The 56,578-nt window shown below is 41.2% G+C and carries 59 protein-coding genes, 1 tRNA gene, 1 other RNA gene and 1 riboswitch (1 of these 62 cut by a window edge); of the genes, 23 read left to right on the top strand and 38 right to left on the bottom strand.

Features of this window, described 5'->3' with window-relative positions:
- The 3 genes from ACTF6W_RS01185 to ACTF6W_RS01175 all read left to right on the top strand — a co-directional run.
- Nucleotides 1-829: the 3' portion of an L-serine ammonia-lyase gene (locus ACTF6W_RS01185; RefSeq protein ID WP_438992708.1), read on the top strand. It extends 545 nt beyond the left edge of the window; 829 of the gene's 1,374 nt are visible here — the last part of the coding sequence; the start codon falls outside the window, past its left edge; it ends in the stop codon at nt 827-829.
- Between the two features lie 135 nt (nt 830-964).
- The gene (gene putA, locus ACTF6W_RS01180) at nt 965-4,144 is read left to right on the top strand and encodes a bifunctional proline dehydrogenase/L-glutamate gamma-semialdehyde dehydrogenase PutA (RefSeq protein WP_438992707.1); all 3,180 of its coding nucleotides are present in this window, start codon (nt 965-967) and stop codon (nt 4,142-4,144) included.
- 67 nt (nt 4,145-4,211) lie between these two features.
- Complete coding sequence (locus ACTF6W_RS01175) at nt 4,212-5,741, top strand: hypothetical protein (RefSeq protein ID WP_438992706.1); 1,530 nt, start codon at nt 4,212-4,214, stop codon at nt 5,739-5,741.
- On the opposite strand, the gene ACTF6W_RS01170 is transcribed toward ACTF6W_RS01175, so the two are convergent.
- From ACTF6W_RS01170 to ACTF6W_RS01160, 3 genes are read right to left on the bottom strand one after another with little or no spacing between them, the layout of a single operon-like run.
- On the bottom strand, nt 5,742-6,557 hold the full coding sequence (locus ACTF6W_RS01170; RefSeq protein WP_438992705.1) for a carbohydrate ABC transporter permease: 816 nt from the start codon (nt 6,555-6,557) through the stop codon (nt 5,742-5,744).
- Nucleotides 6,558-6,569: 12 nt separating this feature from the next.
- Nucleotides 6,570-7,445 carry a carbohydrate ABC transporter permease gene (locus ACTF6W_RS01165; RefSeq protein WP_438992704.1) on the bottom strand — a complete coding sequence of 292 codons (876 nt, stop codon included), beginning with the start codon at nt 7,443-7,445 and terminating at the stop codon, nt 6,570-6,572.
- A complete protein-coding gene (locus ACTF6W_RS01160; protein ID WP_438992703.1) occupies nt 7,438-8,730 on the bottom strand; it encodes an ABC transporter substrate-binding protein in 1,293 nt (430 codons plus the stop codon). The genes ACTF6W_RS01165 and ACTF6W_RS01160 overlap by 8 nt, the downstream gene beginning before the upstream one ends.
- A gap of 82 nt (nt 8,731-8,812) precedes the next feature.
- On the opposite strand from ACTF6W_RS01160, the gene ACTF6W_RS01155 reads away from it, so the two are divergent.
- Nucleotides 8,813-9,385, top strand: a complete 573-nt coding sequence (locus ACTF6W_RS01155; protein WP_438992702.1) for a phosphoribosyltransferase — start codon at nt 8,813-8,815, stop codon at nt 9,383-9,385.
- Nucleotides 9,385-9,711, top strand: coding sequence for a DUF1905 domain-containing protein (locus ACTF6W_RS01150; RefSeq protein WP_438992701.1), 327 nt, complete (start codon nt 9,385-9,387; stop codon nt 9,709-9,711). Before ACTF6W_RS01155 ends, ACTF6W_RS01150 begins: the two co-directional genes overlap by 1 nt.
- On the opposite strand, the gene ACTF6W_RS01145 is transcribed toward ACTF6W_RS01150, so the two are convergent.
- The 3 genes from ACTF6W_RS01145 to ACTF6W_RS01135 all read right to left on the bottom strand — a co-directional run bounded on the left by ACTF6W_RS01145 (nt 9,708) and on the right by ACTF6W_RS01135 (nt 11,364).
- Entirely contained in the window at nt 9,708-10,607 is a 900-nt protein-coding gene (locus ACTF6W_RS01145; protein WP_438992700.1) for a PhzF family phenazine biosynthesis isomerase, read from the bottom strand. The two genes, ACTF6W_RS01150 and ACTF6W_RS01145, sit on opposite strands and share 4 nt — an antisense overlap.
- Nucleotides 10,600-10,857, bottom strand: coding sequence for a CBU_0592 family membrane protein (locus tag ACTF6W_RS01140; protein ID WP_438992699.1), 258 nt, complete (start codon nt 10,855-10,857; stop codon nt 10,600-10,602). The genes ACTF6W_RS01145 and ACTF6W_RS01140 overlap by 8 nt, the downstream gene beginning before the upstream one ends.
- A 102-nt stretch (nt 10,858-10,959) precedes the next feature.
- Entirely contained in the window at nt 10,960-11,364 is a 405-nt protein-coding gene (locus tag ACTF6W_RS01135; protein WP_438992698.1) for a histidine phosphatase family protein, read from the bottom strand.
- Between the two features lie 280 nt (nt 11,365-11,644).
- On the opposite strand from ACTF6W_RS01135, the gene ACTF6W_RS01130 reads away from it, so the two are divergent.
- From ACTF6W_RS01130 to ACTF6W_RS01120, 3 genes are read left to right on the top strand one after another with little or no spacing between them, the layout of a single operon-like run.
- The gene (locus ACTF6W_RS01130; protein WP_438992697.1) at nt 11,645-11,791 is read left to right on the top strand and encodes a hypothetical protein; all 147 of its coding nucleotides are present in this window, start codon (nt 11,645-11,647) and stop codon (nt 11,789-11,791) included.
- A gap of 54 nt (nt 11,792-11,845) precedes the next feature.
- Complete coding sequence (locus ACTF6W_RS01125) at nt 11,846-12,586, top strand: outer membrane protein (RefSeq protein ID WP_438992730.1); 741 nt, start codon at nt 11,846-11,848, stop codon at nt 12,584-12,586.
- Nucleotides 12,583-12,804 carry an OmpA family protein gene (locus ACTF6W_RS01120; protein ID WP_438992696.1) on the top strand — a complete coding sequence of 74 codons (222 nt, stop codon included), beginning with the start codon at nt 12,583-12,585 and terminating at the stop codon, nt 12,802-12,804. The genes ACTF6W_RS01125 and ACTF6W_RS01120 overlap by 4 nt, the downstream gene beginning before the upstream one ends.
- A 370-nt stretch (nt 12,805-13,174) precedes the next feature.
- Here the strand turns inward: ACTF6W_RS01120 and ACTF6W_RS01115 are convergent, their stop codons facing one another.
- The 6 genes from ACTF6W_RS01115 to ACTF6W_RS01090 form a co-directional block, all read right to left on the bottom strand.
- Entirely contained in the window at nt 13,175-13,531 is a 357-nt protein-coding gene (locus ACTF6W_RS01115) for a hypothetical protein (protein WP_438992695.1), read from the bottom strand.
- Nucleotides 13,532-13,553: 22 nt separating this feature from the next.
- The gene (locus ACTF6W_RS01110; protein WP_438992694.1) at nt 13,554-13,790 is read right to left on the bottom strand and encodes a hypothetical protein; all 237 of its coding nucleotides are present in this window, start codon (nt 13,788-13,790) and stop codon (nt 13,554-13,556) included.
- An 89-nt stretch (nt 13,791-13,879) separates the two neighbouring features.
- Nucleotides 13,880-15,154, bottom strand: coding sequence for a trans-sulfuration enzyme family protein (locus ACTF6W_RS01105; RefSeq protein WP_438992693.1), 1,275 nt, complete (start codon nt 15,152-15,154; stop codon nt 13,880-13,882).
- A gap of 1 nt (nt 15,155) precedes the next feature.
- Nucleotides 15,156-15,989 (bottom strand): rhamnulose-1-phosphate aldolase, encoded by an 834-nt coding sequence (rhaD, locus tag ACTF6W_RS01100; protein WP_438992692.1) that lies wholly within the window; start codon nt 15,987-15,989, stop codon nt 15,156-15,158.
- Between the two features lie 8 nt (nt 15,990-15,997).
- A complete protein-coding gene (locus ACTF6W_RS01095; protein ID WP_438992691.1) occupies nt 15,998-16,750 on the bottom strand; it encodes an MTAP family purine nucleoside phosphorylase in 753 nt (250 codons plus the stop codon).
- A 4-nt stretch (nt 16,751-16,754) separates the two neighbouring features.
- On the bottom strand, nt 16,755-18,170 hold the full coding sequence (locus ACTF6W_RS01090) for a rhodanese-like domain-containing protein (RefSeq protein ID WP_438992690.1): 1,416 nt from the start codon (nt 18,168-18,170) through the stop codon (nt 16,755-16,757).
- A gap of 77 nt (nt 18,171-18,247) precedes the next feature.
- Here ACTF6W_RS01090 and ACTF6W_RS01085 point away from each other — a divergent pair, with 77 nt between their 5' ends.
- Nucleotides 18,248-19,537, top strand: coding sequence for a VOC family protein (locus ACTF6W_RS01085; RefSeq protein ID WP_438992689.1), 1,290 nt, complete (start codon nt 18,248-18,250; stop codon nt 19,535-19,537).
- A 68-nt stretch (nt 19,538-19,605) separates the two neighbouring features.
- Here ACTF6W_RS01085 and ACTF6W_RS01080 read toward each other — a convergent pair whose 3' ends face one another.
- From ACTF6W_RS01080 to ffs, 10 genes are all read right to left on the bottom strand, one after another.
- Nucleotides 19,606-20,094, bottom strand: a complete 489-nt coding sequence (locus ACTF6W_RS01080) for a RidA family protein (protein WP_438992688.1) — start codon at nt 20,092-20,094, stop codon at nt 19,606-19,608.
- 22 nt (nt 20,095-20,116) lie between these two features.
- Nucleotides 20,117-20,635 (bottom strand): Rid family hydrolase, encoded by a 519-nt coding sequence (locus ACTF6W_RS01075; RefSeq protein ID WP_438992687.1) that lies wholly within the window; start codon nt 20,633-20,635, stop codon nt 20,117-20,119.
- Nucleotides 20,636-20,752: 117 nt separating this feature from the next.
- Nucleotides 20,753-21,154 carry a c-type cytochrome gene (locus tag ACTF6W_RS01070; RefSeq protein WP_438992686.1) on the bottom strand — a complete coding sequence of 134 codons (402 nt, stop codon included), beginning with the start codon at nt 21,152-21,154 and terminating at the stop codon, nt 20,753-20,755.
- Nucleotides 21,155-21,249: 95 nt separating this feature from the next.
- Nucleotides 21,250-22,866, bottom strand: a complete 1,617-nt coding sequence (locus ACTF6W_RS01065) for a flavin monoamine oxidase family protein (RefSeq protein WP_438992685.1) — start codon at nt 22,864-22,866, stop codon at nt 21,250-21,252.
- A gap of 292 nt (nt 22,867-23,158) precedes the next feature.
- The gene (locus tag ACTF6W_RS01060; protein WP_438992684.1) at nt 23,159-23,476 is read right to left on the bottom strand and encodes a DUF7009 family protein; all 318 of its coding nucleotides are present in this window, start codon (nt 23,474-23,476) and stop codon (nt 23,159-23,161) included.
- 4 nt (nt 23,477-23,480) lie between these two features.
- Entirely contained in the window at nt 23,481-24,455 is a 975-nt protein-coding gene (gene moaA, locus ACTF6W_RS01055) for a GTP 3',8-cyclase MoaA (protein WP_438992683.1), read from the bottom strand.
- Nucleotides 24,446-24,580: riboswitch (molybdenum cofactor riboswitch) on the bottom strand. It overlaps the preceding gene by 10 nt.
- Nucleotides 24,581-24,653: 73 nt before the next feature.
- Nucleotides 24,654-25,262, bottom strand: a complete 609-nt coding sequence (recR, locus tag ACTF6W_RS01050; protein ID WP_438992682.1) for a recombination mediator RecR — start codon at nt 25,260-25,262, stop codon at nt 24,654-24,656.
- A 12-nt stretch (nt 25,263-25,274) separates the two neighbouring features.
- Nucleotides 25,275-25,598: a YbaB/EbfC family nucleoid-associated protein gene (locus ACTF6W_RS01045; RefSeq protein WP_438992681.1), complete on the bottom strand. Its 324-nt coding sequence runs from the start codon at nt 25,596-25,598 to the stop codon at nt 25,275-25,277.
- Nucleotides 25,599-25,629: 31 nt separating this feature from the next.
- Entirely contained in the window at nt 25,630-27,432 is a 1,803-nt protein-coding gene (locus ACTF6W_RS01040) for a DNA polymerase III subunit gamma/tau (RefSeq protein WP_438992680.1), read from the bottom strand.
- Between the two features lie 105 nt (nt 27,433-27,537).
- Nucleotides 27,538-27,631, bottom strand: an RNA gene (gene ffs, locus ACTF6W_RS01035) — signal recognition particle sRNA small type.
- Nucleotides 27,632-27,765: 134 nt separating this feature from the next.
- On the opposite strand from ffs, the gene nudC reads away from it, so the two are divergent.
- Complete coding sequence (gene nudC / locus ACTF6W_RS01030) at nt 27,766-28,659, top strand: NAD(+) diphosphatase (RefSeq protein WP_438992679.1); 894 nt, start codon at nt 27,766-27,768, stop codon at nt 28,657-28,659.
- A gap of 14 nt (nt 28,660-28,673) precedes the next feature.
- Here nudC and ACTF6W_RS01025 read toward each other — a convergent pair whose 3' ends face one another.
- Nucleotides 28,674-29,534 (bottom strand): prephenate dehydratase, encoded by an 861-nt coding sequence (locus ACTF6W_RS01025; RefSeq protein WP_438992678.1) that lies wholly within the window; start codon nt 29,532-29,534, stop codon nt 28,674-28,676.
- 244 nt (nt 29,535-29,778) lie between these two features.
- Between ACTF6W_RS01025 and ACTF6W_RS01020 the strand changes: the two genes are divergently transcribed.
- The gene (locus ACTF6W_RS01020; protein ID WP_438992677.1) at nt 29,779-30,384 is read left to right on the top strand and encodes a c-type cytochrome; all 606 of its coding nucleotides are present in this window, start codon (nt 29,779-29,781) and stop codon (nt 30,382-30,384) included.
- Nucleotides 30,385-30,441: 57 nt separating this feature from the next.
- Here ACTF6W_RS01020 and ACTF6W_RS01015 read toward each other — a convergent pair whose 3' ends face one another.
- The 3 genes from ACTF6W_RS01015 to ACTF6W_RS01005 form a co-directional block, all read right to left on the bottom strand.
- Nucleotides 30,442-31,305, bottom strand: coding sequence for a C40 family peptidase (locus ACTF6W_RS01015; RefSeq protein WP_438992676.1), 864 nt, complete (start codon nt 31,303-31,305; stop codon nt 30,442-30,444).
- Nucleotides 31,306-31,329: 24 nt separating this feature from the next.
- A complete protein-coding gene (locus ACTF6W_RS01010) occupies nt 31,330-31,683 on the bottom strand; it encodes a MarR family winged helix-turn-helix transcriptional regulator (protein ID WP_438992675.1) in 354 nt (117 codons plus the stop codon).
- A gap of 96 nt (nt 31,684-31,779) precedes the next feature.
- Entirely contained in the window at nt 31,780-33,189 is a 1,410-nt protein-coding gene (locus ACTF6W_RS01005; protein ID WP_438992674.1) for a leucyl aminopeptidase family protein, read from the bottom strand.
- A 70-nt stretch (nt 33,190-33,259) separates the two neighbouring features.
- Here ACTF6W_RS01005 and ACTF6W_RS01000 point away from each other — a divergent pair, with 70 nt between their 5' ends.
- Nucleotides 33,260-33,898 (top strand): glutathione S-transferase family protein, encoded by a 639-nt coding sequence (locus tag ACTF6W_RS01000; RefSeq protein WP_438992673.1) that lies wholly within the window; start codon nt 33,260-33,262, stop codon nt 33,896-33,898.
- Between the two features lie 2 nt (nt 33,899-33,900).
- Here ACTF6W_RS01000 and ACTF6W_RS00995 read toward each other — a convergent pair whose 3' ends face one another.
- Entirely contained in the window at nt 33,901-34,599 is a 699-nt protein-coding gene (locus ACTF6W_RS00995) for a hypothetical protein (protein ID WP_438992672.1), read from the bottom strand.
- 153 nt (nt 34,600-34,752) lie between these two features.
- Here ACTF6W_RS00995 and ACTF6W_RS00990 point away from each other — a divergent pair, with 153 nt between their 5' ends.
- Together ACTF6W_RS00990 and ACTF6W_RS00985 are read left to right on the top strand one after the other, a co-directional pair.
- Nucleotides 34,753-36,063, top strand: coding sequence for an APC family permease (locus ACTF6W_RS00990; protein ID WP_438992671.1), 1,311 nt, complete (start codon nt 34,753-34,755; stop codon nt 36,061-36,063).
- Nucleotides 36,064-36,090: 27 nt separating this feature from the next.
- Nucleotides 36,091-37,380, top strand: coding sequence for an APC family permease (locus ACTF6W_RS00985; RefSeq protein WP_438992729.1), 1,290 nt, complete (start codon nt 36,091-36,093; stop codon nt 37,378-37,380).
- Nucleotides 37,381-37,400: 20 nt separating this feature from the next.
- On the opposite strand, the gene ACTF6W_RS00980 is transcribed toward ACTF6W_RS00985, so the two are convergent.
- Together ACTF6W_RS00980 and ACTF6W_RS00975 are read right to left on the bottom strand one after the other, a co-directional pair.
- Nucleotides 37,401-38,831: an amidohydrolase gene (locus ACTF6W_RS00980; protein ID WP_438992728.1), complete on the bottom strand. Its 1,431-nt coding sequence runs from the start codon at nt 38,829-38,831 to the stop codon at nt 37,401-37,403.
- Nucleotides 38,825-38,968 carry a hypothetical protein gene (locus ACTF6W_RS00975; protein ID WP_438992670.1) on the bottom strand — a complete coding sequence of 48 codons (144 nt, stop codon included), beginning with the start codon at nt 38,966-38,968 and terminating at the stop codon, nt 38,825-38,827. The genes ACTF6W_RS00980 and ACTF6W_RS00975 overlap by 7 nt, the downstream gene beginning before the upstream one ends.
- Nucleotides 38,969-39,254: 286 nt before the next feature.
- Here ACTF6W_RS00975 and ACTF6W_RS00970 point away from each other — a divergent pair, with 286 nt between their 5' ends.
- The 4 genes from ACTF6W_RS00970 to ACTF6W_RS00955 all read left to right on the top strand — a co-directional run bounded on the left by ACTF6W_RS00970 (nt 39,255) and on the right by ACTF6W_RS00955 (nt 45,999).
- Nucleotides 39,255-42,146 (top strand): molybdopterin oxidoreductase family protein, encoded by a 2,892-nt coding sequence (locus ACTF6W_RS00970; RefSeq protein ID WP_438992669.1) that lies wholly within the window; start codon nt 39,255-39,257, stop codon nt 42,144-42,146.
- A gap of 2 nt (nt 42,147-42,148) precedes the next feature.
- Entirely contained in the window at nt 42,149-42,880 is a 732-nt protein-coding gene (locus tag ACTF6W_RS00965) for a 4Fe-4S dicluster domain-containing protein (RefSeq protein ID WP_438992668.1), read from the top strand.
- A gap of 4 nt (nt 42,881-42,884) precedes the next feature.
- The gene (locus tag ACTF6W_RS00960) at nt 42,885-43,787 is read left to right on the top strand and encodes a dimethyl sulfoxide reductase anchor subunit family protein (protein WP_438992667.1); all 903 of its coding nucleotides are present in this window, start codon (nt 42,885-42,887) and stop codon (nt 43,785-43,787) included.
- Between the two features lie 67 nt (nt 43,788-43,854).
- Nucleotides 43,855-45,999: a TonB-dependent receptor plug domain-containing protein gene (locus ACTF6W_RS00955; RefSeq protein WP_438992666.1), complete on the top strand. Its 2,145-nt coding sequence runs from the start codon at nt 43,855-43,857 to the stop codon at nt 45,997-45,999.
- Here ACTF6W_RS00955 and ACTF6W_RS00950 read toward each other — a convergent pair.
- The 5 genes from ACTF6W_RS00950 to ACTF6W_RS00930 form a co-directional block, all read right to left on the bottom strand.
- Entirely contained in the window at nt 45,996-47,132 is a 1,137-nt protein-coding gene (locus ACTF6W_RS00950; RefSeq protein WP_438992665.1) for a CaiB/BaiF CoA transferase family protein, read from the bottom strand. The two genes, ACTF6W_RS00955 and ACTF6W_RS00950, sit on opposite strands and share 4 nt — an antisense overlap.
- A 2-nt stretch (nt 47,133-47,134) precedes the next feature.
- Complete coding sequence (locus tag ACTF6W_RS00945) at nt 47,135-48,316, bottom strand: acyl-CoA dehydrogenase (RefSeq protein WP_438992664.1); 1,182 nt, start codon at nt 48,314-48,316, stop codon at nt 47,135-47,137.
- Nucleotides 48,317-48,346: 30 nt separating this feature from the next.
- On the bottom strand, nt 48,347-48,913 hold the full coding sequence (locus ACTF6W_RS00940; protein WP_438992663.1) for a cob(I)yrinic acid a,c-diamide adenosyltransferase: 567 nt from the start codon (nt 48,911-48,913) through the stop codon (nt 48,347-48,349).
- 9 nt (nt 48,914-48,922) lie between these two features.
- Nucleotides 48,923-49,114: a twin transmembrane helix small protein gene (locus tag ACTF6W_RS00935; RefSeq protein ID WP_438992662.1), complete on the bottom strand. Its 192-nt coding sequence runs from the start codon at nt 49,112-49,114 to the stop codon at nt 48,923-48,925.
- A 73-nt stretch (nt 49,115-49,187) separates the two neighbouring features.
- On the bottom strand, nt 49,188-50,030 hold the full coding sequence (locus ACTF6W_RS00930) for a cyclase family protein (protein WP_438992661.1): 843 nt from the start codon (nt 50,028-50,030) through the stop codon (nt 49,188-49,190).
- Nucleotides 50,031-50,161: 131 nt separating this feature from the next.
- Between ACTF6W_RS00930 and ACTF6W_RS00925 the strand changes: the two genes are divergently transcribed.
- The 3 genes from ACTF6W_RS00925 to ACTF6W_RS00915 are packed head-to-tail and all read left to right on the top strand — an operon-like array spanning nt 50,162 to nt 53,114.
- Entirely contained in the window at nt 50,162-51,880 is a 1,719-nt protein-coding gene (locus tag ACTF6W_RS00925; RefSeq protein ID WP_438992660.1) for a hypothetical protein, read from the top strand.
- Between the two features lie 14 nt (nt 51,881-51,894).
- The gene (locus ACTF6W_RS00920) at nt 51,895-52,596 is read left to right on the top strand and encodes an alanyl-tRNA editing protein (protein ID WP_438992659.1); all 702 of its coding nucleotides are present in this window, start codon (nt 51,895-51,897) and stop codon (nt 52,594-52,596) included.
- 8 nt (nt 52,597-52,604) lie between these two features.
- Nucleotides 52,605-53,114, top strand: a complete 510-nt coding sequence (locus tag ACTF6W_RS00915) for a nuclear transport factor 2 family protein (RefSeq protein ID WP_438992658.1) — start codon at nt 52,605-52,607, stop codon at nt 53,112-53,114.
- Between the two features lie 5 nt (nt 53,115-53,119).
- Here the strand turns inward: ACTF6W_RS00915 and gluQRS are convergent, their stop codons facing one another.
- Nucleotides 53,120-53,992, bottom strand: coding sequence for a tRNA glutamyl-Q(34) synthetase GluQRS (gluQRS, locus tag ACTF6W_RS00910; RefSeq protein WP_438992657.1), 873 nt, complete (start codon nt 53,990-53,992; stop codon nt 53,120-53,122).
- Nucleotides 53,993-54,047: 55 nt separating this feature from the next.
- Between gluQRS and ACTF6W_RS00905 the strand changes: the two genes are divergently transcribed.
- Nucleotides 54,048-54,698 (top strand): alpha/beta hydrolase, encoded by a 651-nt coding sequence (locus tag ACTF6W_RS00905; protein WP_438992656.1) that lies wholly within the window; start codon nt 54,048-54,050, stop codon nt 54,696-54,698.
- Between the two features lie 9 nt (nt 54,699-54,707).
- On the opposite strand, the gene ACTF6W_RS00900 is transcribed toward ACTF6W_RS00905, so the two are convergent.
- The 3 genes from ACTF6W_RS00900 to ACTF6W_RS00890 are packed head-to-tail and all read right to left on the bottom strand — an operon-like array spanning nt 54,708 to nt 56,359.
- Nucleotides 54,708-55,262 (bottom strand): demethoxyubiquinone hydroxylase family protein, encoded by a 555-nt coding sequence (locus ACTF6W_RS00900; RefSeq protein ID WP_438992655.1) that lies wholly within the window; start codon nt 55,260-55,262, stop codon nt 54,708-54,710.
- The gene (locus ACTF6W_RS00895) at nt 55,259-55,777 is read right to left on the bottom strand and encodes a disulfide bond formation protein B (protein ID WP_438992654.1); all 519 of its coding nucleotides are present in this window, start codon (nt 55,775-55,777) and stop codon (nt 55,259-55,261) included. Before ACTF6W_RS00895 ends, ACTF6W_RS00900 begins: the two co-directional genes overlap by 4 nt.
- A 3-nt stretch (nt 55,778-55,780) precedes the next feature.
- The gene (locus ACTF6W_RS00890) at nt 55,781-56,359 is read right to left on the bottom strand and encodes a YqaA family protein (protein WP_438992653.1); all 579 of its coding nucleotides are present in this window, start codon (nt 56,357-56,359) and stop codon (nt 55,781-55,783) included.
- Nucleotides 56,360-56,490: 131 nt separating this feature from the next.
- Here ACTF6W_RS00890 and ACTF6W_RS00885 point away from each other — a divergent pair.
- Nucleotides 56,491-56,576: transfer RNA gene (locus ACTF6W_RS00885), tRNA-Leu, on the top strand.
- Nucleotides 56,577-56,578: the final 2 nt, after the last annotated feature.

Here is a 56,578-nt window from a genome sequence, read left to right as displayed (position 1 = left end):
TGAAAAGCATGAAATGACAATAGCCGAGTTGATTATGGAGAACGAAAAAGCACTTTTATCTGAGGAAGAAATTCAAGCGGGTCTTGATAATATTCATGAGGCGATGGAATTCTCCATCAATCGGGGTTGCGCTAAATCTGGAACACTGCCCGGCTCTTTAAAAGTTGAACGCCGCGCTGCTAAAGTTTTAAATACCTTAAAAGAGACACAGGAAAAACAGTTGAGGGACCCATCCGTCATATTGGATTGGATTAATCTTTGGGCGCTGGCCGTTAACGAAGAAAATGCAGCAGGTGGCCGTGTGGTTACCGCACCCACAAATGGTGCCGCTGGAATTATTCCGGCCGTCTTAAGATATTATAACCGCTTCTATAATCATCGTGACGATAAACAGCCTATCTATGATTTTTTACTTACGGCAACGGCTATAGGCTCTCTTTATAAAAAGAATGCCTCTATTTCTGGTGCGGAAGTCGGATGTCAAGGTGAAGTAGGCGTTGCCTGTTCAATGGCCGCTGGCGGATTGGCCGCCGTTAAAGGAGGCACAGTCCTTCAAGTTGAAAATGCCGCTGAAATCGGTATGGAACATAACCTTGGTCTGACCTGTGACCCAATCGGTGGGCTTGTGCAAATTCCATGCATAGAAAGAAATGCAATGGGGGCCGTAAAAGCAATTGATGCGGCGCGTTTAGCACTTCATGGTGATGGTAAACATCATGTCTCGCTTGATAAGGTAATCGAAACAATGCGCCAAACCGGAAAAGACATGCAATCCAAATATAAAGAAACTTCCCAAGGCGGACTTGCCGTGAATGTTGTGGAATGCTAACAGCATAAAATTCTAAAAATTTATCAGTTTACTAGATTATATATCGGTATAAATTCTATAATAGTAGGACATTTGGCTACTATTGTGACTATATTCATGTGAATTACTTTTCATGATTAATAAGGAGTGTACGACATGTATTCTTTAAATGACCGTAAAAAGATCGAAACTTTATCACGTGAAGACATCAGATTAAGTCTGCGTCAAATGCTTCATGGTGACGAAGAAAAATGTATAGAAAACTTATTGCATGCGACGGAATTGACAGTCGCAGAGCGTAACCGTTTAGTGGAACGCGCCCGTGATTTCGTTGTGAAATCGCGTGACGAAAGTGATAATCAAGGAACAATGGATTACTTCTTACAAGAGTTTGACCTTTCCAATAAAGAGGGGGTTGCCCTTATGTGTCTTGCTGAATCGCTTCTAAGAGTACCAGATGGGGCCACAGCAGATAAATTAATCTCAGAAAAAATTAAAGCCGGCCGCTGGTCCGACCACAAAGGCAGTTCAGAGAGCACTTTTGTAAATGCTTCCACATGGGGATTAATGCTTACGGGTGAATTTGTTGATCTAAGTGATGTACGTGGTAATTCTGATAACTGGTTTAAAACTTTTGTCAAAAAAGCAGGCGAACCAGTCGTACGTACTGCGATTATGCAAGCCATGCGAATTATGGGAGGACAATATGTTCTTGGACGTACTATTGATGAAGCCATTAGTCGCGGCATAAAAGAAAATAAACCGGGTACTCGTTTCTCATTTGATATGCTTGGTGAAGGGGCACGCACACTTGCAGATGCTGACCGATATTTCGAGGCTTATAAAAAAGCAATACTTGAAATTGGTAAACAAGAAACCAAAGACAATTGCTATGAAGCAAATGGAATTTCAGTGAAATTCTCGGCTCTACATCCAAGATATGAAATGGGACACCGTGATGTGGTTATGGACTTTATGGTTCCCCGTATCATTGAACTTGCGGCGCTTGCCAAAGAAAACGGTCTTGGCTTTACTATTGATGCTGAAGAAGCAGACCGTCTTGATTTGTCACTTGATATTTTTGAAGTGCTGGCAACTGATCAATCGCTTCAAAATTGGGATGGTCTTGGTCTTGTTGTACAAGCCTATCAAAAACGTGCTCCATATGTAATTGATTGGCTAACAACGTTGGGTCGTTACCTTGGTCGCAAATTTATGGTCCGTCTTGTAAAAGGGGCGTACTGGGATAGCGAAATTAAACACGCCCAAGAAGCAGGTCTATCGGATTATCCAGTTTATACAAGAAAACCTTCAACTGATTTATCTTATCAGGTTTGTGCTGAAAGATTAATGGCAGCGCGTGACGTGTTTTATCCGCAATTTGCCACTCATAATGCTTATTCAGTCTCTCTTATCGTTGAACTTGTGAAAAAATGGGACATTGGTGCGTCTGAATTTGAATTCCAACGGTTACATGGTATGGGCCACCTGCTGTATGATATGGTGAAAGAGAACACTGATGTTGATTTTAATATTCGGGTGTATGCTCCTGTTGGTGCTCATAAAGATTTGCTGCCTTATTTGGTACGCCGTTTACTTGAAAATGGTGCAAACAGTTCCTTCGTCAATCGCTTCATGGATAAAGATGTTTCTGTAGAAGAACTCATGCAAGATACCATAAAGATGGTTGAAGAAAAATCACCAAAACGCCACAGTATGATACCGTTACCTGCAGATATATTAAGTTATTCAAAACGGGAAAAAGTAGACCGTAAAAATGCGGCTGGTTTTGAACTCACGGATCCTTTGGAAATTGATCGTTTGAATGAAAACTTATCTATTAATTATGATCTAAAGGCGGGCCCAATAGTTAGCGGTGAATTGAAATGGGCAAATATAGAAGATGTGTATAACCCGACAACTAGTGAAGTGATGGGTAAAGTATCAATTGCCGGTGATGATGATATTGAACGCGCCTTAAATGCAAGTGCTAAAGCTCAAAAATCATGGAATGCTTTGGGTGGCACAGCACGTGCAAAAATATTAAATCAGGCCGCTGATGAACTTGAAAATAAAACGCATTATTTTATGAGCATCGTCGCAAATGAAGCCGGCCGAACATTAATGGATGGCCTTTCCGAAGTGCGTGAAGCCGTTGATTTCTTGCGTTATTATGCGGGGCAGGCAATTGAAAATTTCGAAGACAGTATTCTTTTGCCAGGACCAACCGGTGAACGTAATGAATTATTCCTTCAAGGACGGGGCACCTTCCTTTGCATAAGCCCGTGGAATTTCCCTCTTGCGATATTCCTTGGTCAAGTCTCTGCGGCACTCGCCGCTGGAAATGCGGTGATTGCAAAACCTGCGGAACAAACACCGATTGTCGCCGCGGAAGCCGTGAAAATTTTACATGAAGCTGGTGTGCCTGTAGATGTTCTGCATTTAATGACAGGTGATGGTGCAACTGTTGGTGCAAAACTTGTGGCAGATGAACGCATTGACGGCGTTTGTTTCACGGGTTCGACCGAAACAGCGAAAATCATTAATCGATCTCTAGCGGGACGTGATGGCGCGATTGCGACTTTAATAGCCGAAACGGGTGGGCAAAATGTCATGATCGTGGATAGCACGGCACTTCCTGAGCAGGTTGTCGATGACGCAATTTCATCTGCATTTCAATCTGCAGGTCAGCGCTGTTCTGCCTTACGCGTATTATATATTCAAGATGACGTCGCCGATACAATTATCCCAATGTTAAAAGGGGCGATGGACTGCCTATCATTAGGACATCCGACAAATTTGAAAACGGATGTGGGTCCAGTGATTGATCAAGACGCACGAAAACTTCTTGATGATCATGTTGCCTATATGGAAAAAGAAGGCACTTTACTTCATAAACTTGATGCGCCAGTTGACTATGCAAACGGGACCTTTTTTGCCCCGCGTCTTTATGAAATAAAGTCGCTTGATCAACTAAAAAAAGAAGTATTTGGGCCTGTCCTTCATGTGATTAGGTACAAGGCATCAAAACTGGATGATATTTTAGCGCAAATTCAAAATACCGGCTTTGGGTTAACCCTTGGTGTTCATAGTCGTATTGAAGAAAGCGCCGACTATATTTTCCGAAATCTAGATATTGGAAATACGTATGTTAACCGCAATATTGTTGGTGCGGTGGTTGGTGTACAACCATTTGGTGGGCAAGGATTATCTGGTACTGGACCAAAAGCAGGCGGACCAAGATATCTTTACCGTTTTGCCACAGAAAAAACTTTGACCATTAATACGGTCGCCACTGGCGGTAATACTGAATTATTCGCAATGGAAGAAGAATAAAGAGTTTGATGACGCTTTAAAATTAGTATGCTAAAAATAATGATAAAAACAATATTTGAGGGTGATCATGAAATCTAGTAAATGGCATATTGATAAAATATTTGGATGCGCGGCAAGTTTATTTATATTGGTCTCTTGTTCTGAGCAGGATCTCGCCAATATAAAACTTGCTGCGCATCTTAAAAAATATGATCAAGCCCACCAAATCATCCTCGACCGCAATTATCGATCAAATAATCCAATCTCTCGTGAAGAATGGGAAGAACTTTTAAAGGTTGACGCTTCTGATGAATTCACCGAAATTGAACTGGGCCTTCTGCAAGAAAATCAGCTCATGATCATTGAAGCAAATAAGCAGGCGGCAATAAAAAAATCCGCTATTGATCTTAACCCTCTGCGTGCTGATCCCGCAGCCTTGGCCGAATTCTGTGTAAGTATCCCAAAAGGGGGCATGCTTCATGTTCACCCATACGGATTATTCACCCGTGAAGTCGTTATGGACATTTTAACGGAATATAATCCACCTATTGACCCTGAGTATTTTATCAGCACAGTGAAGAATCAAGGGCAGGTGCTATATGATCATGAAATAGAAGCTCTGAGAACGTTACCTACGGCCACGAAATTTCTTGATTTAACAGACGCTGATCAAAGTTTATTTCTTGATTTCTTCCTTTTGCCTGTCGACCCGGTATCACATGATTTTACGCGGTTTGATGCGATATTCGCTTTTGTCATATGGATGGTAGAAGATGATTTCTTAGACGCGAAAATGGAAAAACTATATTTAGATTTCTTAAATCGCGCATCCGGTCTAGGTATTAGCTATATCGAATTTACAAATGGTTTTCCCCCTGAAGTGGCGAGCATCGAAAAACTGGATGCGTGGTCCGAAAAATTCTTGGATGAAACGGGTGTGGTCGTCCGTTGGAATTTAGGGCAACTGCGGTTTTTACCAGGTGAAATGAACGCGACTATGATGCGCGCTTGGAATGATCTCTTACTTGAACATCCGTCTACGAGCATTGTAGGAACTGATTTATATGCTATTGAACGTGGAAACCCCGCTTTGGAAAAGGCCCAACAAGCATACGGGTTTATAAGTGGGTATAACAGTGAACACGATGAATATCCGATTGAAATGACAATGCATGCAGGTGAAATGGGTGATCCAAGAAATGTTAGGGATGCTTTGATTATGGGCGTTTCTCGTGTGGGACACGGTGTTCTTTTAAAAGATGATTTGATCATGCTTGAATATGCGCGTAATAAACAAATCGGTATTGAAATGAATATAAACAGCAATCATCAATTAAGCGTGCATGATAAAAATGCTGAACCTCACCCGTTTTTAGGCTTTTTGCGCCTTGGCATTCCCGTAAGCTTATCAACCGATAATGACGGTATTTTTGATACTAACATTTCAAAAGAATGTATCGCCGCCGTTAGCACCACTGATGTAAGTTATGCGGAATTACAACAAATGAGCTTCAATAGCATTTCAACAAGTTTTGCAAATGCTAAATATAAAGATATTTTGACCAATCGCTTACGTCAAAGTTTCACTTTGTTTGAACAAGAATATTTGAGCCGTTAGCTATCCTTTTAAAGCGCCGGCGGTTAAGCCTTGGACAATAAATTTCTGGATATAGGAAAAAAATATACAAACAGGTATAAGCGCGAGGATCATGGCGGCTGCCATTTGTCCCCAATCGACCGAAAATTTTGTGACAAAATTCATAATTCCAGCGGGAAATGTCATTTGTGATTGGCGATTAATGAACATTAATGCAAATAAAAGCTCTGACCATGCTGCCGTGAAAACAAAACCTAACGTTGCGCCTATTCCGGGTAAACAAAGTGGTAATGTAACCTTTTCCAACGCTTGAAAACGGGTATAGCCATCAATCATTGCCGCTTCTTCAAGCTCGACGGGGCTTCCATCAAAGAAAGACTGCATTAAAAAGCATGCAAAAGGTAAATTAAAAGCCGTATAAACAAGAACAAGTCCAGCGATATGATCTACCAGATTGATGTAGGTCAGCACATTATAAATAGGCGCTATGATCATGACGATTGGAAACATTTGTGTAATCAAAAGTATGGTCATAATGGCTGTGCGCCCTTTAAAGGAAAACCGTGATAAACCATATCCTGCTAGACATGCTATTACGGTAACCATCGCCGCTGTGGAAAAAGAAACGATAAAACTATTTAAAAAATAATCTGGGATACTACCTTCAACTAAAACTGAATAATAATGCTGAAAAGTTATTTCACTTGGCCATGCGGTAATGCCTTCCGAAAAAAGCAATCGGTCAGGGGTCAGCGAAATTTTTAGCATCCATAGAACAGGGAAGAGGGTAAAAATAAGAAAACCCATGATAAAGGCATATTTTGATTTATTAAGCATTAATACCTTTCCCTAAAAATATGTTGTCATTTTTTGACGAATTCGACCAAGAATAAGACCGTAAATCATCAACAGACTGAGAAGCGCGATCGATATGACTGAGGCATAACCAAAATCCATTTTTTGATAGGCGGTATCATAAATATAAGTGGCGACAATTTGTGTTGAATTAGCAGGGCCGCCATTAGTCATCACAATAATAATTTCAGCAAAATTGGAAATCCAAATGGCTCTAATCAATAATGTAATGATAATCGTTGGTGCGATTAAGGGGACCGTAATATGCCTAAAGGCTTGTAGACCGCTAATGCCATCAATGCTGGCGGCTTCATAAATATCGTTTGGAATTGACCTTAATGCTGCGAGCAGCATAATGGTAAAGAACGGTATGCCGAACCAGATATTTGCCACAATTGGTCCCCACATTGCCAAGTCAGGATCACTTAAAATATTTTCAGGCTCATTTAAAATTCCGATCGCTTCGAAAATATAAGGAAGGGGACCAGTAACAGGATTAAACATCCACACCCACATTAAGCCTATCAAGAAACTTGGAACAGCCCAGGGAATAAAAAGTACTGGCTGCACCAATTGAATTCCACGAAATCCACTATTTAAAATAAGTGCGAGCAATAGTCCTAAAGTAAATTGAAAGAAAAGTGATGCCGATGTCCAGAAAAGCGTATTGAGGAGACTTTTGGTAAATAAAGCATCTTCACTAAGAATACGGGTGAACTGATCTAAGCCGACGAATTCTTTGGTCCCGCTAATAAGGTCAAAATCATAAAAGGCATAGGTAATACCGGTAATCAGTGGCACCAAAACGAGCAGAAAAATAAAAAGAAGCGTAGGCGCGAGGTATAACCAAGGTTCACGAATGCTAATCATTGGCTTCTCCCTGTTCCTTAAGCCATTTTTTTTGTGAGGTGCTTAGAAAATCAGCCCACGCACGTGCGGTTTCTTCTGGTGTCTTTTCACCCAGCATCATGGCCTGCCCACTTTGTATCACTTGAATGCTGTCAAATTCGGCGATATCAGATAAATAATTTGGATTGATCATATAATCCCAACGATCATCTTCCGTCGTTTGCAACCATCCCGCGCCTACATCACTCCCGGCGAATATATCACTTGCTAAACCTTTATATATTGGCACTAGCCCGCCTCGTCTTGCCCACGTTTCATGTTGGTCACGTTTTAGTAAGTGGCGCACGAGTTTAAAGGCGGCGTCTTTCTTCTTAGACCCTTCCATGATCGACCAGCCTATATATCCGAGATGCGGAAAACTTTTTCCAGATGGTCCAAGCGGCATAGGTGCAGAGGCATAATCACCATCATTCATGCGTTTTGATATACCGTTTAATGCATCAGGCGTTTGATGCAGCATGGCACACGTACCGCTATAAAAACCACTTACTGTTTCATTTAAGCCCCAATTAAGACTGTCTTGTGGGGCATAGCCGTTTTTATAAAGATCGCGGATAAAAGTTAAACCATCAATTGCCCCTTGATTATAAAATGCACTATTGCCCTCTTCATCGAAGAAAGCATTGGACCCATTCATTGTGGTCATGATCCAATAATAAAAAACGGCGCCGCCACGCCCACCGTGGTGGCAATATCCAGATACACCCGGCAGTTCCGATATGGTCGCGGCCGTCTCGTAAAACTCGTCCATTGTTAAGGGTGGTTTTTTAATGCCCGCTTCTTGAAAAATTTTCTTGTTATAAAGCATTGCGCGTAGGTAATATCCATAAGGAACCGTATAGACACGGTCATTGACGCTGCCATAGGAAAAAGTATTTTCTTCTAAATCATCATCAAATTCGACGTCTGCCAAATAAGGGGTAAGGTCGGCAATTTGTCCGGCACTAACATATCGCGATAGCCAGAAATCCGGCATTTCAATCATATCCGGAAATTGACCGCCAGCGATCATCATGCTTAATTTTTCAAAAGCCTGTCCCCAGGATAGCGAGATCACATCAACCTTAAGTCCGGGGTTATCGGCTTCAAATTCGTCAAGTTGTGCTCTAAGTAACCCTGTGCGGTCCGCTGAAGTATTCACCTCAACGATTAATAAATTATTTGGATCACGGTCACGGTCCTTAATGGCTTCTATGCCAATAAAACATAACGTAACGATCACAAAAATTAGAGCACTCTTAATCATGAAAACTATTCTAGCGTAAGATCATCAAAATGAAATTCCTTTTTTCTTATGCCGCGGTTATAGTGTGCAAAAGGAGTCATTCATGGACAAAATATATATTTCTGCCGATGATTTATTGAGCGCATCATTAAAGCTTGGTGAACTGATCATTCGTGACGGTTTTCGTCCTGATTTTATTGTTGGTGTTTGGCGGGGTGGAACGCCGGTTGGCATCGCCGTGCAGGAATTGATGGATTTCTGTAATATTAAATCAGATCATATTGCCATCCGCACCGCGAGCTATACGGGCATCGGGCAGCAAGATAAAAACGTACGTGTTTATGGGCTTCATTATCTTGTGGAAAATATGAATGAACAAAATAAGCTTCTGATCCTTGATGACGTATTTGATAGCGGGCGCAGCATCAAAGCCATCATAGAAGCCTTAGAAACACAAATGCGTAAAAACATGCCTGCGGATGTTCGGGTTGGAACGGTTTATTATAAACCGGGGAAAAACATGACCGAGCGGGTGCCTGATTATTTCGTCCATAAAACCGAAGATTGGCTTATTTTTCCCCATGAGCTTGACGGACTAAGTGATGATGAAATTATTAAAAATAAATCGGATGCAGAAATGTTGGTTAAGTTGCGTCAAGATTTTGAAGGGAAATAATGGAAGAACTAAATTTTAACATCACGACAGCACTCAGGATATATCACGGTGAAAAGGCGGTCTGGCATTTCCTCAGTATCGAAGACGAAGAAGCCGCGCAAGTGAAGTTTTTCACTGATCCTGCTAATACGGGGAAGAAACGCCGCGGTTGGGGCGCCGTTAAGGTTAAAGCCACCATTGGCGATACCACTTGGGAAACCAGTATGTTTCCGAGCAAAGATACGGGCGGTTATTTCCTGCCCATAAAGAAGCAAGTTCGCACCGCCGAAAAACTTCTCGTCGATAATGAAGTCACCATCAATTTAATCATTAAAACGGGTCTTTAAATATTATATTTTAACTGACCCGCTTCAACGGCTGATCCCGCCACTTGTATTTTTGAAATGGCGTTCTTTTCTTTAAAAACACGCACTTCAATCACGCCGGGTTTTCCCATCGCTTCCCCTTGAATACCATAATATGAAGTGCTCTTATCAAAATCTAAAACCCCATGATGGGCCATGTAAAGCCCCGCTGGGCCGTTGCCATTTCCGGTGACGGGATCTTCATCAATACCAATGGCGGGGGCGAACATCCTGCCATGGGTTTTATAGGGGCCATCATCATGAATGGTCATCACGAAATAGCCGGTATGTCCGATTTTTTTGGTCAGCCGCTTAAGCGCTTCTTTATCCGGCGTTAATTGATGAAGCTTTTCGACCTCTTTGATCGGAATAATCACTTTCCCATGCCCCGTTGACGTAGACTGAACGGGTAAGTCTTCAATCAGATCATTTCTTAAAAGCCCTAAGGCGGATAAGGCTTCATCGATATGATCTTCGTTTAAAATATCACCAATTTCCGGCTTTCCCTGTGTCATGATAATTTTGATATCATCATTAGTTCTTTCGATATCAACGGGAAGTATGCCTGCGCCTGTCTTTGCCATCACCCGTCCGCTCGGCAGGTTTAATTTAAGGCTTCGCAAAAAATGACTGGCGATGGTCGCATGGCCGCATATGGGCACCTCGGTCGAGGGGGTAAAATAACGCACATGAAGGTCATAATCATCCGCCGCGTTAGCATTTATTAAAAACGCCGTTTCCGATACATTGGCAAAGGCGGCAATTGCCTGCATTTCATCCACGCTTAAATGACCCGCATCAAACACGACACCCGCGCGGTTTCCTTCTCCCGGGGTGGCCGTGAACGCATCCACAAGATATATCGTCACCTCAGCCATTTGATCGTGTCCTTTTTAGGGCTTGAAAAATTCCAAAAAGACTAATCACCAACCACGCGCATTCAATCACAAAGGACGCCATGTTAAAAGTCACCGTCAGCGAGATCAGAATGAAAACCGCCCCAACCGCATTGATGATAGAATAAAACAGCCCCTTCACATCCATTTTATCGAGCTGCACAAGCGAATAAACCGCCAGGATCATAAAAACTCCAAGCATCCCAATGGCATCAAAAAGAAATGTATTCATCACAAAACCTTTATTGTTTTAAGTTCCTTGAGGGGGGAGGCCGCGAGGCCGCGGGGAGCTCATGTAGTGAGCGGGTAGCGAACGATAGTTCCCCCCATCAAACTAAAATGTCGTTTGAAACTGCGTTAATGTGGCCTTGCCGTCTGTAATCACCACTTTAAACATCTGTTCATAATCGGTCTCGGCAAGTTTTGGTTGCTTTGTCCCAGAAAGCAGCGACGCGAGATCAGGTGTCGATGAACTGTGCGCAACAATTAAAAATGTGCCATTAAGCCCTTTAAGCATAGTGGCAAATCCATCAAGATCGTCCGTGGTAAAAAGCTCAACCGCAACGCCGCGGTCCGCCGCCGTTGGCGTCGCCGTCATCACGGTGCGGTATGTCTCCGTTGAAAACACGCGGCTGATTGGTTCATCTTTTAACATCCCGACGATATGCGCGGCGCGTTTAACGCCCTTTTCGGTCAGGACCGGGTTATCGCCGTCCTGTTTTTCCGCATGGCGCACCACATAATAGGTGCCGTCTGCCTGCGCCACCGAAACCATCCCCAAAACCGTAATCACGATCAATCCAATAATTTTTTTCATCTATAATTCCTTTAAATTTTATGCCCCTACTTTAACTATCCTTACATCTGATGTCACCCTGTATATCCCGATGTTGATAATAACGCTCGACTATGGCGCCCGCCTGCTGTAACAAGAGCCCCAATTGTGACACATTGCAGCTTTATCAGTAAAACTTGCATGACGTTACATGCGGATTTAAAATAGATTACGGGATAGTATTATGAAAAAATTTCTTATGACAAGTGTATCTGCTTGTTTGCTTGTGGGTGGGGTCGCAAATGCACAAGACAGTAAAGACACGAAAGAAGGCCAATGGTACGTTGGCGCCGACGGATATTTCAGTGTCCTTGGCAACGAACAATCATAAGGATCAGTTCTTGATCTTCAAAACGAATTTAGCAATGGCGGCGGTTTCGCCGGTATTGTCGGTTATGATTACGGAAATTTCCGCCTTGAAGTTGAAATCGGTAAGCATTTCCACTCAATCGACGGTTATTCGATCACCAATGATGCGTGTCTTGGCCTTTCGGGCAACAATGCCACAAGCGGTAAATCAAACCTGACCCATTATATGGTCAATGCGGTGTTTGATATTGAAAACACCTTTAACGACAGCAACATTGAACCCTTCGTTGGTCTCGGTGTTGGTATGGCCAATCTAAAATGGAGCGAAATGGTCGTCGCCGGTAGCGCCGCGCCTTATGGTGGCGGTTCCGATACGGATCTGGCGTATCAGGCCTTTGCGGGGCTTCGTGTACCGCTTGCGGATAACCTTGATATGTCGGTGAAATATCGTTACATGGGCACCAAAGGAATGGATATGGTTGACCGCCTCGGCAACAGCTTTGACGCCAATTACGACATCCATGACTTCGGTATCGGTTTGACATATTATTTCGGTGCCAAGAAAAACGACGAAATGGCAAAGAAACCACAACCAATTATGACACCGGAACCAAAACCGGAACCGGCCTCAAAGCCAGCCCCGGTTGTTGAAACACCGCCACCACCGCCACCACCGGCACCAATGCCGGAACCGGTTCAGGTCAATAAAGGACCATACAGCGTTTATTTAGATTTCGACAGCAGCGACATCACTTCAATGGCATCAGACACCATTAAAAGCGCCGCGATGGAATCGAAAAAGTCGACGACATCATGATCGAAGTGTCCGGTCATGCCGACCGTTCCGGCGCGAGTTCGTATAATGATGACCTTGCCCGCAAACGCGCGGAAATGGTGCGTAACGCCCTAATCGCGGAAGGCATCGACGGCTCAACCATTTCAATTTCAAGCTATGGCGAAGACTATACGCAAGTAAACACCGCCGACGGCGTAAAAGAAGGCCGCAACCGCCGCGTTGTTATTCTACTGAAATAGTTGATTTCTAAAATATTTTGAAAAAGGTGCTTCCTCAGGGAGCACCTTTTTTTATGACCATACAATAAACCTACCGATTTATGATCATACCCGAAGACCTCAATCCTTTGAGGTCTGAGAACGGCGCTTCTGCGCCGCGCGAACGTTTTCGCGCAGGGGAAGGTCGCGAGACCGGGGGCAAAGCCCCCATCAAACAAAAAACCTAAGTGCTCAGGGAGGAAAATTCTATCAATAGATAAATTTATGAGAATAGGGAGGGGTTGTGAAAATCAATTTACTTTGACCCCATTGATTTCTTCTTGAATTAACAAAATTACACCTAATATTTTCGACTTTAAGCCATCAATAAGATAAAAAAGTTATAACCCCTTCATCTTGTTATAGAATTTTTCAAGAAACATTCATAAGCTTCTTCAAAATTTTTTTCCTCAACTCCATAACAAAAACATTCATAATATAATTTCGAAACAATTCTATATTTTTCAATACTATTAACATAATTAACGCCAATTTTAGAAGGGGTTGATAGTGAAACATGTATTATTAAATAATATTCTTCTTCACCATAGAGGTAATTTATAATGTATGCTAAACATTTATTTTTGTGTGTTGCCATGATTAGGGGATTATTTATGATCTCCAAACTAATAAATTTTGAAGCATTTATTATATTTATTTTCTTGGAAAAATTGTTTTCTTTTAAGTATAGCTTCTCATCTAAAGTCACACTATTAGATTGATGTAAATTTTTAAATTTTAAAAAATTCTTGTTCAGATATAATTTTAAATCCTAGGTTAAATGTTTCTGAAATATCCCATTTTTCAACAACTTCGTTTTCTCTTTCACAAAAATCGTATTGAAATAAAACTGCTCCCTTCTCAGTTAAAAGGCCAACATGGTCATACTCATTGTTATTGCAATCATGATAATAAGCAATAAAACTATCATTAATTTTATGTGTTAATATCTCAACTAGATTTTCCAAGTCTTATTTTCCCTAATCGTAGTGAATAGTTTCATGTTTAGGTCTACCAATAGATCCAGGGTCAAGCCCGAGGATGACGGAGCGTATCTCTACCCAACAACACTCATAGCCTGCTCAAGATCAGCGATCAAATCCTCTACATTCTCAATGCCCACACTCAACCTGATAATCCCATCGGTAATCCCTGCGATTTCGCGGTCTTCTTTGGGGGTGGCGCTGTGGGTCATGCTGGCGGGATGTTGTATCAGGCTATCCACATTACCAAGTGATACCGCCAAGGTGGGAACGGTGAGGGCGTTTGTAAACTCCTTGCCATTTTCAGCACCGCCATTTTTACCGTCATGCAGTTCAAACGACAACATCCCACCAAAACCATTCATCATTTGTGCTTTGGCGAGTTCGTGCCCCGGGTTGCTTGGTAACCCCGGATAAAAAACTTGTTTGACCTCGTCACGCGCTTCTAACCATTCGGCGATCATTTGTGCGTTTTTGGCGTGGCGCTGCATGCGGATTTCAAATGTTTTTAAGCCGTTATTAATCAACCATGTGTCCTTCGGACTTGGCGCAACACCCAACATTTTATAAGTAAGCCCCACGCCCTTACCACCCGGATGCATATAATCCAAATGCGTGCTGACGATGGCGCCACCAATGATTTGACCATGACCCGAAATATATTTTGATGTTGAATGCACGACCACATCAACGCCGAAATTAAGCGGACGTTGATGATAGGGGGTCGCAAACGTGTTATCAACCATCACCCACATGTCGTGTTTATGGGCCTCTTTGCATAATGCCTTTAAATCAATTACTTCCAAATTTGGGTTTGACGGCGTTTCAACAAACACCAGTTTCGCATCCGGAAAGGCGTTGATGGCGGTTTCTAACCCCTCGGGACTGGTGTCCGACACCCACTTCACATCAATGCCAAGACGCGGTGCCATTTCATTGAAAAATTTAAAGGTATTACCGTAAAGCCCCATTTGCACAATCGCTTGATCCCCCGATCCGATATGCGCGAGCACCGCGGCCGATGTGGCCCCCATGCCGGATGATGTCACTTTCCCCATGACAATGTCATAGGGTTCCGCATCAGGGTGCGCTTTAATCAGGTCGACCCCTTCCATATAGGCGATTTTGTTCGCCAAATGATCATAATTGGGGTTATGGGTGCGGGTATAAGCATACCCCTTGACCCGTCCCGCAAACACATCGGCGGCATCATCCACCGTTTCAAAGCCAAATGTGGATGTTTGATAAATGGGCATTTGATGGGAATGTTTGTCATGAATGCCTTCGCCCACGTGGTTTACGATGGTGCCCATGCCCGCGTCGGGGGATACTTTGCCGTTTTTGCTCATTTTACTTTTTATCTCTTTCAATTTTATCTGAAAATGCGTTTTTATATCTATCGGTTCTGCCGAAATAATCCATTGATTGGTCAAGGTCTTGTTGGCGCATGCCGTCCACAGCATAGCCCGCCTTTTTTAACGTCCAGAAAATATCGGCGGCTTTTTCAACCACCTCAAGCTGATCAAAGGCGTGACTTAATGACGTGCCGACACTAAGCGCGCCATGCATATGCCACAGGATCACATTGCGGTATTTTATTTCTTCGGCGCTTAAAATCCCAAGCTCCAAACTGCCCGGTACTTGAAACGGTAAATGGCCAATCCCTTCGGGAAGTTGGATGCGTGCCTCACTTTGTAATCCGAGTATGGTGTCTGATAACACTTTCGGGTCATGAAATTCCGGTATATGCGTAAGCGAAATAAGCTTCACAGGATGGGTATGCACAACCGCGCGAAAATCGGGGCGGCTTACCATAAACTCATTTTGAATGGCGCAGTGGCTTGGCATTTCGCTGGTGGGTTTATCATTGCCGGCAATCCATTGGTATGATTTGCCGTCCGCCGCGATTTTATATAATCCAAGGTCCGCTTCGGGGGTGTGGGATATATCCCGTGACCGTGTCCCTGATCCGGTGATCAACAAATACATATCCGCAATCGCCGTGACCTCAAGCGGTAATTGGGTGGCCGCGCTCTCGCTTGATCTTAAGCTTTCCGGCACGTCTTCCTTATCGATGCGCAGTGATAAATTGCCGCCTTCTGCCTCGGACCATCCCTTAAACGCGAGCCAGTCACACACTTCTGCAAATTGATCTAACTGTTTTATCGCTTCAAAATCACTCATTCTATTTCCTATAGCAATATGGGGGCTTCGCATTGATCATCGCTGGTGTTCATTAACACATCAAGCATTAACCGCACCATGTTGGCGCGCACTTCGTCGATATTACCTTCATGAATGGTTATTTTTTCCTCGAGCCCCGCAGCGAGGTTTATCGGAAGCGCTACCGCCGCCATCACCATACCCAGCTCACCCGCAAGGTAAACTTCCGGGCAACCCGTCATGCCGACCACATCACCGCCCAGCATTTGATACATTTTTATTTCCGCCGGGCTTTCAAACCGTGGGCCATTGGTCGCCACATAGGTGGCACTGTCATTCACTTTGATATCATGCTTATCCGCCAGCTCAATCGCCTTGGCGCTCATCACTGGGCAATATGGAATGCTCATTTCCACGTGGCCGATGCCGAGCTCGATGGTGTCAAAAAATGAAAATTCTCGACCTGAAGTAAAATCAAGGAAATCCCGTATAATGCCAAGCTCCATCACCTGATATTTGGCGGTGATCGACCCAACCGCATAGGTGGCCATGATGCGTTTAACGCCCGCGTCTTTTAACGCTTTCATATTGGCGCGGTAATTGACTTTATGGGGTGGGGTGGTGTGATCGACACCGTGACGGGTCATGAATATAATATCCGCATGATCGCCTTTCCCTTGGTAATAAACCGCGTCACCATATTGATTGGTGATACGGACTTCTTCCACGGCAATACCGGGCAGATTATATATGCCGGTGCCCCCTAAAATTGCTGCTGTCATGTTCCTACCAATCTTTTATATTTTTTAATGTATATGGGCTCACGACACCGGATGTGGTGACGACGCCCGCTACATATTTGGGCGGCGTTATATCAAATGTCGGGTAGCGCGCACCGACCGTATCAATGGTGGTCGCCTGACCAAGCGCTTGCCTGATTTCCGCAGGGTCGCGTTCTTCAATTTCAATATCGTCCCGTGTTAATTTATTGTCATCACGCCCCCATGCAAACGCGAAATAGGGGATATTATGATCAAACGCCGTAATCGCATTTTGATAGGTGCCGATTTTATTGCACACATGGCCATCCACCGTGATCAAATCGGCGGCGGTGATATATTTATTGATATGTCCTTCGCGCATGACATGGGCCGGCATATTGTCGGTGATTAAATTGGCTTCAATGCCCATTTCGGTGATCGATGGCGCAGTTAATTTCGCGCCCTGCAAATAGGGACGCGTTTCTGGCACATAGGCGGTTATATTTTTGCCGTCTCTTTTTGCCAGCGCCAGTGACAATAAAAACCCTGCTTCGCCAAAACACATGGTCAATATGCCGTCACCATCATCAATCACATCGGCCATGGCACGGGCGCGGATCGCGTAATTATCATAAATGGTTGTTTTGATGCTTTCGATTTTGTTCTTGATGGCGTCGTTAACGCTGATGCCTTGCTCATCCGCAAGGGCTGCGGCCGCCAGCACTTCATCAAGCCTTAATGACATGGCCGTATTGGTCGGGCGTGTCGCAACAAGTTCATCACGCGCCGCTTTTAACGCCTCCGGTCCGTCGTTTGACACCATCCGTAACGCATTTACGGCCGCCATCCATGGACCGCTACCCTGTGTCACCATATCCTTGATTGCTTTGGCCACATCACTGACGCTTTCGCATTCATACATTTCCTTTGCGAACGGATATTTACGGCGGTCGCCGATGAAAACTTTGCCGTTTTCATAGCGGGCAATGTTATTCGGGTTCACCACAAACGGTAGCAGGTCATAAATACCTTCTTTTTCGGCGGGTGATTTGCCGCCCCGTGGTGCGGTTACGGCGCCGCCTTCTTTTACCCATTTGCCAAATCCGCCGCCCATATGACATATATTTTTAACGCCCACGTCCTGCGCCGCCTTGGTCGCGAGCGCGCTACGCCAGCCGGATTTGCAGTAAAAAACGAACTTATTATCTGATCCGAATATCTTTTTATAATAGGGGCTTTCAGGATCGGCCCAAAATTCAATCATGCCGCGCGGCATGTGGTATGCGCCCGGAATGGTGCCTTCCGCGGTCAGTTCACGTACATCACGCAGGTCAACGAATGTGACCTTCGGATCGTCGATCATTATTTTCGCTTGATCGACAGTGATGGTTTCAATTTCCGCATTCGCTTCATCAACAAGTTCTTTAGATGTTTTGGCCATTTGTTATATCTTTATTCCGCATGCAAATTAAGTTAAGGTCTGACCATAAACCTAAAACAAATATATGGGAATACGAAATGTTTAAAAAATGGGTGACGGCGCTATCACTTTTGCCACTGTTGGCTTGTGCTGAGCAGTCCGGTGATGATGCCGTCTCTGATCTAAACAGTTCGGACACACAATTTCTCGTGGTTGGAAAAACGGCGAATTATCGCCAAAACGCTGAAAAATCTCGTCAGGAAATGATTAATTATCACTTTTTTGCTGAAATTTTTGTAAAAGAGGGCGGTGCGGTTCATAGCGGCACATTAAATCATGCGGCCATTGATACAATGAATTTTCATGATCATCCGAGCGTGCTTGAAACCCATGGCGGTCGTTATGATTACGAAGCCGACTTGGACGCGCTTTATCCCGATGGCGATTATCATTTTACCTATACGGAAACAGGCGGTAATGTCTTTGAAATTCCGATGAATTTAAGCAAAAAATCGGACGGTAAAACCCGCATTCCCGCAAGCCCCGTGATCACGTTGACGCAAGACGGTGGTGTGGTTGATGCGGCGAACATCGACCCGGACATGGACCTCAATATTTCATGGACGCCTTTTACCGAGGGTGGGGCGGATGAAAACGGGTTTGTTGATGATCTTGTGTTTGCTGTGGTTGGTAATTGTCTTGGTGAGAAAATTTCCCATTCCGGTGTGCCTTTTGGCGGTGGTGCCCATTTAACTTATGCAGATACGGATGTGACCATCAGTGCGGACCTTCTTTTCCCCGACGAAGTGTTTCAAGTCTCCGTCGAGCATGCCGTCATGGACACCAATTACGTGGGTAACGTACCTACTATTGCAACCTATGCGTCAACGGCTTTTCTTGATTTTCACACAAGCGGTGATGATCAACGTGGCCTGCAATGCCCACCGCTGCCAATGCAAATGGATAAAGGACAAACAGACAGGAGCTTAACAGGAACCATGGACTTACCAAAAATAGATGAGCAGATCACGATGCTTTATTATAGCGCGGATGATTTTGATAAAGCGGTCCGATTTTACGGTGACGCGCTTAAGCTTTCCGCCACTTATGATGATGAATGGGTGAAAATTTATAAATTAAATGATGGCGCTTTTATCGGTGTGGTAAAAGACACCGAAAATGGATTTCATAAACCAAACCCGGATAGCGCGGTAATGGTCAGTATCGTATCCAAAAATGTTGACGAATGGTACGGTGCGATATTGAATGCGAAAAACATAAAAATCGAAAAAGAAATCTATGATAATCAATCCGCCCCAATTCGTGCCTTTTTAATTCGTGATCCTGGCGGTTATACGGTTGAGTTCTTCCAGTGGGTGACTGAATAATCAAAAAGAAAAGGCGCTGAAAATATTCAGCGCCTGATCAAGCAAACAAGATATTACTATCAAATTTTTTACATAGCTGGCATTCTTGCGCCACGTACATCGATTTCAACAAGCCATCCTGGTACAGCAAGGCCGGAAATTTCAACAACAGCACGAACTGGCTTATTTGGGTTTTCTTCTGTACCAAAGAATTCTTGGTATGCTTTATTGAAGCCAGCAAAGTCCATTTTGCCCATTTCAGGGTCAGCTACAAGATAGACACGAACCATAACAATGTCGCTCATGCTCCAGCCCGCTTTTTCAACAGCAGCTTTAATGCTGTTAAATGTACTACGCGCTTGTGTTCCAGTATCGCCATATGTGCGTTCAGCACGTGGTGCGTCAGGGTTTACCGCGCGTGGGCCTTTACCTGAAACGAAAAGCTGGTCCGCATTTGCAGGCACTTCAATTGTTGAATAGAAGTTTGTACCTTCATCGTTACGTTGAATTTCTTGAGCACTTACGGCCATTGTCATAGCAGCGAAAGCAGTAAGGGCAATTTTAAATAGTTTAGTCATGTTTTTTCTCTTGTATAATTATTTATTTAGGCATGCGAATGGCACGGGCTTCAACTTCAACTAACCATCCAGGAACCACTAAAGAGTGAATACCAACGAACGTACGTGAAGGAAGGTTTGTGTTACCGCTTGTAGAGTTTTCACCGAAGTACTCACGATATGCTTTATTGAAACCAGCGGAATCAACATTTCCATCTTCGCCTGGCACACCATAAATTCTAAGCATAACAACATCACTTAGTGACCAGCCTGCCTCTTCAAGCTGCGCTTTGAAAGATTCGAAAATTGCTTTACCTTGTGCATACATATCACCTGGTTTACAGGCATCGCCTTTTGCTTGACGTTCTTCGCGGGTCATACAACCTTCGCCCCATGCGTGATTACCCTTACCACTCATGTAATATGTTTCAGCACCTGCGGGAATTGCGATCCCTGGATCAAGGAAACCTTTACTTGTTCTTTCGATCATTTGTGCATTGGCTGTAACAGCAGCAAGACTACTTAAGATAAGTGCAGCTACAATTTTAGTTAGTTTTGACATTTTTCTCTCCCTTGGAAATCATTAATAGCACCGGAATGCTAGGATAGGGTTAGCTTAATGGTTTAAAAAAAAATCGCAATGAAATCCGAATGAAATCATTGCGATTTATATGAAATTTTAGTTACCAGGTCCGAAACCGTCGTCTTCTTCAGCAATCTCATCGTATGCTGCGTCCATTTCTTCTTGGGTAATTTCACCAGCAGTATTACCCCAACTGTTGCGTATGTAATTAATTATGGTCGTTAATTGATCAACTTCCAAATCACTGATGAATGTTGGCATTCCTGCGCGTCCTTCTAGAAGAAGATATATCAATTCTTCTTTATCGCCATTTACAAATTCATTGTCTTTAAGAGCAGGATAAATATCTTCATATCCTTCACCGCCGATTTGATGGCATGCTTCACAGTAATCTGTATAAATTTGAGCGCCTTCGGCAGAATGATCCTGAGCATTTGCTGCCGTCATTAATGTTGATGCGCCTAATAGGGCCAAAAGTAATTTAAAGTAATTTTTCATATTCACCACACTATATTGTTTTTATTAAACGTTATATTATATCAATAGTTCGATATCAATATGACGATTTTATGTCCTCGATTTTAATTAAATGATTATCCTTGTTGAGCAACCCGTTTGTCAATAACTTCCATTGTTGACCAAGCTCCTTCGATTGCACCAGCCATCCAACCACCAAGGGCAGGAGAGGCAATATTACCAGAAATAAAGATGCGATTATCGCCTTTTTGCATAACTGGGAATGAACGAGTGCGACCACGACGTGACCAATTTTCCCAACCGGCTAGAGCATATTTCATTTTATGCCATGCTACTGAAATCGATTCACCTGTAAAATATTTTCTATAATTACCCGGATGAATTTTTTCTCCTACGGATAAAGCGAATTCGGTTCTTTCTGCCATTGATAAATTACTGATTGGAACGGATTGACCGCCAATTGGATAATATCCAAGTATTACACCTGTATCACCGTGTGCACTTCCAAATAAATTGCCTGATGGATAACTTAAAATCCGATGGCCGGGAATATCGGTGCTTGTAACTCCGCCATAAATCATATCGTTTTGTTCCCAGAAGCGATGATTAAATTCGACGCCAATCTTACAAGCAGGGCTACCACTTGTCGCTTTAATAGCTGCTGCCATATCTTCGCTTAAATTAATGTTCATTTTCTGCATTACACCAAGTGGTGCAGTGGAAATTAAATAGTCGGCTTCTTCCGAGCGGACGCGGCCATTTTTAGTATTTTTATATGTTACTTTAACGCCATTATCATCTTGAACGATGTCAGTTATTTCTGAATTATAACGGATTTGGCTTTTCTTTAATGCACGTTTTAAACCTTGTGCAATTTGATCCATCCCGCCCACTGCTTGGAACATAACGGCTGGATGATCAGCCGTTTCATTGCGACTTGCGTTTGCAATTGATAATACATCTGCCATTTCATATGGCTCGGAAAGTTTACCAAAATTTGTGCCGGCCCCTGGGTAAGAACTATGCCCGCGTGCGCGGTTTGCGCGATAATTAAATTCTTTTGAATCAATTAAACCTGAACGCTTTAAGTGCGTTAAGAGCATCTCTTTATCTTCTTGAGATATTAATTGATCAAGAGCTCCCTGATCTGCGACTTTCGCAAGTAGTTCGGTTGAATATCCTTTGAAATCAATATCAGCGTGTTCCTGACGAATCGGAACACCTTTAAAAGGACCTTTTTTATTTTCATAATAATAATAAGATTTACCGGTCTTGTTGACCATGACTTCAAGCGGAACCCCTAATGTACGGCAGTAATATATAGTTGATTTATGTTCTGCAGGGATACGCCATGGACCATAATTGACATAGTTACCATCTTGGAAATTACAGACTTGTTTTTCACTTCCTACTTCTTCAATTACTGACCCTTTACGTGCAGAAACACAACGTCCGCCCGCATAATCAAGTGCTTCAATTATTTGGGTTTTATAACCCTTTTTTGCCATCTCAAAAGCCAACACCATTCCAGCAAGTCCAGCGCCAAGAATAATGACTTTTTTACCTTTACCATCTGTGGACATTTCTGGTGGACGGTCCATTTCAGAAGCAAAGCCCATTTCCCAACCTTGCAATGCAGTCATAACAGCTGCAGTACCACCAATCATTCCTACAGATTGTAAGAACGATCGTTTTGTCATTCCGGATGGTTGTGAATTATCAGTATCAGTCATTCTTGTTCCCTTAAAGTCTTAGTCTCTTTTTTTTACGGCAAATACATTTTTTTATATCTATAATGATTGTGTGCCCGAATTATGTTTTTTAAATGAAATATTTTATTATATTATAACATTTCATTTTATTTTGCAAATTTTGTATGGTTCTCAAATTGTAGGTTTTTAACCCCAAACAGATATAATATATTTTTTTATAGTATAATTTATATATTAGTCCGTAAGCCCCGCAAAATAACGATTTTAAGGAAAATTAAAAGCATAAAATTGAAAAAATATTTTACAAAAAATATTATTTATTTATGGGCTTCTTTTTAATATCAACTTCAAATAGGACTTGAATTTTCTTTTTGTTATCTAACTGAAAATAAAAAGTTAATCCATTTTTGCAGGGTTTATAATCATCAATCAGCCGATTTGGCAAACTTATACGAAAAGAATTATTCTCATAAATAAAATTATCTGTTTCTTCTAATTTCAAATAAATATCAATCGCCTGATTTCCTGGTAGTTCATAAGAATCAGATAAAAATCGACACTTTAGAAGTTCAGAAAATTCAATTTTACTGAGCCGCAATGTCGTCTTATTTGGTTCCAATCTGATTTTCATCAGATTATCCGCCAGTAGACGAGAGGTTAGTCATTATGCCTGTATCACCTAATGCTAAAAAGTGTGAGGAAGCTTTATAGTCTAATTGCTTGCTAATAGCTGCTTTAAGGTCATCTTTTTGATCATCACTTTGGAGCATATGACGAAGAGGGATGCCCACATTTCCAAATAAACAAAGTCGTAAGTCACCAGTAGAAGTAACGCGAAGACGGTTACAGCCAGTGCAAAAATCTTTTGAATAAGGTGCGATTAACCCGATAGAACCTGCGTAGTCAGCATGGGTAAAATTAACTGCGGGTCCTGCACCATTAGAGCGAATATTTTCAACCCATCCTTTATCGATGAGCTGATCTTTAATATGGTCAGCGGAAAGGTGAAATTTATTAAAATAGGTAAGATTGTCGCCTGTTTGCATTAATTCTATATACCGAACACTAACAGGGGTATCTTTGACATAATCAAGATAGGCATTTAATTCATCATCATTAACGCCTTTTAAGAGAACGACATTTATTTTGACATCTTCAAAGCCAACTTCAATTGCTTTTTCGATGCCTTCGCGTACTTCTTGCATACGGTTATGGCCGGTGATGTCATGAAATTTCTTAGCATTAAAGCTATCAATACTAATATTGATTGCATTAAGCCCCGCATCCCGCCATTTTTGAGCATTCTCTTTAAGCTTATAGCCATTGGTAGTAAACGCGAGCTTGCTTACTTCCGTCATATCGCCGATCATTTTCGCAATATCTGTAAAATCTTTACGAACAGTTGGCTCACCACCTGTAATACGAATTTTCCAGACGCCCAATTCGACAAAAGCATTTACCAGCCGCAATATTTCGTCTTGGCGTAAAAAGGATTTTTCACCGTCTTTTTGATATCCATTTGGAAGACAGTAAGTGCAACTGAAATTGCAAACTTCTGTGATTGAAAGGCGTAAATAGGGGAATGACCTATTATAATTATCAACTAACATTTTTTTCTCTTTTCCAAATACGGGAGGCCAAAACGTTTCCATTTTAACCCGGTGGGCAAATCCCACGGCCTGCCAACCATTTCATTATTGAATTAGGCGTTCAGGCTTCAGAGTTAATTACTTATGATAGAGTATAAAAATTTACCGATAAGTCCAGTCACAAATAAAAAAATATTTGTGAGTTTAATTTTTTAGTGATTAAAAGGGTCTTCTAGAATTCAGCGCAGTCGTGAGAGTGCCATCATCTAAATAATCAAGTTCCCCGCCAATTGGAACACCATGTGCAAGACGGGTAATGGTTAAATCAAATGATTTTAATTGCTCAGTTATATAGTGTGCCGTCGTTTGACCATCGACGGTTGCATTCGTAGCAATAATAATTTCTTTTAACTCAGAATCATTGGCGCGCTCAATCAATGTATTAATATTTAGATCGTCCGGCCCCACTCCGTCTAAAGCAGAAAGTGTTCCACCAATAACATGATATAAACCGCGATATGATCCGGCTCTATCTAGTGCCCATAAATCGGAAACATCTTCGATGACACAAATTATGGATCGGTCTCGCTTAGGGCTTTCGCAAATATGACATGGGTTTTCTATGTCTAAATTTCCACAAGTTGCGCAAGGGTGTACATTTTCTGCGACATCAGCCAGCGCACTCGAGAGCGGTTTCATAAGGCTGTCTTTTTTCTTAATTAATTGAAGTGCGGCACGTCTCGCGGACCTTGGGCCAAGGCCAGGAACCTTACCAAGTAAATTTATTAAGTGGTCCAATTCGTTATTTTTAGAAGATGTTTTATACATTCACTGTCTTACCTAAAATGGTAAATTCATACCTTCAGGAAGCTCAAGACCCCCCGTTAGTTTTGACATTTCCGTTTTATTGAAATCATCAACTTTACGTTTGGCATCATTAAAGGCTGCCACAATAAGGTCTTGGACAATTTCTGCGTCATCACTATTGAAAATAGAGGGATCGATTTTTAAGGCCCTCATTTCAAATTTGCCATTAAGTGTGACGCTGACCATTCCACCACCAGAAGTTCCGGAATGTTCTGACTTCTCAAGCTCCGCTTGCATAGCGGTCATTTTGCTTTGCATTTCTTGGGCTTGCTTCATCATTTTGCCGAGGTTTTTCATTTTATATTCTCTAATTACTCTTCAATTAAAGTTAATCATCTTCAAGGCCGAATTCATCGGCGCTTATTAAAAAATCTGTATCAAAGCTGTTTGGCTCAATGACAAAAGCATCTTTTATTTTTCGAATATCGGATAAAGATGCTCCTGCAAAAGTGCCTAAAATTGACTTGATCAGGTCATCTTCCAATACCATTTCTTTTAATGCGGCTTGTTCCGCTTTATCTTTTTCATAAAGCGTGTCTTCACCAAGTCCCGTTGAAATGGAAATTACCCAATTCTGTCCGGTCCATTCTTTAAGGAGGCCGGACATGCGTCCAGTCATATTTTTTGGGACGCGATCATTAATCCTAATATCGATACGTCCTTGGTCGAAACTTACCGGTCTTACATTATCATTTAAGTGGAACGCGATATCCGGCTCCCCTTTCTTTTCAAATAATGCAGCTAGTTCTTCAAAATTGCTCGGTGATCTGGCAAACTCTTCATTTGTATTTGGAACGGGATCACTGACACGAACGGCTGTTTGACCAGACCCTTGTATGACATTGAATGCTTGAGGCGCGCCTCCCGTTTCGTTTGATCCATCGGTAATTGAAGTCTTACTATGTGCTGTTGTTCCAGCGCCTTGCGGATTTGCAGAACTCGTTTGTGATGGTTGGTCAGGATTATTTTTAATCTGTTTTACCAGCTCTTCTGGTGAAGGCAGGTTTGCACTATAGGTTAGACGAACGATTACCATTTCAGCAGCTGAAATAGGATTAGGCGAAACCCGAACTTCTTCTGTCCCTTTTAATAACATTTGCCAAGTCCTGGTAAGAACAGGAATAGATAATCCATTCGCCATATCGAGGCCTTGTTTTCGTTCAGCCTCAGAAGTAACCAAATCATCTCCTGCATCTGGAACAACTTTTAATCTTGTAAGCCAATGCGTTAGTTCAAGCATATCTTGAATTGTAACGGCCGGATCGGCACCATGATGGAATTGATGTCTTAGTTTTGCGAGTGCATCCGCTGTTTTACCGGATAGAATATCTTTATAAAGATCAAAGATTTGCGCGCGATCAGCAAGGCCTAGCATATCACGCACTTGTTCTTCGCTTACTTTACCTGCTCCATGTGCAAAGGCTTGATCGAGTAAGGATAAGCCATCTCTAACCGATCCTTCCGCTGCACGAGCGATCATTGCAAGTGCGGGCTCTTCAATTTCACAGTTTTCTTTTTTTGCGATATTGGAATAATGGCCCATTAATTCTTCAATAGAAACGCGACGAAGGTCAAACCGTTGGCATCGACTTAATACCGTGACAGGAACTTTTCTGATTTCTGTAGTAGCAAAAATAAATTTCACATGTTCGGGCGGCTCTTCTAAAGTTTTAAGAAGCGCGTTAAAGGCATTTCTTGAAAGCATATGAACTTCGTCAATGATGTATATTTTAAAGCGAGCAGAGACGGAAGCATATTTTACACCATCAATAATTTCACGAATATCATCGATACCTGTACGACTGGCAGCATCCATTTCCATGACATCCACATGACGGGATTCGCTTATCGAAACGCAGTTTTCACATTCACCGCACGGTTCAATAGTCGCCTGTCCATTACCATCAGGTCCGATACAGTTGAGCGCTTTAGCAATAATACGTGCCGTTGTTGTTTTACCAATTCCGCGTACGCCTGTTAAAATAAAAGCATGGGCAAGTCTACCTGTCTCAATAGCATTTGATAAAGTGCGGACCATTGCGTCTTGGCCGATAAGTTCAGCAAAATCAACGGGTCTGTATTTCCTTGCGAGGACTCTGTAATGAGTGTCGTTCTCTGAAATTTCCGACATTAAATTTGTTGTTCCCTGAATAAATGAATCATTTCAGGTTTGACTATAAAATGACGCTGCGACGATTGCTATAGAGGATATGAAAATATTTCATTTTTTTATAGAAAAGTGAGAGATTGAACGACCCGGCTATCCCGTTACGGCTGCTCCCTTCCGGGCCTGACCGGATTGGCGGGTTGACCGTCCGCCAATCTCTCGGGCTCTATATGGTCTTTTTTGATTATGATTTCAAGATAAATTTATCATAACAATTTAAGATATTTACTATTACATGCTTATCGACACTGGTCTTTTATATAAAATTATGTCACTAGTTCTAAAAAAGGGTGAAAAATGTATTTTGAAAATTCTTGTATTTTTGCTGAATTTCCTTTGGATTCTTCTGATCACCTAAGAGGGGATGACCAAACACTCAACAAATTGAAAATAGAAAAAACCACTAAGGTAATCGGTTATCGAAATGGCGAAGCTTTGGTTGAAAGTGAGAATAAAATTCATTTTCTTTCATCATGTGAAGCAAATGACACGGCAATCTTTTTAGGACTAAAAGAGGGATCTGCCTATTTTGCTGTTGAACTGGATGAATATTTTCAAGAGCCAAATCATACTGTATTTTTAGACATGAGATCCATTGCAAAGGAAGTAGCAATGGATGGGTTTTCAAGTCATCCATCATTGCTTGCGCGGGGTAAAATGCTCTTAGACTGGCATAGCCGTCACCAGTTTTGTGCAAATTGTGGCGCCATAAGTGAAATAAAAAAAGGGGGGTATGTTCGCCACTGTAAAAATTGCGAAACAGATCATTTTCCACGTGTTGACCCTGTCGTTATCATGATGGTTATATATAAAGATAAATGTCTTTTGGGGCGCAGTCCTCAATTTTTACCAGGAATGTATTCTGCATTGGCGGGCTTTATGGAGCCCGGAGAAACTATAGAAGAGGCATGCCGAAGAGAAGTATATGAAGAAGCAGGCATAAAAGTCGGTAATGTTAAATACGTCAAAAGTCAACCTTGGCCATTTCCATCATCATTAATGATTGGAGTGATAGCAGAGGCCTTAGATGATAATATCAATATTGATAATGATGAGCTTGAAGACGCAAAATGGTTTGATAAAAAGGCAATACAATCGGTCTTAAAAAATGGCGGGGACGATGACTTTAGAGTACCTGAAAAGCTCGCAATAGCAAGGCACTTACTTGAAGTGCATATGATGGCAGAATGAGCTTCTGAAAAGACTTAACCGCGTTTATTAATTCTGTATTGTGATTGTGGATAACTTCCAAGAATGCGGTATTCACTGGTATAAAAGGCTAATTCTTCAAAAGCATTTTGCACGGCAATATCGTCTTGGTGTCCTTCAATATCTGCATAAAATTGTGTCGCGCTAATTGCACCATCCAACTGATAACTTTCTAACTTGGTCATATTGATGCCATTGGTGGCAAAGCCCCCCATTACTTTATAAAGAGCCGCTGGTGTATTTCGCACTTGAAAGATAAATGAAGTCATATTGGGCTGATCTTGTGGGAGTTTATTTAATGCTTCGCGAGAAAAAACTACAAAACGTGTTGTATTATGACTTGCGTCTTCGATATCTTTTTTAAGTGTATCTAATCCATATATCTCACCAGCGAGTGAAGAGGCGACAGCACCAATAGTTGGATCACCCAATTCAGAAACATGTTTTGCTGCTGCTGCGGTATCTGCAAAAACTTCTCTTCTTATCCCTAATGCGTCCATCGTACGTCGCACTTGACCTAAAGCTTGCTCATGACTTCGTACAATTTTAATGTCTTCAATAGATGTTCCGGGTAACGCTAGCAAATGGTGGTTAATTCTTAAAAAATGTTCCCCAATAATATGCAAATTTGAGTGAGGGATTAAATAATGAATATCCGCAACACGTCCCGCTACACTATTTTCGATGGGAATTACAGCATATTTCACATCACCTTCATCAACCGCCGATAATGCATCTTCGAATGTACGACAGGGTAAAACTTCCATATCTGGAAATAATTGTTTTGCCGCCAGGTTTGAATAAGCGCCTAAGTCGCCCTGAAAAGATACAAGATTGTCGTTAGTGGTTTTTGCCATTTTTTCTAGTCTCCAAAATATTTCGGCAGTATTCATTTTTAGTCTATGACTGTCAATGATAGAGAAAAGATTATTTTTATGAGAAAAATTAAGGATATTTAATGATTTTATGCTTAAATCATCTTGTCTAGTGTATAAAAAATCTATACATAGTAGGCATAGTGAAGAGTTATGATTCTGAAGAATAGAATTAAAATGATAGGCTCTTTTAATATTAAACTGTTATTGGTTACGGGGATTTACCGTGAATTCACATGATTTAAATAAGTTTGCAATGGGCACCTTGATCGCAATTTTAGGTGTAATTGGTTTTAACCTTCTTTCTGAAAGTATTTTTCATCAAGCACCATTAGAAGCAAACGCATATCCAATTGATACTTCTGCTGTTGCTAGTGCGTCTGTTGCAGATGTTGCGGTTGAAGAAGGTCCTTCAATTGCTGAATTGCTTCAAACTGCTGATATTGAAAAAGGTATGTCAGTCTTTAGAAAATGCGCAGCTTGTCACACAAAAGAAAATGGCGGCGCTAATAAAATTGGTCCTAACCTTTGGAATGTTGTTGGTAGAGACGTTGCCACAAACGGTACATTTAATTATTCAGATGCTATGCTTGCTCAAGAAGGTGGATGGTCATTTGATTTATTGAATAGATACCTAACGAAGCCGAAAGATGCAATTCCAGGAAACAAAATGGTATTTGCGGGTCTTAAAAAAGGTTCTGATCGTGCAAATGTCATGATGTACTTACGTTCACTTTCTGATGCTCCTATGGAACTGCCAACTATGGCAGCTGTAGAAGAAGTTATGGAAGAAGCGACTGAAGCAGTAGAAGCTGCTCCTGAAGCAATGTAATTTCTGAAAAGAAAATTTTTAAAGCCGCTGATTTATCAGCGGCTTTTTTTATGCTTTTTAAAGATTTAGGGAGATACGCTTTATCGAGCTAAGAGGGGGTTTTTCAGTTTGAAAGCTCACGATGTCTATCACATCTCTTAAAGGATCAATACTGACGCGCATATGATGAGCATTCGCATGTAGTAAATGCATATCGTCAAGCATAATACCGACATGACCCGGGAAAAAAGCAAGATCACCATATTCAGGAACTTTGTCTTCTTTTAACTGCATTCCAAGTTCAGCTTCTTGCAGATCAGCATCCCGCGGCACCGCTATTCCAACAGAAGCATAAGCGATTTGTATGAGGCCACTACAGTCAATTCCAGCGTTACTTCTACCGCCCCATAAATAGGGGGTATAGAGAAACTTTAGAGCTTCTGAAACTGGATCTTTACCATAATCTTTTGATATATGGGTCGCGTAAACCCAATTTCCATCTGCTAAAGGTAGGAAGCCGTTTGTCTGAGCTTCATCAATGATAGATACATCAGACATCATATGCAGCATATCAACTGGTTGAGTTTTTAAATTAGGTTCAGGGTAAATATGTGAGCTAACGGCGCTGACATGATGTGTGGTTTCGTGAAGATCGAGTGTCAGGCTATTAAGTGAACAGTATCCAACATAACCATCTTTTACGGATTGTCCCCACGCCCAACCATCATTAATTTCAAATACGAAAAAATATTCCCCGTATAGTAATTGACTAACCAAGGGAGTATTCGCGTCTGGTATTGCAAATAATCGAGAAATACCGGTCGCGACTTGATATTTCTCACCTTCCAAAAATTCTTTTGAGGTCACTTTACCTTTAAGTTCAATATTGGCGATATCATCGCGATAGGCGAATAAACGCTTGTCTAAATCCATATTTGTCATATCCCACCCCCAAGGTTTTAAACGTTAGTTATCTTTAGCTTCTTCATTAGATTTTTCAATCATTTCAGCAAAATCAGTAAGGAAGACGGCCCCTCTAACCGTACGGGTAATAAAAACGCTTCTTCGGTCATTTTCATCTCTAACTCGCTTTATCAGTCCCAAAATACTTAACGTGTCTATGCATCTGGTAATAACGGGTTTTGAAACATCAATTGCGGCCGCCAAGCCGCGAACGGTGTGTTGCTTTGGCTCAAGATAAACCATCAGCATTACACTGAGTTGCCTTGTTGTCAGGTCTGGACCCTTTTTTAAAACGATATTCGTCAGAGTTTGTTTCCATAGCCGCAACCCTGCGTGACCACTAAGTTCAAATTCCATAGTATACCCGTTGTGTTACTAAATTTTACTCTAAACGATCTGAATAATGCCAAGGAATCAATAATTTATCAATGGCTTTGTTTTTTCGCGACTTGATCATTTTGCATATTTACTATGTAAATATGCCATGACTGCCCTAAGCCCCATGGCTTCACCACCTTTAGGACGTCCAGGACGATCTGACATATTCCACGCATAAACATCAAAATGCGCCCAAGAAATTCCGTCATCAACAAAATGTTTTAAATAGAGGGCCGCCGTGATAGCACCGCCAAAACCAGTACTGGCAACGTTATTGATTTCAGCAATATTACTAGATAACAATTTCCGATAAGGTTCATATAGAGGAAGTTGCCATAGTGGATCATTTTCACTTCTCATATGTTGCTGTAAACCGTTATGGAGTTCATCATCGTCTGTAAAATATGGCGGTATGTCTGCGCCCATTGCCACTCTTGCAGCGCCTGTTAAGGTGGCAAAATCAAGAATTAATTCGGGTTTTTCTTCACAGGCCAATGTTAAGGCATCACAAAGCACTAAACGTCCTTCTGCATCAGTGTTGCCAATTTCAATGGTTGTGCCTTTATAACTTTTAATAATATCACCAGGTCTAAATGCGTTACCAGAAATATTATTCTCAACCGCAGGAATTAGTATCCTTAACCTAACATCAAGACCACTTTCCATTATCATTTGACCAAGGCCCAAAACATGGGCGGCCCCGCCCATATCCTTTTTCATAATAAGCATTGCACTAGACGGTTTCATATCTAAGCCGCCAGTATCAAAGCAGACACCTTTTCCAACAAGGGTTAGTTTTGGAGAAGATTTATTACCCCAACTTATATCAATAAGACGAGGTTCTTTTTCAGCGGCACGCCCGACTGTATGGATAGTTTCATATCCTTTTTTAAGAAGCTCTTCGCCGACCGTGACTTTGAATTTTGCTTTATATGCTTTTGCGAGCTCTTTTGCCGCATCTGATAATTCGGGCGGTCCCATATCACATGTTGGTGTGTTTACTAAATCCCGCGTTAAACATGTGCCACGTACAGAACTGCATACATTTTGATAACTGCAATTATCGGGAACGACCAGTTTAACGGATCTTTTTTTCTTTTCTTTAAGATATCTTTCAAATTTATAATCCGCCATCGCCCAACCAAAGGATGCTTGATTTGCATTTAGAACAACTAATTCATTTGAAATTTTATAAAGGCCGTCTGGTAGAGAAGATGATAATTTTGAAAACACCCATGGGTCTATTTCATTTTTATCGAGACCAAAAGCCACAAAATCGATATTTCCTTCTTCAGCGGTGAACGTAATGAGCGAGCCATGAGTTGCAGTAAAGTTATTCGTTTTAACCCATTTCTTTTGACTATTAGTAAGCCCTTTATTCCATTTATTGAAATCATCTTTAAAAACGATATCAATGGCAATGGTCGGTTTCTTAGTTTTATTGATCAAACTGGAAATTTTACCGGTGTGGATATATTTAGACACTTGCAATCCTTTTATTCTGGGTTATCGTGCCATTGTAATCAGAGTTTATCAAAAATGTTAGGATTAAATGATGTCAAATTTCACTTTAATAATTGGTAATAAAAATGTTTCTAGTTGGTCCCTTAGAGGCTGGCTTGCTATTAAGCATGCTAACGTCGATTTTAATGAAATTCTGATTAATTTAAGGCCCGAATGTGAATACGATAAATTAAATGCGCTTTCGCCAGCGGGTAAAGTACCCACTTTAAAAATCGGCGAAGATCAATTCGTCTGGGATAGTTTAGCGATCGCAGAATTTTTTAATGATATTTCTCAGGATACTAGTTATTGGCCAACTGATATCGAAGAAAGGGCACACGCAAGGTCGGTTTCAGCCGAAATGCATTCTGGTTTTGTGGCGCTTAGATCGATCATGCCAATGGATTGTTTAAATAAATATGACAGACCTGAAATGACATCTGACTTAAAAAAGGATATCGATAGGGTTATAGAGATCTGGTCAGAGTGCCGAAATAAATATGCTGCAAAAGGGTCATTCCTTTTCGGTGAATATTCGATTGCAGATATGATGTACGCACCCGTGGTATTTAGGTTTAAAGGATACGGAATTGAATTGCCCGATGTAATTGAAACCTATTGTTCTGCTATTATTTCACATCCTGATGTTCAGGACTGGCTTGAAGAATGTGACCCTAATGATAAAGGATAATTTTAAAGGTTACATTGCTGAACGCTTGCATCCACAAAACTGGTTCGACCAGGCGTGATAGTAAATCGATATTCGAAACCGTTTGTAATCACACTGTGATAAAGTGGTAATGTACCCGAAACTTCTTGTTGTTCACCACCGGCGAGCATAAAATTAATGGTGACTTCTTTCGTCGGATCAAACCATGCCTCAGGGCTTCCGTTTTCGTTTAACGATGGTGTGCCTGTTCCAGCTAATGTGATTAAACCAAGGTAATAGCTTGCTGTTGAAACCGATTCTGTTGATAAATTGGTTAAGACTATAAATCGTTTTGTATCAATTTCTGCGAAACAAGATGCATCTTTAGTCACACCATTTATGATGGTTTCCATGCGGCTAAATTCGACACCTGAATTGGCTTTCTCCGTAACTGTTGCAATTAAACTTTTCATTTCTTCGTTTGGAAGCAATTGGTTTAATTGATCAAGTTGAGCTTTATCTTGCCCAAGTTCAACTTTCAGTTTTTTGTTCTCAGCAATTTGGGTTTCGTATCGTGTTTTCCAAAGAAATACTTCTTCTTGTGCGACTGAAATACCGATTTCATGAGCGAAATAACCGATGCCGCCGCAAATGCCGATGACAAGGACGAATTTAATAAAAGCCCATATCCTTTTATTGCGCCGTTTTTGCTTTTCTTTTCTATGTACAAGACCTAGTGACATGCTGATTCCGTGTTCGTTTTATTTTCTTCGCATATATTATGCGAAAAGTCCTAAAATTAAAGTTAAAATATTTTTTGTTATATTTATGGCGGTTTTTTTATTATGGTTCATGAGAGGATACAATAAAAACACAAAAAAAATATAGGGAAAATTATGAGTAGCGGGATGAATGTAGATGCCAACGAAGCTAAGCTAAAACGTGATATTGGTTTATTTGCTGTCGGCTTGTTGGTGTTAAATGGTGTAATTGGGGCTGGAATATTTGGATTGCCCGGTAAGTTGGTAGAACAAGCGGGCATCTGGGGGCCTTGGCTTATTATAATATTTGGCGTTCTTATATCGTCAGTCGTTTGGACATTCGCATCAATCGCAAGTTATTTTAATACAACCGGTGGCCCTGTTGCATACGCAAACCGTGCTTTTGGACCGCTTGTTGGGTTTCAAACGGGTTGGCTTCTTTATATTGGGCGGGTTACTGCAATTGGCGCAAATACCAATGTATTGGTTACATATGCGTTAGATTTAGCAAAAGTAGCTGATAGTGAAATGTTGCGTGGGTTTTTACTATTAATGATTATTGGCGGATTGGTCGCCATAAATATTATGGGTGTCAAAAAGACCGTTAAAGCAATTAATGTTATTACACTTATTAAAATTTTACCCGTACTTTTGCTAATTGTGTTGGCTATTCCGCATATAACTCCGGATAAAGCATTTCCAAACGGTGTACCTGAATTTGATCAAGTAAGCGGTCTTGTACTTATTATTCTATATGCTTTTGTTGGATTTGAAGGCGCTCTTGTCACCGCAGGTGAAACAAAAGACCCTAAGAAAACCATCCCTCGGGCTTTATTCACGGGTATCTTTATTATCACTGCAATTTACTTCTTAATATCATGGACTTATGTCAATGCGGTGGAAGATTTGGGCGGAGATACGCCATTAATAGATATGGGTGAAGTTCTGATAGGGCCGATTGGTGTGGTAATGATCGTGATAGCGGCGATCTTTTCTATTCTTGGTAATGCGACTGCGATCGTAGTCGCTGCTCCCCGTATGACGTTTGCCATGGCAGAAGAAGGATCATTGCCCGCGTGGTTTGGAAAAGTTCACGATAAATATTCGACACCTGCGAATTCGATCATGTTTTTAGGGGTTCTTGCTTTTTTCTTAGCCATATCTGGTACCTTTGTTTATCTGGCTGCTGCAAGCACATTAGCAAGAATGATCGCTTATATAATTTGCATGGTGTCATTACCGGTTATTAGGAAAAAAGCTGATCAGGAAACACTTGATAATGCAATGCTGCTTCCTTTTGGATATCTCATTCCCATTATTGCAATTATTGTTTGTACGTTCGCTATCGTTCAAGCGGATATCATCAACTGGGCATATATTATTGGCTTTATAGTGCTTGGTAGCGGTTTATATTTTGCGAATTCTATTTTTGCTAAAAAAGGCTAATAGCTATATTCAAGAAAGGAATTATACATCGAAGAAAAAGCTTCATTAAAACGTGATATCGGCATCGTTGCCGCTTGTTTCTTGGTTCTCAATGGCATTATCGGTGCTGGCATTTTTGGTTTACCCGGAAGATTGGTTGATGCCGCTGGCGATTTTAGCCCTTGGCTTATTCTTATTTTTGGCTTTCTTACTTTAACGGTTGTTTGGTCTTTTGCGGCCCTTTCCAGCTATTTTAGTGATACGGGAGGGCCGATAAAATATGTGTCGCAAGCATACGGCCCATTAATGGGGTTTCAAACAGGATGGCTTCTTTATATTGGCCGTATTGCCGCTTTTGCAGCCAACATCAATTTATTATTCGATTATGGGGCCTATCTATGGCATGGGGTAGAACCCGGATTAATCAGAAATATATTCATCGCGTTCATCGTGGTGAGCTTAACCGCAATTAATATATATGGCGTTCGCCGCGCCATAGGTGCAATAAGTGTTTTAACTTATCTAAAATTACTGCCGCTCATCTTACTCGTATTATTAGGATTAAGTTATATACCTGCTGAAAATTGGGTGCCGGGAGATATTCCTTACTTGGATAATACTGGCGCCGTCGTCCTATTAATTTTCTTTGCTTTCACGGGATTTGAATCTGCACTTGCTTCTGCGGGTGAAACTAAGAACGCGAAAAAAACTTTGCCGATTGCTTTGCTTATTATTCTGGTTTTCTCAACAATTATCTACTTTTTATTGCAGCTAGTATATGTGTCAGTAGCGCCACCAAATAATGGCGATGCGCCACTTGTTGAACTTGGGCGCGTTTTAATGGGGCCTATGGGTGGTACATTTATTATATTTGTAGCAATGTTTTCAATCCTAGGTAATGTGGCGGGCATTGTGCTTTTTGCTTCTCGTTCTTCCTTTGCAATGGCCCAAGAAGGCACACTACCAATGTGGTTTGGAAAAGTGCATGAGAAATATTATACTCCTTCAAATTCTTTGCTATTTCAGGGTGGCTTGGTATTGATTTTGGCGACCACCGGAACATTTGTCTATCTCGCCGTTGCGGGTACTTTAGCCCGTATGATCGCTTATGCCATAAGTATTTCGGCCCTTCCTCGGGTAAGAAAAAATGCCACAGAAGAAGAACGCCAAAATGCTTTTAAAATTCCGGGTGGTTATATCATTCCTGTAATCGGAATATGCGTTTGTATTTTTGCGATGACACAATCTGAACTGCGCAATTGGATATATTTATTTTCTTTTGTCGCTCTAGGAACACTACTTTATTTATTAAACAACAAAATTAAAAAGGGCGACTAATAAGTCGCCCTTTATGTTGATTACGGTAATGTTGGATATGTAATTCCAAGTTGTTCGAGATAAGTATTATATTTCTTTGGATCATAATATAATTTTTTAAGTTCAGGCTTAAATTTAGCCATGATGTCTACGTTCTTCTCAATTGCTGGTTTTTCTGTGGCACTTATAAAAGGCACGTATTTAGTATCTTTTAGTTGGACGTTATGAAAATAATCATTGGCATCTTTAATTATCTGTGGGTTCATCAATAAATCAACAAGTGTCCTTGCGATGACTTTGGCACCGACAACGGACCCTTTATGTGCAACCGGGGTTGCCATAGCAATTGTATTGCGCCAATTATGCCCACCCAGATCATTGATGTTCGCAGGAAAACGTAAATTAATAGTAGGCACCAACCATGAAATGTCGCCAATGTCATCTGATCCGCCACTAATCGGATATGCTGATGGGCCGGTTAATTCATTGGGTTCCGTTTTCAAGCCGGTCTGTTCAGTGTTTGCAAGCTTTTGCACAGCTTTCGCAAATTGTTGATCTTTGGCATCCCATTTAGGCATGCCTACGGCTTGAATATTTTTATCGACAGCTTCTGCAATTGGCTTGTTAAAAAAGCGCGGCCATGCACCACCAACCACACGGTGCGATACGGTGGTATCTGTCATTAATGCGGCGCCTTCTGCGGTTTTATTCAATTTTTCATAATTTTCTAGAATATTTTCCGCAGTCATTTCCCGAATATAATACCAAACCGATGCCGTTTGTGGCACGACATTTGGTTGATCACCGCCATCAGAAATAATGTAATGGGATCTCTGAAGTGGATGCAAATGTTCGCGCCTCGCATTCCAGCCAGCATTCATGAGCTCAACAGCATCAAGTGCACTTTTACCGCGCCAAGGGGCGCCCGCACTATGTGAGCTTTCTCCTTTAAAGGTATATTCTACGGATATAAGGCCGGTACCGTTTGCTTTACCATATGAGGTCGCTAAATTTCCTGATACATGTGTGAAAAGTACTGCATCAACATCGTCAAATAACCCTTCACGTGTCATGAATGCTTTTCCTGCTAAAAGCTCTTCGGCGATGCCCGGCCATATGACAAGCGTCCCGGGCAAATTCTCTCGCATCATGACATCCTGTAACGCTAACGCCGCTGTGATAATAACGGCCATACCGGAATTATGACCCTCACCATGTCCGGGAGCCCCTTCTATAAGAGGGGTTTTATAAGCGACGCCAGGTTTTTGGGATGCTTTTGGAATTCCGTCTACATCTGTGCCCAAAGCAATGATAGGGTGACCACTACCCCATTTTGCAATCCACCCAGATGGCAATCCCGCTACACCTTTTTCAACGCGAAAACCGTTATCTAACAAAACTTCACTGATGTATCGTTGCGTTTCATACTCCTGAAACCCAAGTTCCGAAAAGCTGAATAAGCTATCTACAATTTCCTGAACGAGTTTTTCATTTTTTCGACGGATAGGCTTACTTCATCTTTAATGGCTTCAATTTTGGCCATATCTTGTGCTTTTGCCATTATAGAAAACGACATAGTTAGAAATAAAATAGCGGTGATAGTACGCATGAGTTCCTCCCTTGTAAGTATCTTCGTATTATGGTCGAAAAAAAAGAATGGATCAACTCATGTGCTTATGGTCATAAATTTAAAAGAAAATTTTAATTTCTATTTGATTAATTCTTGTCATAAGAGTGCGGATTTCGCAAAATAACTAAAAAGAATTTCTATAATAATGTTTTAAGTGGGATTTCATTCTACAGATTTGGTGTTATGGTAGAATATTAAAAAAATATACTTTTTTGTTTATGTTAATGTCTAAATAATTAACGTGAGGGGTCCGGTGGTTTAGTTCATGAAAAATAAAAGTAGCGATCAAATAAAAACAACGACTTGTTATATGTGTGCGTGTCGCTGTGGTATCAATGTTCATCTTAAAGATGGTAAAGTAAAATATATTGAAGGAAATCCTGATCACCCTGTGAATAAAGGTGTGCTTTGTGCTAAGGGCTCTGCCGGTATTATGCAACATTATTCACCAGCAAGATTGACCGCTCCTTTAAAAAGAGTTGGTCCAAGGGGAAGTGGTGAATTTGAAGAAATCTCATGGGACGAGGCCATGGAAATGGCCACCGAGAAGCTACGTGCCGTTAGAGAAAAAGATCCAAAGAGATTAGCTTTTTTTACCGGACGAGACCAAAGCCAAGCACTAACGGGCTGGTTCTCTGCAAAATTCGGAACACATAATTATGCGGCACATGGTGGTTTTTGCTCAGTCAATATGGCGGCTGCTGGACTTTATTCAATTGGCGGTTCCTTTTGGGAATTTGGTGAGCCGGACTGGCATCAGACAAAATATTTTATAATGTTTGGTGTTGCAGAAGATCACGATTCCAACCCAATTAAAAAAGGTATTGGGACGATTAAATCCCGTAAAGGGACCAAATATGTTTCTGTTAATCCTGTACAGTCTGGATATGCCGCCATTGCAGATGAGTGGTTAGGAATTAGGCCAGGTGCAGATGGATTATTTGTCGGTGCATTAATTGCGGAATTGATAAAAGCCGAAAAAATTGATTGGAATTTTTTAAATCGATATACCAATAGTCCGTGGCTTGTAATTGATGCGCCAGGCACAGCCTATCATGGTCTTTTTGCCAGAAACGGATCAGGGGAGCCGATGTGTTTTGATACTAAAAAGCAGGCCGTTGATGAATTTAAAGTTGGTACATCAAATCCGGCGATGGTTGGGACATACGAACTTGGGGACGGAACAAAAGCCACGCCAGCATTTCAGCACATAATAGAAGAATTTTTAAGCGAAAAATATAATCTGGAAAATGTTGAAAATGAAACGGGCATAAAGGCGACCGATATAGAACGTATAGCGGCAGAAATTGCTGAAGTAGCCTTTAGTGAAGAAATCGTCATCGATCAGGAATGGACCGACAGTTATGGCAATAAGCATGATCAAGTCATAGGTCGACCTGTCTCTTTTCATGCAATGCGAGGTATTGCCGCTCATAAAAATGGATTTGAAACATGCAGAATGATCCATTTATTGCAAACTTTGCTTGGTGCTATTGATGGTCCGGGGTCATTTAAATATAAACCACCATTTCCTAGACCTACACCGCCACATAAGAAAAATGCTCGGTTTTCAGCCGCACCCGGCGAAGTTTGCGAAGCGGAACCTCTTGGATTTCCCGCTGGACCAGAAGATCTTGCCGTTGATGAAAATGGTGAACCAACAAGATTAGATAAAGCTTTTTCTTGGGAATATCCGCTTGCCATTCATGGTATGATGCATATGTCGCTTCATAATGCATGGGCAGGAGATCCTTATAAGGTTGATGTCTTTATGATGTATATGGCAAACATGGCGTGGAATTCGTCAATGAATGTTGAAAACGCTATTAAATATATGACGGATAAAGATCCTGAGACAGGCGACTATAAAATTCCATATATTATTTATTCAGACGCATTTTATTCTGAAACAGTCCCATATGCCGATTTAATTTTGCCTGATACAACTTATCTTGAACGATGGGATGCGATATCGATGCTGGATCGGCCGATCGGCACTGCAGAAGCGGCAGCGGATTCAATTCGTCAACCGGTTGTTGAGCCAGACCGTGACGTAAGGCCGTTTCAGGATGTTATTCTTGATCTTGGTGCGCGTCTTGGTTTGCCTGGTATGGTAAAAGATGACGGAAGCCCACAATATCCCGGCGGTTATAGTGATTATTTGACAAATCATGAGAGGGCACCGGGCGTTGGGCCACTTTCCGGTTGGCGTGGAAAAGACGGCGAAAGCCAAGGTAAGGGAGAGCCCAACCAAGACCAGCTTAAAAAATATATCGAAAATGGATGTTATTGGGAATTTGAACTACCGGAAGCAGAGCAATATAACCGTTTTGCAAATAAAGCATATCTGGAAACCGCCACCAAAATGGGATGGATGGGATCACCAGAACCCATTGTTTTAAATGTGTATAATGAGATGTTGCAAAAATTCCATCTTGCGGCTGAAGGATACGGCGAACATCTTCCACCAGAACATGCACGTGAAAGAATAAAAGAATATTTTAATCCTGTGCCAACCTGGTATCCTGTACAAGAGCATGTGGACAGTAAAAGCGACGAATATCCGCTTTCTGCGCTAACGCAACGTCCTGCGCATATGTATCATTCATGGGGTAGTCAAAATGCATGGTTAAGGCAACTCACATCACAAAATTATTTATACATCAACGGCGAAACCGCTAAGGGCTTAGGGGTCGATGATCTTGATTGGGTATGGGTAAAAAGTCCGCACGGCGAAGTAAAAGTGCAAGCAAAATATATGGACGGCCTTAATCCCGGTACAGTATGGACATGGAACGCTATTGGGAAAAGACGCGGCGCGTGGGCACTGGATGAAAATTCACCAGAGTTACAAAAAGCATTTCTTTTAAATCATGTTTTATCGGAAAATTTAACCAACGATGAGGGTGAAACCCGTTCGAATTCTGATCCTGTCACAGGACAAGGGGCATGGTTTGATGCCCGTGTGAAAATTGAACGAGCCGAAAACCAGGCTGATGAAGTGACATCGCCGTTGATTGATCCCGTTAAATTTTATGATAAACACCCAAGACCGGATGTCTTGCAATATGGTTTTGATAAGGAGTTATCCTTTGATGAATATGAACGATCCCTTGGAACAAATAGTTCAGTGAAAACTGAAAAAGAGGAGGCGTAAAGATGACTTGTTTACCGGAAAAAACAGATAAAAAGCTTGGTCTTCTTATTGATTTGAATATTTGTGTTGGGTGTCACGCCTGTGCCGTAAACTGTAAAGAATGGAATACAAGTGGCATCACTGGCCCTATGGAAGATTTAAAACCTTATGGCGATGACCCCAGTGGTGTTTGGTATAACCGCATACATAGTTACGAATTTAAAAAAGAAGGGGAGACGGACCGAACCGTATATTTCCCAAAATCCTGTCTTCATTGTGATGATGCGCCTTGTGTCACCGTATGTCCAACGGGCGCATCTTTAAAGAGGTCAGAAGATGGCATTGTGCTCGTTAATCCTGATGTATGTATTGGTTGTAAGTTATGCTCATGGGCTTGTCCTTACGGTGCACGTGAATATGATACGACGGCTGGTGTAATGCAAAAGTGTACTTTATGCGTTGATAAAATCTATGACGAAAGTATCCCAGAAGAGCGCCGTGTTCCATCATGTGTATCAACCTGTCCCGCTGGTGCGCGTCATTTCGGTGATTTTGCGGACCCCAACTCGAATGTTTCTCAATTGGCAGCTGAAGGTGATGCGCGTGATTTATTTCCAGAAATGGAAACGAAGCCAGTTAATCAATATTTGGCACCTGAGAAACGTGAACAAAAAGAAAATAAAAAACTCACTGAAAAAGTGACATCTGTTAAAGACGCCCTAACGAAATGGGCGATGTTAGATTTTACAGGATAATCAAATGCACCCAGCACTTTCCGTTATTATTTTTACAACTTTCTCAGGCATGGGGTATGGTTTATTTATCTGGCTCTGTGCGAATATCTTGATGGGTGAAACGCTTACGCAAGATCAAATTATTTACGGCACAGGATTTTCTTTTGTTCTTGTAACGATCGGTTTGCTTTCTTCGACTATTCATTTAGGACACCCTGAAAGAGCTTGGCGTGCCTTTAGCCAATGGCGTACGTCATGGTTAAGTCGAGAAGGAATTATGGCGATCCTCACTTATGGCCCTATGGTGATTATTGGCGGAAATCAATTTTTAAATCTTGGGCTAAATGCTTTAATACCTATAATGGCGGTTTTAGGCATATTAGGATCTATTGTGACTGTTTTCACGACCAGCATGATATACGCTTCATTAAAGGCGATCCCAGCATGGCATAATAATTGGGTAAAAATCGGCTATCAAATATTTGCGTTATCCTCTGGTGGAGTGGCCTATATAATGATTGCTGGATGGCAGCATTATATGGTGGTCGTTACCTTGCTTATTTTAGCTCTTGCCGTAAAAATTATGACGTGGGCACATATCGATAAACATCGAGGTCAATATAAACGTGAAGATGCACTTGGGCTTCCTGATTTCGGTAAAGCTCGTCCGTTTGAGCCTGCCCATCAGGGACAAAATTATCTTCAACGTGAAATGGGATATGAGTTATGCCCAAAAAGACGGGCGATGATGCGTTGGTTAGCTCTTGGGTGTGGCTTTATACTTCCTGCCGTCCTTCTTTATATAGGATTGCCGGTCGCCATTCTTATTACTTTAATTTGTTTGGGGGGCATGATGGCGGAACGCTGGCTCTTTTTTGCCGAAGCAGAACATGTTGTCCGCCTTTATTATGATAAAGATACCGTTTAAAAGAAAAGCATTGATAATATCGGGGATCATTGGATATAGAATGACGAAGTTCTAGGGGACATTTTTTATGTATAAGCAATTACTCACGGCAGCCTTATTAGGTTCCGCCGCATTACTACCATTATCTTCTTTGGCACAAACATCAGAAGATCAATCAGTAGTGGCTTATGATAAAGAATATTTTGTCAAATACGCACCTTCGACATTGCTTGAAATGTTGCAAAGGGTTCCGGGTGTACAGGCAATTTTAGATGCGAACCGTCGAGTTGGTGGAACGCAGCGCGGTGGCCAACAGGAACGGGGGTTTGGCTCTGGTGGTGATCAAATCTTGATCAATAACAAACGTATTTCCGGTAAAGCGAATGATATCAATAGTACATTACAACGTATTTCTGCATCACAAGTTGAAAGAGTTGAAATTATTCGTGGGGCGTCAAGCGATGTTGATGTCCAAAGTCAGGGTCTAGTTGTAAATATTATTATGAATGAAGACGAATCCACATCCAGTACATTCTGGAGAGCGGGCGGACGATTATCAGAAGGGTATTTATTTTCACCGGACCTTCAGGTTTCCCATAATGCGACGAGAGGAAAATTTGATTATATCGTCGGTATCGAAGCGAAACAGGGACAACATATTGAGCACCGTCTTGATGAAGTATTTACCCCCGAAATGGTTAAAGCCGCTGATACAGGCAGAAACACGGATAACTTACGAAAATACCTAAGATTTAATGGTAATCTTACCTATAATGCGGAAAATGGTGATGAATATCGACTGAATGGTCAATATGAGCCAGGTAATTATCGAAAGTTAGAACCGAGATTTAGTCAAAATATCAATGAAGCCCGTCAAAATCAAAATTGGAACGAGGACCAAACCACTGATAAATGGGAGTTTGGCGGTGATTTCACTAAAAAAGTTGATGTATTAGGTACATGGCGTACACTTTTTATCGCCAACCGTGACCGCAGTGATAAAACATCGATTTATAGTAATGTATTTGATAGTGATGATATCCCTAATTTTAGAAATAATGAATATCGTGTTCGAAAAGAAAAAATTCTTCGTAGCTCTTTTATAAAAAATATCTTTGGCAATCAGGTAATCGAATTTGGTGCAGAGGCAGCAATTAATAATTATGATAAGATATTTACGAATGAAGGATTTGATCAAGGCGCATACAGTATTAATGTGAATGACGATGTTGCGGTTAAAGAAAACCGTTATGAAATATTTACAAACCACACTTATAATATTACGCAAGCGGCCGTGCTTCAAAGTTCACTGATCGGTGAATTTTCTAAGATTAGTTCTGTAACCGTCCCAATTGTTGGGGAAAATATTGAACGAAGTTCAAATTTCAGCTTTTTGAAACCTCGTGTCGATTTCAGATATGATTTCACAGAACGTGATCAGTTAAGAGCAACGATTGAGAGAAAAGTTAGTCAATTGGATTTTCAGAATTTTGTTGCTAGCTATGATGTTAATAATGATATATTGCGCCTAGGGAATACTGGTATTGTTCCAGAAAAGGCCTTAAATTATAATTTAGTTTATGAACATCGTTTTCCCAATGATGCTGGTGCCATTCAAGTAGATTTATTTTACCGTGATTTAACCGACTATATTGAACTGGTGGACTTTACAGAGTTTGAAGATAATCTTGGTAACCCTATTCCACGTAGCGACATTGATCCAATTTCAAGATCTGGCAATATTCCAAAAGCCCGTTCATATGGGGTAAAAACAACAGGGAGCGTGCGTCTTGGTTTCTTCGGACTACCTAATGCCGTTGTGAGTGTAGATTACACGTGGGACGATACAAACGTAGTGGACCAGTTTAGTGGTGTTGAACGTCCATTTAAATGGAAATCTGAACATGAATTTACATTTAATTTTCGCCATGATGTGACGGATATCGGCCTTTCATATGGATTTAAGGGTACGATTAAAAGCGATAGTTCCAGACATGAAATTGATCAAGTTGCCTCAACGGATAATGGTGATTTATATGAAGCATTTGTGGAATATAATCTTGGTAATAACATGCGACTGATTTTCATGTTTGAACATATCACAGACCGAAAATATACAACGGCTATGAGATTTTATAATGATCACATTCGATATAATGATTTAAGTCGTTTGGAAAACCGGGATTGGCGTTATGTGCGAGAATGGTCCGTTTTCTTACAAGGCACATTCTAATCTTCGAGCTTAGGGGGAACTTTCTTATATTCCATAGGTGTTTTTGAATATTTAATCGGATTAGTTATAACGGTTACATCAGTACCGTCTTTATCTTTAATTTGTGTAACGACGCCACGCTCTTTTACATGCGGATCATTTAAAATATCGGCCAGCGAGTTTACAGGACCACATGGTACACCGCGTTTCTCAAGTTGGATTATCCATTGATGAGTCGTTTTGGTGATCATAATTTCAGCGATCAAAGGAATCAATTCTTCACGATTTTCCACGCGCGACGAATTGGATGCATAAAGTGGATTTTCTGACCAGTTTTGGTTTGTCGTCTCGCAAAAAGATGCAAATTGACTATCATTACCGATCGCGAGCACTAAATCGCCATCTGCTGTTTTGAAAGTTTGATAGGGCACGATACTGACATGCTCATTGCCCAAACGTTTTGGGATATTTCCACTCAGTAAATAATTAGACGTATGATTGGCGAGCATAGCAATTTGTGTGTCTAAAAGGGCAACATCAATATATTGTCCTTCGCCAGTTTTATCACGGTGGGCAAGAGCCCCTAATATCCCGACAGTTGCATACATTCCGGTCATAACATCAGCGATGGCCACCCCAACCTTTTGTGGCCCGCCACCATTTTCGTCTTTGTCACCAGTGATGCTCATCAAGCCGCCCATAGCTTGAATCATAAAATCATACCCCGCACGATTTGCATAAGGGCCCGTTTGTCCAAAACCAGTGATTGAGCAGTATATCAGCCGCGGATTTATTTTTGAAAGCGTTTCATAATCAAGGCCATATTTTTTTAATCCGCCAACTTTATAATTTTCAACGAGTATATCGCATTCAAGAGCAAGTTTTTTAATCTCTTCTTGTCCTTCAGTCGTGGATATATCAATGGATTTCGATGTTTTATTGCGGTTCGTTGAGTGAAAATAGGCGGCATCACTTGCGGTGCCGTTCAGATTTTTTTGAAAAGGAGGCCCCCATCGGCGTGTGTCATCGCCAATTCCAGGGTGTTCAATTTTGATCACATCGGCACCCATATCCCCCAAAATTTGCGTGGACCATGGTCCCGCTAAAACACGGCTTAAATCCAGCACTTTAATATGGGATAAAGGGCCTGCCATAGCTAGAAAGCGTTAATGCCAGTTTGTAGGCGTCCTAATATTAACGCATGAACATCATGTGTGCCTTCATAAGTATTCACAGCTTCTAGGTTCATAACATGTCTAATGACGTGGAATTCATCCGCAATACCATTGCCGCCATGCATATCCCGCGCGGTGCGGGCAATGTCCAATGCTTTTCCACAATTATTGCGTTTAAGCAATGATATGGCATCCGGCGAAAGCATCTTTTGATCAAGCAGACGTCCAGCTTGTAAGCAGCCATGTAGTCCTAATGTAATCTCTGTTTGCATATCGGCTAATTTCTTTTGAATAAGCTGATTAGCTGCAAGCGGCTTTCCAAATTGTTTACGGTCCATTGTATATTGCCTTGCCGCATGCCAGCAAAATTCTGCGGCACCAAGCGCACCCCATGCGATGCCATAGCGGGCATTTGATAAACACCCTAATGGTCCTTTCATTCCTTCAACATTTGGAAGCATGTTTTCTTCTGGGACGAATACTTCATCCATAACGATTTCACCGGTATCTGACGCCCTTAATGAGAATTTACCTTCAATTTTTGGGGCACTTAATCCCTTCATTCCTTTTTCAAGGATATAGCCACGCACGATACCATCGTCATTTTTCCCCCATACAACAAACACATCTGCGATTGGACTGTTTGTAATCCACATTTTTGTACCAGATAGAAGATATCCGCCATCAACGGATTTCGCCCTTGTTTGCATACTTGATGGATCTGACCCTGAATTGGGTTCTGTGAGGCCAAAACAGCCGATAAGTTCAGCAGTAGCCAGTTTGGGCAGATATTTTTGTTTTTGCTCTTCTGACCCATAGGCATATATGGGATACATTACAAGTGAGTTTTGAACCGACATGGCACTACGGTATCCGCTATCAACGCTTTCAACTTCTCTTGCGATCAAGCCATATGATACATAACCAACGCCGGCACAATCATAACCGTCTATTGTTGGGCCTAAGAAACCCATTTTTCCCATTTTAGTCAGGATATTGCGGTCAAATTTTTCATGACGGTTCGCTTCTAAAATACCTGGCAAAAGTTCACTTTGACAAAAAGCTTTTGCTTGATCTCGGATCATGCGTTCTTCTTCGTTTAAACTTTCTTCAAGCAGTAATACGTCATCCCATGGGGCCGTTTTCCATTTCATCGCGCTCATAATTTCTACTTTCTTATTCTTTAATTCTATTTAGGTTCTATTTTGACCCGGAATCCAAAGCACATCGTCTTTGCCATTATTATTTTCTTTTCTGCTCATTACAAATAAATGATCAGAAAGCCTATTTAAATATTGGATTGTATAGGGCGATATTTCTTCTTCTTCAGCGACCCGTACGAGCAACCTTTCGGCCCTTCTCACAACCGTTCTTGCCTGATGTAAAAAAGCAGCAGCAGGCGTGCCACCCGGCAAAACAAATGACGTTAAAGGCGCAATATTCTCATTCATTTGATCAATTTCGTTTTCTAATCGCTCGATTTGATTTTCATTTATCCGAAGGGCGTGTTCTTCAAATTTTGTGCCAAGAGGTAAGGAAACATCAGCTCCCAAATCAAAAAGATCATTTTGAATGCGTGAGAGCATTTTATCATTTTCATTTTCTGTATGAAGACGCGCAATACCGATAATTGCGTTACTTTCATCAATACTGCCGTAAGCTTCTACTCTTGGAGCGTATTTTTTTGCGCGTGTTCCATCAGTGAGTGATGTTTCACCCTTATCGCCACCGCGCGTATATATTTTATCAAGTTTAACCATTAATTCACTCTAGCTTCTGATCCAAACATAAAGAACAATAAGTATAATGGATATGAATTGCGACAACACACGATAACGCATCATTTTGTTACTTTTTTTGCCGTCGCTTTCGCTTTTAGTCATACTAAAGGCGCCACTAAACATTATACCTACAGTGATTATAATGCTTATGGGAATGAGAATTTCTAATATAGTTTGCATAAAGCGATCCTGTTATTATTTGCTTTAAATATAAGTATGAGTTGAATTAATTCCAGTATGATGAATGTATATTTTAGGGAATAATCGCAATAACGCGTGCGGGAAATCCGCTTCCCTTTTCTGGAACGGCCCAAGTCGCAATAATATATGCACCTTTTTCAGGCACTTCATCTAATGCTTTCATATTTTCAATTTGGTATTTATCAAGCCCCATATAATAGGTTTGTAATGGCCATTCACCATTCCCAGCTTGAAGACCAGGGTCAGTATCTAAAGTTTCATGACCGATGGCCGTGGCTTTACGGTTTAGAATTAAATAATCAATCACTTCACGGCTCCAACCGGGAGAATGGCTCACTCCATTTTCGTCTCTGTTTCTCATTTTTTCAGCACTTGGCCATCTTTTTGACCAATCCGTGCGAAGGGCGACAAAACTTTCTGAGGGAATAGCGCCATATTTTTCTTCCCATTCATAAATATCAGTCATTGAAACCTGGTAATCATTATTGGCTTCAACTTTTTCATGAACATCGATGACAACCAACGGCAAAATCATTTCTGATAGAGAAATATCTTCTAGTGTTCTTAAGCCTTTTACGAAGTGGACTGGTGGGTCAACGTGGGTGCCCCATTGGCCGGGAAAATTATATCGATGAATACCTGCAGTTCCATCGTCATATGCTTTAAAAGGCCTTATTGTCGGTGGCTCATTGCCTGATGGACCTTGCGGCATACCTTCTTCCATACGCTGTGTTAAATCGACAAGTTTGGCATTTTTTATAGTATCACCAAGATCCATTTCTACTACTTCTGTGATAGTTCTAGGAGCTTCTTCAACACCAGTTTTGTTCAGCGCTGTTAAGTAACCACCCGCCGCAGCTAGGGCAACCCAAAGTACGTTAAGCCAAGGTTTCATTTCTCTCTCCTTTAATTTTAATTCAGTCTAACATAAGCATTCATCGAATAAAGTATTTTATCGGTACATCACTGGTATTTTATAAAAAATGCTGTAATAATAATTTTCTTTAAAAATAAAAGGGGCTTCCTATGAGAAAACTATTAATTTCGATTTGCTTGTTATTTGGTTTAACTGCTTATGCATCAGCCAATAACAATATTACTGTATCTGTTGATTTCCCTAGCAATTTGGGTGGAGAGCAAGATGGTCGGCTAATGGTAATGTTTGCCAATAATGATAGAAGCGAACCACGTTTTCAAATTAATCCAAGCGCAACAGGTCAGATCATTTTTGGTAAAGATGTTACGGATTGGAAACCGGGTGATACGCAAACAATAGATAATGGTATTCTTGGTTATCCCTTTGACAGTTTGAAAGATATGCCTGCTGGAGACTATTATGTTCAGACAATTATCAATCGTTATAAAGATTTTCACCTTTCCAATGGTAAAACCGTATCACTTCCGCCGGAAATGGGCGAGGGTCAGAAATGGAATAGAAAGCCAGGTAATTTTTATAGTAAGCCTATGAAAGTGACGATTTCTGAAAATGGTGCGCAAAATATCGAGATTACCATGGATCAAGAAATTCCACCCATCGAACCCCCTAAGGATACAAAATACATAAAATATGTAAAAATGAAGAGCGAGTTATTGAGTGAATTTTGGGGTGAGGATGTTATTCTTGGTGCCAATGTTTTATTACCGGAAGGCTTTGATGAGCACCCAGAAGCAAAATATCCATTAATGATTTTTCATGGGCATTTCCCATATGATTTTGGCGGATTTAGCGAAACGCCACCAGACCCAAATATGGAACCAACCTATAGTTCAAGGTTTGGTATTGAAGGATATAATATCGTTCAAGCGCAAGCCGCGCACGATTTTTATAAAAAATGGATTAGTAAAAATTTCCCGCGTTTTATTATCATCGAAATTCAACATGCGACGCCATATTATGATGATAGTTATGCCGTTAATTCCGCGAGCCAAGGTCCATACGGTGATGCGCTAACCTATGAATTAATTCCACACGTTGAAAAAATGTTCCGTGGTATTGGTGAGGGTTGGTCTCGTTTCACATATGGTGGATCAACAGGTGGATGGGAAGCATTAGCGGTGCAAGTTTTCTATCCTGATGAATATAACGGGACCTTTGCCGCATGTCCTGATCCAATCGATTTTCGCGCTTATACGGCACTTAATCTTTATGAAGATAAGAATGCTTATTTCTATGACAGTGATTTCAGTAAAAAACCACGTCCTGGTCGTCGCGATTATTTAGGAAATATTGGCTATACTTTATTTGATGATAATCGATTAGAAGCAGTCATCGGTAGTAAAAGTCGGAGCGGTAGACAGTATGATATTTGGGAAGCGACCTATTCCCCTATGGGTGAAGATGGTTACCCAAAACGGATTTGGAATAAGCTAACGGGTGAAATCGATCACGAAGTGGCTGAATATTGGAAAGAGAACTTTGATCTTCGCCATATTATGGAACGTGATTGGGCCACACTTGGACCAAAATTAGAAGGTAAGATCAATATCTATGTTGGTGATATGGATAATTATTACTTGAATAATGCCGTTTATTTGACAGAAGAATTTTTAGAAAATACCAAAGCACCATATTATAATGGTGATGTGGATTATGGGGACCGAGCTGAACATTGTTGGAACGGGGACCATGAAAATGGTAATGGTATTTCGCGCTTAAATTATAATTTTATGTATGTGGATAAAATTTTAAAACGCATCGAAGAATCTGCGCCTGAAGGAGCTGATTTAACGAGCTGGCGTTATTAAAGGAGACTATTTTAATGACGGATGAATTATTCCGCGAAGATGCTTATTTAAAAACATGTGATGCCAAGGTCGTAAAAATAAATGATCTTGGTGGCATTATTCTTGACCGTACGGTTTTTTATCCTACGGGCGGTGGACAACCGGGAGATAGCGGTAAAATAAACGATATCGATATTGCGACGACTGTTACGGACCGCGATACGGGTGAAATTGTCCATGTTCCCGCTGAAGGACAAAAACTGCCTGATGTTGGGGCGGACGTTACCGCTACGATTGATTGGGAAAAGCGTTATCTTCATATGCGCATGCATTCGGGACTTCATTTACTTTGTGCAGCGGTTCCTTGTGGCGTTACTGGTGGTCAAATCGGCGCTGTAAAAAGCCGCCTTGATTTTGATATTGAGGATATGACTTTGGATAAGGAAGAAATCACCAATAAGATCAACGAGTTTCAGCAAGGCAATCACGATCTTTCATCCTCTTGGATTACAGATGATGAAATGGATGCAAATCCGGAACTGGTTCGAACAATGTCTGTTAAGCCACCTCGAAAAGGTGGACGCGTTAGATTAATGCATGTTGGTGAAAATGTTGATCTTCAGCCGTGTGGTGGAACACATGTGAAAAATACCTCTGAAATTGGACGCTTACGTGTTTCGAAAATTGAAAATAAAGGAAAACGAAACCGCCGCGTAAACATCGTATTTGATGAATAGAAATGAGTATGAAAAAAATATTTTTAAGCCTGATGGCATTAGCATTTATTGCCTCACCAACTTTTGCGCAAAGCTACCCTGAAGATGAAAAGGCAATCATTGCTGTACTTGATGATTTTCATGACGCCGCTGCAAAGGCTGACAAAGATCGCTATCTTGGTCATTTTACAGAAGAAGGCGCCTTTCTTGGGACGGATGAATGGGAACGCTGGCCGTTAAAACCGGACTTCACCGAATATGTTGATATGCGATTTAAAAATGGTGGCTGGTCATATCATTCTGAGAAAAAAGTCATCGCATTTTCAAAAGCCGGATCTGTGGCATGGTTTGATGAAACAAGTATCTCAAACCGCAATGGTGGACGTTTTCGCGGGTCAGGTGTTTTGGAAAAGATCGATGGCACATGGAAAATTGCGCAATATGTATTGAGCTTTCTCGTTTATAATGAGGTCGGTGGTGAAGTAGGAAAAATCATCGCTGCTGAAAAAGAAAAACAAGAAAAAGCCAACAAAGAATAATCTATTTAAAGATACTCTTTAATCATTGCCCCTAAATCAACTGGGGTCTTGCTGCTTTCACGAATTGAATTAATGGTAATGGACTTGTCACGTTTGGCAAGTCGGTTGCCATCTTTTGTTTTAAGTAGTGGATGATGGTCATATGTAACCGGCTTAAGGTTCAGTAAATATTGCAGTAACCTTTGAAAATGACTGGCGTAATATAAATCTTCGCCGCGGATGATATGAGTGATCTTTTGAATATCATCATCGACGACCACGGATAAATGATAACTTGTGGGAAAGTCTTTTCGCGCCAAAACGACATCGCCCATTAATTCCGGCTCTGCTTTTTGTGTCCCTGTTCTTAAATCTGTCCAATAAAGCGGCTCATTTACCAATGACAATGCTTTTTTTAAATCAATGCGCATGGCATGAGGAATGCCTTCGTTCATTTTTTCTTCTTTTTCTTTGTCGGTTAAATGCCTACAAATGCCGGGATATATTAATCCTTCTGGCCCCATTTTGGAGCCCATATGCGGGGCGCGCGTACTTTCATTTATTTCTTCACGAATATCTTTTCGTGTGCAAAAACATGGATAAAGCAGCCCTTTATCAGAAAGAATTTTGAGTGCTGCCGCGTAATCTTCGAAATGATCAGATTGCCGTCGCACTGGCGTAGGCCATTTTAATCCGAGCCAATGAAGATCCACAAAAATACTATTTTCATATTCTGTTTTACATCTCAAATGATCAATATCTTCTATTCGAAGAATAAATTCTCCACCATTTTCAATTGCAAAGTCATAATTTAGTTTGGCACTATAGGCGTGCCCAAGGTGTAATGCGCCGCTGGGACTTGGGGCAAATCGTGTTATGACTTTATCAGTTTGCGTCATTCGGGCCTTTACTATAAAAAGTGCTTAGAAAATTAATTATGAAAGTATAACGACCATGAGCGAATTACCACAATTAAATGGCCCCCGTATTGAACCGGAAAATGGAAAACCGGAAAAGTTGGTTATTTTATGCCATGGTTTTGGGTCCAATGGCGACGATCTTATTGGGCTCGTACCACATTTAAAACGGGCGTTACCTAATGCCGTCTATGTATCACCAAATGCACCCGAAATTTGTTACGGTGCTCCAAATGGCTATCAGTGGTTCCCTCTCAGTACTTTAAGTAAAGAAGAAAGATTAGTCGGCACTTTAAAGGCAGCCCCGACATTGGATCATTTTATTGATCAGGAGTTGGAAAGATATGGGTTTGAAGATAAGGATCTTATTCTTGTGGGGTTTTCCCAAGGAACCATGATGTCTTTACATGTAGGATTGCGCCGAAAGAGTGATATTGGAGGCATCGTTGGATTTTCAGGTGCCATGACACTTCCTGAAAATTGGGAAGCTGAAATTACATCAAAACCACCTGTACTTCTTGTTCATGGTGACGTGGATAACGTGGTGCCTGTCCAAATGATGCATGAAGCATTTATTGCGCTAAAAGAATTCGGGATTGATGTTGAAAATCATGTATCGCCAAGTGTGATGCATAATATAGGCCCCGATGGCTTACAAAAAGCGATGGAATTCTTAGCGAAAGTTTGAGCTTAATTATTAAATTCGTTCAGCCACTTTAATAACAGCTTTAACACCTAACTTAATTGCCCCATAAAGAAGGCCATGACCAGGTGTTTCTTGTGCACCATTGGCGATGGCAATTTCACGATGTTCAATTTCTTCTTGGCGGAATTGCTCGAGGGTTTCAGCAAGCGCTCCTTCATCGTCATCTAAGCTTTCGATTTGTTCGGCGTAGTGTTTGTCGATCACTTCTTCCACGGCTTCGGTACATGCCATTGCCGCCTTTGTTCCCATTAGGGCGGTACCCGCGCCTAAAGCAAAACCGGCCGCGTGCCAAATCGGCGTTATAACAGTGGGTCGAGCATTATATTCACGAACAAGTTTATTAAAACGCTCTAAATGGACGTCTTCTTGTTCTTTCATATGTTTGATAGTGTCAGACATTGGATGATTATCACCAAAAACGGCTAATTGCCCTTCATAAATGCGAACGGCACCATATTCACCCGCGTGATCAACACGTATGATACGGTCTAATTGCTCTTTTTTACTTAAGCGGTTCGGAACATTTTTTCCTTTTAGGTCGGTCATTTCTTTATATCCTTTCGCACGCTTAATGTTAACATAATAAGCATAAATAACGATATAAGAAAATTGTATCCAGCCATTGAAATGCCAAACATCTCCCATGGAATTTCATCGCAACGAATAAAGGTAACATCGTCTAATGATTTTATAAAATCTTCTACAGACATATTAGTATCGGAAGTTTGTAATGTGCAGCTGTCTGGCCCCTCCCACCATTTTTGTTCAACGCCCGCATGATACCCTGAATATCCAACACTGACGAGCCATGAGAAAGTTGTCATCAGCTTAAACCGTAACCATTTTACAGGATTGTTTTTTCTAAAATATAGCGCAAAGGTACCAAATATTATGACGGCCATATGTGCATAACGTTGCGGCCAACATAAATCACACGGAAAAAGTCCGCCGATATGTTCGAAGCCATAAGCACCACCAAGCATTAGAATCGACGCAATCCATGATAAAAACAGGATGTTATCAAACGTCCATCCATATAATTTCTTAATCTGAATCATCATGCCTCAAATATACTTCAGTAATAAGTATGCGCCAACCAAAAGTATACTAAAAATGAGTGTTAACTTACCCAAATGATTTTCAATAAATTCACGGATTGGTTCACCGAATTTCCATGGCAAAGCGGCCACTAAAAAGAAACGCGCACTGCGTGACAAAGCGCTTGCAATGATAAAGGTGGCGATATCTAAATTTGTCACGCCGCTAGCAATTGTAAATACCTTGTAAGGGATTGGAGAAAAACCGGCCACTGCAACAATAGCGGCACCGTGGTCATTATAAAGTGCGCTGAAGCTCTCAAATTGAGATTGTAAATGATAAAAATCTACAATTGGCTGACCAACTATATCAAAGAAATAAGCACCAATGATGTATCCAAAAATACCGCCAAGAATGGATGATACAGAACATACTAATGCATAACGCCATGCTTTTGTTGGGGCCGCAAGAACCATCGGTAGCAGAAGAACATCTGGCGGGATCGGAAAAAAGGAACTTTCTGCAAATGAGACAATTGCCAAAATCCAGAGTGCCTTTGGATGTTCTGCGAGCGTAATAGTCGTATCATAAAGTTTTCGAAGCATTTTATTTGCGTCCAATTTTTAATTCATTCTCTTCTACACCATTATTACATGATGAAAAGTAAAATAATGATTACAGTACTTGACGAGGGCAATTGTTATGCTTATAGCAATACGGATATTCCTTGCTCATTGCCCCTGTGGTGGAATTGGTAGACGCGCTGGATTCAAAATCCAGTATCCTTTGGATGTGTCGGTTCGAGTCCGACTGGGGGCACCACT

Origin of the sequence: Pseudemcibacter sp. (assembly GCF_965661635.1) — a bacterium.
In the GTDB taxonomy this organism is placed as follows: Bacteria; Pseudomonadota; Alphaproteobacteria; order Sphingomonadales; family Emcibacteraceae; genus Pseudemcibacter.
The sequence above is the reverse complement of the archived record's forward strand: the minus strand, read 5'-3'. Positions and strand labels throughout refer to the sequence as shown.

Excerpts from the sequence above, each read along its gene's own strand:
- ACTF6W_RS01045 (WP_438992681.1), bottom strand. The coding sequence starts at position 25,598 with ATGAAAAACCTCGGCAAAATGATGAAGCAAGCCCAAGAAATGCAAAGC.
- ACTF6W_RS00945 (WP_438992664.1), bottom strand. The coding sequence starts at position 48,316 with ATGAGCGCGATGAAATGGAAAACGGCCCCATGGGATGACGTATTACTG.
- ACTF6W_RS01130 (WP_438992697.1), top strand. The coding sequence starts at position 11,645 with ATGAAAAAATTTCTTATGACAAGTGTATCTGCTTGTTTGCTTGTGGGT.
- moaA (WP_438992683.1), bottom strand. The coding sequence starts at position 24,455 with ATGTTAGTTGATAATTATAATAGGTCATTCCCCTATTTACGCCTTTCA.
- ACTF6W_RS01000 (WP_438992673.1), top strand. The coding sequence starts at position 33,260 with ATGTCAAATTTCACTTTAATAATTGGTAATAAAAATGTTTCTAGTTGG.
- ACTF6W_RS01015 (WP_438992676.1), bottom strand. The coding sequence starts at position 31,305 with ATGACAAATATGGATTTAGACAAGCGTTTATTCGCCTATCGCGATGAT.
- ACTF6W_RS01170 (WP_438992705.1), bottom strand. The coding sequence starts at position 6,557 with ATGCTTAATAAATCAAAATATGCCTTTATCATGGGTTTTCTTATTTTT.
- ACTF6W_RS00955 (WP_438992666.1), top strand. The coding sequence starts at position 43,855 with ATGTATAAGCAATTACTCACGGCAGCCTTATTAGGTTCCGCCGCATTA.
- ACTF6W_RS00960 (WP_438992667.1), top strand. The coding sequence starts at position 42,885 with ATGCACCCAGCACTTTCCGTTATTATTTTTACAACTTTCTCAGGCATG.
- ACTF6W_RS00900 (WP_438992655.1), bottom strand. The coding sequence starts at position 55,262 with ATGACCGACCTAAAAGGAAAAAATGTTCCGAACCGCTTAAGTAAAAAA.
- ACTF6W_RS01120 (WP_438992696.1), top strand. The coding sequence starts at position 12,583 with ATGATCGAAGTGTCCGGTCATGCCGACCGTTCCGGCGCGAGTTCGTAT.
- ACTF6W_RS01070 (WP_438992686.1), bottom strand. The coding sequence starts at position 21,154 with ATGAAAAATTACTTTAAATTACTTTTGGCCCTATTAGGCGCATCAACA.
- putA (WP_438992707.1), top strand. The coding sequence starts at position 965 with ATGTATTCTTTAAATGACCGTAAAAAGATCGAAACTTTATCACGTGAA.
- ACTF6W_RS00890 (WP_438992653.1), bottom strand. The coding sequence starts at position 56,359 with ATGCTTCGAAAACTTTATGATACGACTATTACGCTCGCAGAACATCCA.
- ACTF6W_RS00925 (WP_438992660.1), top strand. The coding sequence starts at position 50,162 with ATGAGAAAACTATTAATTTCGATTTGCTTGTTATTTGGTTTAACTGCT.
- ACTF6W_RS01150 (WP_438992701.1), top strand. The coding sequence starts at position 9,385 with ATGGAAGAACTAAATTTTAACATCACGACAGCACTCAGGATATATCAC.
- ACTF6W_RS00965 (WP_438992668.1), top strand. The coding sequence starts at position 42,149 with ATGACTTGTTTACCGGAAAAAACAGATAAAAAGCTTGGTCTTCTTATT.
- ACTF6W_RS01075 (WP_438992687.1), bottom strand. The coding sequence starts at position 20,635 with ATGTCAAAACTAACTAAAATTGTAGCTGCACTTATCTTAAGTAGTCTT.
- ACTF6W_RS01085 (WP_438992689.1), top strand. The coding sequence starts at position 18,248 with ATGTTTAAAAAATGGGTGACGGCGCTATCACTTTTGCCACTGTTGGCT.
- ACTF6W_RS00995 (WP_438992672.1), bottom strand. The coding sequence starts at position 34,599 with ATGTCACTAGGTCTTGTACATAGAAAAGAAAAGCAAAAACGGCGCAAT.
- ACTF6W_RS01040 (WP_438992680.1), bottom strand. The coding sequence starts at position 27,432 with ATGTCGGAAATTTCAGAGAACGACACTCATTACAGAGTCCTCGCAAGG.
- ACTF6W_RS01080 (WP_438992688.1), bottom strand. The coding sequence starts at position 20,094 with ATGACTAAACTATTTAAAATTGCCCTTACTGCTTTCGCTGCTATGACA.
- gluQRS (WP_438992657.1), bottom strand. The coding sequence starts at position 53,992 with ATGACGCAAACTGATAAAGTCATAACACGATTTGCCCCAAGTCCCAGC.
- ACTF6W_RS00905 (WP_438992656.1), top strand. The coding sequence starts at position 54,048 with ATGAGCGAATTACCACAATTAAATGGCCCCCGTATTGAACCGGAAAAT.
- ACTF6W_RS00975 (WP_438992670.1), bottom strand. The coding sequence starts at position 38,968 with ATGCGTACTATCACCGCTATTTTATTTCTAACTATGTCGTTTTCTATA.
- ACTF6W_RS01155 (WP_438992702.1), top strand. The coding sequence starts at position 8,813 with ATGGACAAAATATATATTTCTGCCGATGATTTATTGAGCGCATCATTA.
- rhaD (WP_438992692.1), bottom strand. The coding sequence starts at position 15,989 with ATGAGTGATTTTGAAGCGATAAAACAGTTAGATCAATTTGCAGAAGTG.
- recR (WP_438992682.1), bottom strand. The coding sequence starts at position 25,262 with ATGTATAAAACATCTTCTAAAAATAACGAATTGGACCACTTAATAAAT.
- ACTF6W_RS00895 (WP_438992654.1), bottom strand. The coding sequence starts at position 55,777 with ATGATGATTCAGATTAAGAAATTATATGGATGGACGTTTGATAACATC.
- ACTF6W_RS00920 (WP_438992659.1), top strand. The coding sequence starts at position 51,895 with ATGACGGATGAATTATTCCGCGAAGATGCTTATTTAAAAACATGTGAT.
- ACTF6W_RS00990 (WP_438992671.1), top strand. The coding sequence starts at position 34,753 with ATGAGTAGCGGGATGAATGTAGATGCCAACGAAGCTAAGCTAAAACGT.
- ACTF6W_RS00970 (WP_438992669.1), top strand. The coding sequence starts at position 39,255 with ATGAAAAATAAAAGTAGCGATCAAATAAAAACAACGACTTGTTATATG.
- ACTF6W_RS00940 (WP_438992663.1), bottom strand. The coding sequence starts at position 48,913 with ATGGTTAAACTTGATAAAATATATACGCGCGGTGGCGATAAGGGTGAA.
- ACTF6W_RS01140 (WP_438992699.1), bottom strand. The coding sequence starts at position 10,857 with ATGAATACATTTCTTTTTGATGCCATTGGGATGCTTGGAGTTTTTATG.
- ACTF6W_RS01060 (WP_438992684.1), bottom strand. The coding sequence starts at position 23,476 with ATGAAAATCAGATTGGAACCAAATAAGACGACATTGCGGCTCAGTAAA.
- ACTF6W_RS00930 (WP_438992661.1), bottom strand. The coding sequence starts at position 50,030 with ATGAAACCTTGGCTTAACGTACTTTGGGTTGCCCTAGCTGCGGCGGGT.
- ACTF6W_RS01105 (WP_438992693.1), bottom strand. The coding sequence starts at position 15,154 with ATGAGCAAAAACGGCAAAGTATCCCCCGACGCGGGCATGGGCACCATC.
- ACTF6W_RS01065 (WP_438992685.1), bottom strand. The coding sequence starts at position 22,866 with ATGACTGATACTGATAATTCACAACCATCCGGAATGACAAAACGATCG.
- ACTF6W_RS00950 (WP_438992665.1), bottom strand. The coding sequence starts at position 47,132 with ATGGCAGGCCCTTTATCCCATATTAAAGTGCTGGATTTAAGCCGTGTT.
- ACTF6W_RS01025 (WP_438992678.1), bottom strand. The coding sequence starts at position 29,534 with ATGGCAAAAACCACTAACGACAATCTTGTATCTTTTCAGGGCGACTTA.
- nudC (WP_438992679.1), top strand. The coding sequence starts at position 27,766 with ATGTATTTTGAAAATTCTTGTATTTTTGCTGAATTTCCTTTGGATTCT.
- ACTF6W_RS01090 (WP_438992690.1), bottom strand. The coding sequence starts at position 18,170 with ATGGCCAAAACATCTAAAGAACTTGTTGATGAAGCGAATGCGGAAATT.
- ACTF6W_RS01165 (WP_438992704.1), bottom strand. The coding sequence starts at position 7,445 with ATGATTAGCATTCGTGAACCTTGGTTATACCTCGCGCCTACGCTTCTT.
- ACTF6W_RS01145 (WP_438992700.1), bottom strand. The coding sequence starts at position 10,607 with ATGGCTGAGGTGACGATATATCTTGTGGATGCGTTCACGGCCACCCCG.
- ACTF6W_RS01160 (WP_438992703.1), bottom strand. The coding sequence starts at position 8,730 with ATGATTAAGAGTGCTCTAATTTTTGTGATCGTTACGTTATGTTTTATT.
- ACTF6W_RS01175 (WP_438992706.1), top strand. The coding sequence starts at position 4,212 with ATGAAATCTAGTAAATGGCATATTGATAAAATATTTGGATGCGCGGCA.
- ACTF6W_RS01095 (WP_438992691.1), bottom strand. The coding sequence starts at position 16,750 with ATGACAGCAGCAATTTTAGGGGGCACCGGCATATATAATCTGCCCGGT.
- ACTF6W_RS01010 (WP_438992675.1), bottom strand. The coding sequence starts at position 31,683 with ATGGAATTTGAACTTAGTGGTCACGCAGGGTTGCGGCTATGGAAACAA.
- ACTF6W_RS00935 (WP_438992662.1), bottom strand. The coding sequence starts at position 49,114 with ATGCAAACTATATTAGAAATTCTCATTCCCATAAGCATTATAATCACT.
- ACTF6W_RS00915 (WP_438992658.1), top strand. The coding sequence starts at position 52,605 with ATGAAAAAAATATTTTTAAGCCTGATGGCATTAGCATTTATTGCCTCA.